Source organism: Rhizobium sp. GW821-FHT14E12 (assembly GCF_058803745.1).
On the sequence record NZ_JBXAPH010000001.1, the window covers coordinates 426418 to 484088 of the forward strand.

Here is a 57671-nt window from a genome sequence, read left to right on the forward strand (position 1 = left end):
GGCGACAGCATCGTGCAGCAGTTGGTCGGCCACGGCCTTGCCTCGAAACTCTCGGCCCGACTGGGCGAAGGCGTCGTCAACGGCATGATGACGGCGCGTATCGGCATCGCCGCCATGGATCTCTGCCGCCCCCTGTCGTTCAAGGCATTGAAGCGGCCAGGGATCGGCGATTTCGTCGGAGACCTCGCCCCGAACATCACCGGCCGCTGAATGTCGTAAATGCCCGCAAAAGCGGCTTTCCCCTCCATAAGAAACCAAGCATTAACCATTCTAAGGCAAAAGTGGACACTAGTTTCAGGTTCCTCTTCGTTAGGGAATGTCCATGTTTTCGCGCCAGTTTCTTCTTGTTAGCGGCTTTGCCGCCGCGGCCCTTTCCTTAGGTGCCTGGGTACATTCAGCCGATGCTGGATCCCGTGATAAAGCCTTCTTCCAGTCCGTCGCCGGCTCTTGGCGCGGGCCGGGCGAGATCGTCGCCGGCAAATACAAGGGCACGAAATTCACCTGCAATCTGACGGGTCAGGCGCTTGATGGCGGCTCGACGGGCGTCAAGCTCGACGGCACTTGCCGCGTCGGCGTATTCCAGCAGCCCATGTCGGCGGAAATCACCCAGAACGGCGGCAGCTATGGCGGCAAGTTCCTGGACGGAGCGGCGGGTAAGGGCCTCGACATCACCTCTGGCACCGTCAACGACGGCACGGTTGTCCTCGGCCTCAATCGCCAGAAGCTGAACGGCGCTATGATCGCCCGCGTCACCGACAACAAGTCGATGAACGTCACGATCTCCGTCAAGGTTGGCGAACAGATGGTGCCGGTGATCGGCGTCACGTTGCAGCGCGCCGATGTCGACCAGATGGCAGTGGGCTCGATTCAGTAAAATACTGGCATATCGTTATCTATGAAAAAGCCGGCCTTGATATGCCGGTTTTTTTTGCTTTCCAGCTCAGGCCGAACGCCACCAATCGCGGTTTTCATCCGCGATCTCGATTCCCTGCACGTCCACCGCGCCCAGCCAATCCTTCACCGTTCGTCCCTTGACCTCAAGATCGGCGGCGAAATCCGCAAGTGGCATCAGCACGAAGCCGCGCTCGGTCATGCGCGGATGCGGGATCGTCAGCAAGGGTTCGGCACGTTCGACATCGCCATAGGTCAGAACATCGATGTCGATGGTACGTGGCCCCCAGCGCTCCAGCCGCACCCGCTTCATCTCGCGCTCGATATTCAGGCAGACATCAAGCAGTGCTTCCGGCGGCAGCGTCGTATCGACGGCAGCGCAGGAATTATAGAAGAAGGATTGATCGGTCTTGCCCCATGGCGGCGTACGATAGACCCGCGAAACCGCGACAACACGGCAGTCAACGCGCGCATCCAGGGTCCGCAAGGCAAGCGCCATGGCCCGCACGGGATTGTCGAGGTTACCGCCGAGGCCGAGAGTGGCACGCGAAAGACCAGCTTCAGGCAAAGTGTTCAACGCTCACCTGCACATAATCAAGAACGCCCGGAACCGGCGCATTCGGCTTGCGCACGGTGATCTTCGCCCGGCGGATGTTCGGAAACCGCCGACACAGTTCCTTGGCGACGTCGAGCGCCAGTGCCTCGATCAGATAGCGGCGGCGGCCGGTGACGATTTCCTCGATGACGCTGAAGGCGATGCCGTAATTGACGGTATCGCCGATCGAATCCCGATCCAGCGCATCGCCGCCATCGACATCGAGTTCGGCATCGACGAAGAAGCGTTGGCCGAGGAATTCCTCTTCATCATGCACGCCATGGCGGGCAAAGAAGGCACAGTTCTGAAGGGTGATGGTGTAGATCATATCGCTTATGGCGTCCTGCCGCCTAATTTCGCCCGTGTCCTAAGGATAGCATCCGCGACTGCCAGGGCATCCCTGTTAATTGCGACATTGTGTACCCGAAAAATCGCGGCGCCCTGCAAACGCAGTATAGCACTGGTCGCCGCCGTCCCCACATCGCGCTCCGATGCGTCACGCCCGGTAATCGCACCAACGAAACGCTTGCGCGACGTGCCGGCCAGCAGAGGCAATTCGAAGCGCAGCAGCGCGGTGAAGCGCGCCATCAGCTCCAGATTCTCCTCGGTATCCTTGGCAAAACCGAAGCCGGGATCGAGTACGATATTCTGTCTGTCCACGCCGGCCGCAGCGGCGATATCGAGCGATCGGCTCAGAAACAGTACCTGGTCGTCGATGACATCAGTGAGTTTCTGCCTCTCGCGGCCGGTATGCATGATGCAGAGCCCCGCGCCCGTCTGCGCCGCCAATGCGGCGATCTCCGGCTCGCGCTGCAAACCGAAGACGTCGTTGACGATATGCGCGCCCGCACCAATCGCCAGCCGTGCCGTATCGGCGCGATAGGTGTCGATGGAGATCAGCGCATCCGTCTTGCCACGCAGCGCCTCGATGACCGGCAGCACTCGCCCCTGCTCTTCCGTGGCGCTGACGGCGTCAGCGTTCGGTTTGGTCGATTCTCCACCGATATCGATGATATCAGCCCCCTCCTCGACGCAGGCAAGCGCATGGGCGACGGCCGCATCGACGGCTTCATAGTGGCCGCCGTCGGAAAAGGAATCCGGCGTTACATTGACGATCGCCATGATGACGCTGTGCTCGCCGAGATCGAGCCTGCGCCCATGTGCGACATGCCAGCTATGGCTGCGAAGCTCCGTCACGAACCGTCCATCCCATTGAAAATGAAAAAACCTCGCGCCCGATATTGCGCTCGCAGTGGCTATGCCGCAAGCTTGATCGAAGTTCAACTGGTAGCAGCATGAATGCCGTTTGCATCCCGCCACATCCGCGTTCCGCTCATCCTGTTGCTTCTGTGCGGCATTTCCGGCGTGGCGGAAGCGGAGGTGATCGCTCGCAAATCCGTCTCTTATTTCGACATCAAGGGCAACAGTGCCGATACGCTCGATGCGGCGCTGAACGCGCGCGGGCCGGTTGCCATGGGCTCCAGCAGTCATCACCCCGGGGCCACTAAAATCCGCTTCGGCGGTAATGCCACCTATGAGCAGAGAGACGGACGTTGCCATATCGCCGGCGTCAAGGTCACGGTCGACACCGAAATCATCCTGCCGCGCTGGCGCGACCGCCGACATGCAAGCCGACAGCTGTCCATGATCTGGGATACGCTCTCGGCCGACATTCGGCGCCACGAGGACCGGCATGTGGACATCGCGCGCCAGCATGCGCGCCGGATGGAACAAGGAATTCTCGCTCTGCGGCCAGCCCGGGATTGCGATACGCTGCAGGCCAAGGCGAACGACGTGACCGCGCGGGAGACGGAACTCCATGACAAGGACCAGGCCCGATTCGACCGAATCGAAGCGCTGAATTTCCAGAATCGCATGCAGCGACTGCTGACCTACCGCGGCCAGCGGCGTGGCGAATAAGGATCGCCAAGGCGGTTTTCCACCGAAATCACGCTTTAATCACAGCCACCTGTGTGAAAACTGTCACTATTAGCTGTGAATCGTTCACCAGTTTCACTCTTTGAACTTTACGAGAATCTAAAACAGGTTCTTCCTAGTACTTACAGCGCTGATCCGATGCTGGCGGATCGAAATGCGAAAAAGAAAAAGCTTTTCGCAAAGACCTGTCAGAGTTCTGCTCTTGATGCACATATCCAGGTGTTCTCCTGGCGCGTCCTGAAACCCACAGGTGTTTCCTCCCTTGCCTGTTGGTGATGCGCCCGCCTTGCCTCGCTCGCTGCGACAAGCTGAGCGAGGCATCTTTTTGCCAATAGCATGGAAAGATTGCCTGTTTATCAGGCCTGACGTTCGGGAACGTGCACGACGAGACCGTCGAGCACCTGCGTCATCTTGATCTGACAGGAGAGCCGCGAGCTCGGACGGACATCGAAAGCGAAGTCCAGCATGTCCTCTTCCATCGGCTGCGGACCGCCCACCTTCTCCACCCACTCGTCATCGACATAGACATGACAGGTGGCACAGGCACAGGCGCCGCCGCATTCGGCGTCAACGCCGGGAACGGAGCTGCGAACGGCATTCTCCATCACTGTGGAGCCATCGTCGGCATTGAGGTCAAAACGCGTGCCGTCGAAAGCGACGATGGTCAGTTTGGTCATGTGAATGAATTCCGGTATTCGTGTGTGAAGGATGATCCGGAATTTTTCTTCCACCAATTCCCGGAGGCAGTCAACATTTGCGCCGCCGAAACGGCGGAAACCGTTTGGCGGCGCAATGACGAGAATCCTTGGTTTCCGGCCGTCTTAGCTCAACGCGACAGCTTGAGAATGAAATTCTCGGCCTCGATGACGCTGGCGGTCACCGTCGCCATGCAGGAGGCGTCACCGGCCTTGCTCTCCAGCGCACTGGCGGCATCGGCCACTTTAAAAGCGCCAACCGCGCTGGCGGCTCCCTTCAGCTTATGCGACGCGGCCCTTACTCGCTTGCTGTCGCCGCTGCTGATTTCCTGCAGACAGGACCGCGCCTGCCGGGCAAACATCTGGAGCACTTCCACTTCCAGCGCCTTGTCGCCCATCGTCTGCTTCGCCAGATGAACCAGGTCGATCGCCCGCTCCCGCGACGGCGCCGCGCCTCGCGAATTATCAGGGGCTTCAAACGCGATATTCAATGCTGCCATGTGCCAACTCTCCCGTCTTATATATCTATGACTTCTTAGGGATCTGCCGCATGCTTGCGGCCTGCTGATGGCCATCGAGTTAAATTTTGGCACATTCAGGGCGCAAATCTCGCGACATGGTTAATGCGCGTTAAACATGGCTGAATTATTAGATTTTCTACCGGTTCCACAGGCGAAAAATGTTAACAATGACTTAATGCCATCGTGAGCCGGCGGTGGAATTAATTGTCACGCCTAGGGGAATGTGTCACTACGATACTGTTAAATTGGGTTTCTGGCACACGCCTTTGCCCAAGGAGTGGATAGTGGTAATGTTTTCATACCATCCGTTTGATAAAGCGGTTATCCACCCTGAAATGTATTGGGAAATCCATCTCGACAGCAGTCGAAGACGGGTGACCCCGCGGGAGGCAGGGTTCGTCTTTTCCGGACGTGGCGGATTTTCCGGAAAAGACACGGCAGGCCCGATTGAGTTGTAACGAGGCGTAACCGTATGGCGAACAAAAAGTACATCGAGTCGATCGAGGACAAAGCCTTTCAGGCATTGGACGAAGCTTTACAGATCGATTTCAGTGAGGATAGCTTGGAGTCTCGCGGCGGATCAACGCCAGATGCCCCGGAGGCAATAGTGTCTGAGCCATCAAATCCGCCTGCAACACAGCCCCAGGACGATACGGCACGCAAGGCGTCCGCAGCGCGCAGCACGACCGCTGCCGCAGCATCGGCTCGCCCGGTCGAAGCGCCGAAGGGTCCGGTCTTTGCTCCGGCCAACGACGCCAACCGCGCCAGCCCGGCGAGCATCCTCAAAGCTCTCGACGGCGGCTCCCAAAGCAATGCCGTTCGCAACGCCACGATCGTATCGCTGTTCTGGATTATCGGCGGTGCCGGCCTCGCCTTCCTGCTTTACGGCGATCAGATCCGTAACATCCGCACGTTTGCCGATGTCGCCGCCCTTCCCGGCCTCATCGCCTGCCTCGTCGGCATCGTCGTTCCTGTCCTTCTCTTCTACGCCTTCGGCATGATGATTTCGCGCGCCCAGGACATGCGCAACGCCGCCCGCTCCATGGCTGAAGTCGCATTGCGCCTCGTCGAGCCCGAAACCGTCGCCTCCGAGCGCATCATGACCGTTGGTCAGGCCGTGCGCCGCGAAGTCTCGGCCATGAATGAAGGCATCGAGCGCACTATCGCCCGCGCCACCGAGCTTGAGACGCTGGTTCACACCGAAGTCAACGCGCTGGAGCGCAGCTACGCCGATAACGAGCTGCGCGTGCGCGGCCTCGTGCATGAACTCGGCTCGGAACGCGATGCGATCGTCAACCACGCCGAACGCATTCGTTCGTCGATCGTCGGCGTGCATGAGCAGATCCGCGAAGACCTGTCGCTGGCGACAGAGGAAATCGCCGTGCGCCTGTCGACCTCCGGCGAGGCTTTCGCCTCGATGATCGACACGCGCGCCGCCACGTTGATGGAGACATCCGATGCGGCCGTGGAAGCGCTCGGCACTCTGCTGTCCGCCAAGACCGACAGCCTGTTGCAGAACCTCAATGCGTCCGGCTTCGCGCTGAGCCAGGAATTCGACTCCCGCCTTGAATCTCTGTCCTCGACCCTTGCCGAACGCGGCAAGGAGCTGGTGGGGCAGTTCGAGACCCGTGCATCGACCCTCGATGCCAATACCGAAAAGCTCAACACCGCGCTCAACGAGCGTGCGCGTCAGCTCAACGAAACGCTGGTGGCCCGCACCCGTGAAATCAGCGAGAGCCTGACCGGCAGCGAGCGCTCGATCACCGGAACGCTGGATGCCGTTCTCTCCAAGCTGAACAGCAGCCTCGACGAAAAGGGGGCGAGCTTCCGCCAGAGCCTGCAGTCGACCGCCGACGATACCATCATGGATATCGATCTTCGCTCCGGCTTCTTTGAAGAGCGCTTCCAGTCGACGGTTGCACATCTCTCGACCACCTTCGATGAACGCGTCTCCGAATTCACCTCCGCCTTCGACAAGCGCGCCGGCTCGCTGGACAGCAAGCTGTCGGAGAGCCTGGCACGGATCAACGAGACGCTGAGCGGCGGCTCGGATGCCATTGACGGCATTCTGACCTCTAGCATCGAACGTCTCGGCTCGTCGCTGACCGACCAGTCCTTCGCGCTGGCAACGACGTTTGCGACAGGACAGGAAGTGCTGGAAAGCGCGATCGGCGACAGAGCTGGCGCCTTCACCTCCGCCGTGCAGGGCGTGGCACACGATGTCTCGACGGTCCTCAAGAGCGGCACGGACGAACTCACGGCAGCCTTTACCGGCCGTTCCAGCGAGCTCACCAGCACACTCGCGGCCCATTCCGGCGAATTCACCAAGGCTGTGGAAAGCGCCACCTCGGACATCTCGTCTGCTCTCAACAAAGGCACGAGCGAGCTGACCAATACCTTCCTCGGCCGCGCCAACGAGATCAACAACACGCTCTCTGCCCGCACCGGCGAAATCACCCAGGCGCTCGGTTCCGCGCATGAGCATATCGATGCCGTCATGGCGGAGCGCAGCAGTGCGCTGTTCGGCGCTCTCTCCGACCATCAGACGCGCTTCGAGCAATCTCTGGCAGACCGCTCGGCAGGCATCATCAATGCCGTCAGCGGCACGCATGAAAACCTGACCTCGGCCCTCGACGAGCGCACGTCGAAGCTGACGAGTTCGCTTACTGAGAGCCAGGTTCGTCTCGAAAACACGCTCGCCAGCCGCGCCGATACCTTTGCCAATACCGTCGCCGACACCCACAGCAAGCTCGCCGACACGCTGGACGACAAGGCCATGGCTCTTGCCATCGCCCTCTCTGACGGCCAGTCACGGATCGAAGACACGCTGAACAACCGTGCCGAGCTCCTGACCAGCACATTGGCCGATACGCACGCCAAGATCGCCGATACGCTTGACGACAAAGCCATGGCCCTTGCCATTGCACTCTCGGAAAGCCAGGCACGGCTGGACGAGACTGTCGCGGGCCATGCCGAAACGGTTGCCAATACGATGGACGGCAAAACCAAGGCCCTCGCCGCCGCGCTGACCCATGGCCAGTCGCGCCTCGAGGAAACGCTGGCTCATCGCGCCGAAGCGATCACCAACGCCTTCTCGGGCAACCACAACGCCGTTGCCGATACCCTGGATCAGAAGGCAGTCGCCTTGGCCGCCTCGCTGGCCGATACGCAGGCACGCCTGGAAAATTCGCTGTCCAGCCGCATGGATGCACTCGCCGACACCGTCGCCGGCACCCATGACAAGATCGTCAACAGCCTCGACGACAAGACGCTGGCGCTTGCCATCGCCCTGTCCGACAACCAGGCCCGCATCGAGGAAACGCTGGCAAACAGTGCAGAGGCGATCGCTCAATCGATCAACCATGGCCATGCCGCGCTGACCGATACGCTCGACGACAAGAGCATGGCCTTCGCCATCTCGCTCGCCGAGAACCAGAGCCGCTTCGAAAGCACGCTCGAAGCCCGGGCCAACGCCCTGCTCGACAGCGTTTCCGGCGCGGAATCCCGCGTCGCCGGTGCCTTCGGTGACAAGGCCGATGCCATTCGCACCGCCTATACCGAAAATCAGGAGCGCCTCGACCGCTCGCTCAGCGCCCACACCGACGCGCTCTCAGGCTTGCTTGGCAGCAGCAGCGACCGCATCGAAAGCGTCGTCGGCGGTTCGGCCGAACGGGTTGAAAAGGCGCTCGGCGCCGGCCTGTCGCAGATGGATGAGAACCTTGCTTCCGCCTATGAGCGCATGCGTTCCACCCTGGACGATCGCAGCAACGCCATCAGCGTGACGCTCCGCGATGCCCATGCCCAGATCGACAATACGCTGATGGAACAAGCGACTGCGATCGGAACTTCGATCGCCACCAGCGCCAGCATGCTGGAAATGTCGCTTGAAGATCGTGAAGCTTCGCTGCGCCAGACCATCGACGCCAGCGCCAAGACACTTGAAGAGCGCCTGCACAGCGGCGCCGGCGATATTGCCGGTCGCATCCAGCAGGCAGCCGGCGATATCGAGCGTTCGGCCGAGAGCTTCTCGACCAACCTCAACCAGTCGGTCGACGGCATGACCAGCCGCTTCGCCGAGACCGGCTCGCGGGTCGAAGCCAGCCTGTCCGCTCTCGAAAATCGCATCCATGAAGGCGTCGGCGGCGTTGCCGCCCAGGTCGATGCAGCCGGCAACCGGCTGTCCGACACGCTGGCCAGCGGCGCTGCCCGGATCGACAGCAGCGGCGGCGATGCAACGACCCGTCTCACCTCCGCGCTCGATGAGCGTCTGGCAACCTTGGCCGAGGCACTCGACAGCCGTACGACCCATCTGAACCAGGCACTCGAAAGCGGCAGTGCCCGCATCGAAGAGCGCCTCTCGACCATGGACCGCGCGCTGAACGTCGGCCTCGAAGCCGTCAACCGCACCATCGAAGGCAAGGCCACCAACCTCGCCACGACGCTGCGCACCGCCGTTGCCGATGCCGCTCAGGGCATGGACAGCGAAGCCACGCGCACGGCCGATCTGCTTGCCCGTACCGGCCAGCAATTCGCCGACGACCTCGGAAACCACAGCGACGCCTTTACCCGCGTCATGAGCGAGCGTTCGGAAGAGATCGTCGGCCGCGTCTCCGAAACGCATAATCGCCTGGCAAGCCAGGCCGCCGCCGTCGCCCAAACCTTCTCGGAAGCCGGCAACGCGATCGTCAACAAGGTCGCAGAAGCCGAGACACTCGTCGGTAATCAGGTCAACGCGATCTCACAGGCCCTGTCTTCGGCCGAACAATCACTGGACGCCCGTGGCTCTGCCATCCGCAACACACTTGCCGGCGGCAGCGAACAGATCGCCTCCACCATGGCGCAAGTCGAGCGCGCGCTCGACGAACGCAGCAATGCGATCCGCTCCAACCTGGAAGAGCGCGCCAACGAGATCAATGCGACGCTCGCCGATGTCGACAAGGCTCTGGAAGCCCGCGGCACCTCGATCCGCACGTCGCTCGACGAGCGCACCCGCGAGCTCAATTCCATGCTCGCCGGCCGCTCCACCGAACTGTCGCGCCTGATCGATGAAAAGGCCCGCCCGATCGTCGACCGCTACGCCGCAACCGGCCAGGAAGCAGCAGCGCTGATCTCGCAGGCCGCCCAGGAAAGCACCGACCGCCTGCGTGCGGAAAATGCAGCTCTGATCGACGCCATCGCGTCCCGCACCAACGACACGCTGGCAGCGATTTCGGCCCGCACCGAACATGCCGCCAATACCGTCAGCTCGCTGGAGAACAACCTGCTTGCCAGCGTCAACGGCATCATCGAACGGCTGGCGGACAACAACTCGACCATCGTCGGCATGCTGAACAACGCGACCCAGGAGTTCGCCGCTGTCGACGATCGCCTCAGCGCGACCTCCGCACAGTTTGCCGACTCCGCATCGAAGGCCGGCGAAATGGTCTCCGCTTCGACCCGTCTCCTCGAAGGCAAGGTCGACAAGCTCGCGGACGTCTCCGGCAAGACGCTGGCGCAGGTCGGCGGCATCATCGGCCGCTTCGACGAGCATTCCAAGGTGCTGACGCAGGCATCCCAGCTTCTGGGTGCCGCGCAGTCGAACCTCGTCTCGACGCTGGAAGAGCGCGAAACCGCGCTGCAGAACCTGTCCATTGGCCTGGTGCAGCGTTCGGAAGAGATCGAGAACACCATGCGCGCCCTCGGCAGCATGGTGGAGACCGCCTTCGACCGCGCCGAGCAGCGTTCCAACCAGGTCACCGGCAATCTGCGCCAGGGCGTGCAGTCGTCCTTCGCCGATATCGGCCGCGTTCTTTCCGAAGCGGAAAAGCGCGCCGAAGAAGCGGCAGAGACCATGCGCGGCACGCTGCAGAAGGCTGGCGAGGAAGCCAACCAGTCCATCGAGAGCACCTTCGCCAACGCCGAGCGTCGCTCGGGCGATCTGACGAACCGTCTTCGTGGTGGCCTCTCGGCTTCGATCGCCGATGTCGAGCAGATGCTCTCCGAAGCCGGCAAGTCTTCGGACGGTGCCGCTCAGCAGCTCCGCGAAACGCTGCGTGTCGCCGTTGACGACGCTGTCGGCCGCTTCTCCGGCGCAACCGATGAAATCCGCCGTTCGGCGGGCGACATTCGCCGGGAACTCGACCTCACGCGCAGCGAACTGAAGCGCGGTGCCTTCGACCTGCCGGAAGAAGCCAAGGAAAGTGCGGCCGCCATGCGCCGTGCAGTGGCCGAGCAGATCAAGGCCCTGCAGGACATCTCGCAGATCGTTGGTCGCTCGACGCAGCACCTCGAAATCTCCGAGCCGGCGGCTCGTACTCTCGCCGACGTACAGCCGGCACAACGTCCGCGTCCGGCAGTCCCTGCGCCCGCCGCCGCTGCTCCCGCTCCCCGGCCCCAGCAACCTGCACCACAGGCACCGGTTGCTCAGCAGGCAGTACAGCAGCCTGCCCCGCAACAGCCGGCTCCGCAGCCACAGCAGCCGCCAATCGAAGCTCTGGGCCTGCGCGGCACTATCGCCGAACGCCCGGCGGCTCCGCAGCCGCGTCAGGCCGAGGCGCCGGTTCCCGCTCGCCAGGAAACGGCTGGCGGCGGCTGGATCAGCGATCTCCTGCGCGGTGCCTCGCGCGATGAAGCTGCCGATCTGCAGCCGGCGCGTCAGGCGACACCCCGTACGCCAACGGAATCGACCCCCGCAGCGCGCAATCCACGCCATGTGGTGGAATCGCTCAACTCGCTCTCGGTCGACATCGCCCGCGCCATCGACCATGACGCCTCGGTCGATCTGTGGCGCCGTTATCAGCGCGGCGAACGAGACGTCTTCACCCGCCGCCTCTACACGCTGAAGGGCCAACAGACCTTTGACGAGATCAAGCGCAAGTACGACCGCGAACCGGAATTCCGCACCGCCGTCGACCGCTACATCGCCGATTTCGAAAAGCTCTTGGCAGACGTTGCCCGCACCGACCGCGACCGCACCGTCACCCAGTCCTACCTGACCTCCGACACCGGCAAGGTCTACACCATGCTGGCCCACGCGGCAGGCCGACTGAACTGATTGGTCAACACGATAAGCGAAACAGAAAATCCCCGGTCATTGCGCCGGGGATTTTTGATTCAGGCAGAAATGCTTGTTAGCGATGCCGAAAATTAATTCAAAATATCAGGGCTTTAGCGGCTCGAATTCATGCGCAAGCACTCCCATCATAATGTCATCGTACCAATACCCGTCAACGAACGCAGATTCTCGTTCGCGGCCCTCAGTAACGAAACCACATTTCTCGTAAGCTCTGATAGCTCTATGGTTGTAGGCTAGAACGCTAACACTGATTCGATGCAGCTGCATCGCACCGAAGGCATAACCCAACACAAGCTTGATAGCCTTGCTACCGTACCCACGACCGAGAAATACCGTATCGTAGATACCGATAGCCATGGAGGCCCTTCGATCCTGAAGATCAACACGATCAAGGCGGATCTCGCCTATCAGCGATCCCTCTGCTTCGATTATCCAGGCATGTGGATGCAGATCGAAGTTCCGAACCCATTTCTCGGCGGCATCCCTCGTAAACGGACGGACGTTATCTCGACTGACGCCAAACATTCTCGCAATATCGGCACTCGTTCCCAGAGCAAACCGCACATCGATGTCGGCTTCACAAGGCCGGCGAAGTTTGACGCCCGTTTCCTGAAGGTCCGGCATTGTGCTGATCATCCGCGAATACCTCTAAGATCTATAGGAGAGAAAGTACCGCCTCCGCAAAAGCGCCCGGTGCCTCCTGCGGCAGATTGTGGCCCACGCCTGCTATGATCCGACGCTCATAATGTGCGGAGAAGTGCGCCACATCGCGGTCGGCCGTTCGCGGCGGATCGACGCCGTCGTCGGCTCCCTGCAACACGATTGTCGGCACGGTGATATTGGGCTGTTTCGCCAGGCGCGCCTCGATCTCTGCGAAAGCCGGATCGCCGGCAATGCCGCCAAATCTATGACGGTAGGAATGGATGACGACATCGACGAAATCGGGATTGTCGAAGGCGGCGGCGCTGCGCTCATAGGTCTCGTCGTCAAACGCCCAGGTCGGAGACCATAGCCTCCAGATGAAGTGACAGAACTCGCGGCGGTTTGAGGCAAGCCCGGCTCTGCCGCGCTCCGAATGGAAGTAATATTGATACCAGTAGCGAGCCTCTTCCTCAGGGGAAACGGGCAGTCCTGCCTTGGCGATATTCTGGATATTGTAGCCGGTTCCGCAGCTTACCAGACCACGAACACGCTCCGGCCAGAGCGCGGCGACGATGCAAGCCGCCCTGCCGCCCCAATCATAACCGCCGAGAATGGCGCTCTCAATCGAGAGTGCATCCATCAATGCCAGCAAATCGGCCCCCAGCGCCGCCTGCTCGCCGGAACGCGGCGTCTCCGCCGAGAGGAAGCGTGTTAGACCGTAGCCACGAAGAGACGGAACGATGCAACGCAGCCCTTTGCCTGCCAGTTCCCGTACAACATCATGATAGGCATGGGCGTCGTAGGGAAAACCATGGAGCAGCAGGACGGGCAAGCCATCTTCCGGGCCGGTCTCCTCATAGGCGACGTCGAGCACACCGGCAGCGATCTTCTTCATTGCCGCTCCTTTCCTCCGGAATGGCCCGTTCAAGACGATATGCTCGACCATCCGACCATCGAAAACAAAGAAACCACCTGGAGCGATCTGCTGCAAGTGGCTTTGCGGCACGGCCAGACACCGATGCTGTTCAACGAAAGGCGACCCCAATCGAACCGCCTCTTGTACTTCCGATATCAGTCGCCCTCAGCGCGCGTTGACCACCTTGGAGATCAATCCGCTGGTCATGCCGACGAGCAGGAAGTTATTCTTGATGCGAACCCAATGATAGCCGCGCGGCGGAGCAGACAGACGGTGGCGGCGATAATCGACATTGGCGGCGCGGTGGCGGTCGGATGCCGACAAGCGACGACCGGTTACCCAGCCACCCTTGCGAACAACGACCTTCTTCTTGACCACGTCTTTCTTGACGACAACGACCTGCTTGTTCTCCGGCGCCGCGTTGGCCTCGGTGGTCATTGCCAACGGCATTGTCAGAACCGAGGCGGCGAGAAGGATGGAAAGGATTTTTCTCATTGGGACGTTTCCTCGATTCACGATCTGCAAAGGAAGCTTCTATCCCGCAAGAGATGAAGCGAACCTGACGATTCCATTACAGTTTTGTAATAAAATTAGATGCTTGTCGGGATTTACTTATAAAATGAGTGCGACAACTCATCAACAGTTTGCATCCGAAAGAAAGGCCGCCTTCCCTTACAGATAAGGGCGTACCGATAATCGATCAATGATCGCGAAAATCAAAGCTCGTCGTAATTGAACCAATCAAAATCGGCGGTCTTTGCCCGTCCCGACGTATCGAAGGCAAACATGCCGACGAAGGCGCCGGTGAAGGAACCATGCTCGCCGCGCCCACCCTCATCGGAGATGACGCCGGCATCGAGCACCGGACCAACCGCCTGCCACGCTCCCATGCCTTCCGCTTGCCAGAAGAACTGCAGATCGTTGTCGTAGACTTCCATGGCAAGCTGAATGCGCCCATCGGGAATGGCAACACCGCCACCGATCGGAAAGGTCAATCGGCCGTTCGGATAGTCGCCCGGGCAGGTCATGATGGTAACGCAGCGGCCGAGTTTCTCATGCAGCGTCACGGCGATCGCATGCAGCTTGTAGCGATTGTAGTAATGCGTCAGCCCCGCGACCTGTTGATAGGTATCGGGCTGAAACTCGACGACGGTTTCCGCACGGAAGCTGTGATGCTCCTGCCGGCGAGCGACCAGCGCCTGCTCGAACCAGGAGCCGATACTTTCGCGGGCAAACAGGCGCAGATGACCTGGCCGCTCCGTCAGACTGAAAATGCGCTCCGGCTGCGGCGTACGCAGCCATTGAAAATCCGCCGGCAGCTTGCCGCCATCAAAATTATAGCCGCTTCGGCGCGGTTTCTCGATAGGTACAGCACCATTCAAGCCAGCCACCTCGACATCGGGGACGGTGGTGCCATTTTCCAGATAGAGCCAGCCGTCTTCCTTCCAGACGCATTTCTGCAAGCTGGTCTCGCGCCCGAGCGTGCAGCGGCGATGCGGCGGCAATGGGCGGCTGGAGAGATGCGTATGGTAGAACTGCCCATCCGGGGTCTCGACATACTGGCCATGCCCCGCCCGCTGCAACACCGCGTCTGGACGATCCTTCGAGGTGATCAGATGCTTGTTCGGATGCAGCTCGTAGGGGCCATCGATATTGCGCGAACGCGCCATGGTGACGGCGTGGTCATAGCCCGTACCACCCTCGGCGGTCGTCAGATAATACCAGCCGCTGCGCTTGAAGAGATGCGGACCTTCGACCAAGCCGAGCTCGGTACCGGCAAAGATATTCTTGATCGGACCTTTCAGCGATTTCGTCACCGCATCCCACTCCTGCAACAGAATACCATCGAAAGCCGGCGTCTTCGGCGAGCCGCCATAGCTTTCCGTGCGCTGGTTCCATTGCATGTTGACGAACCATTTGCGCCCGTCCTCGTCATGGAAGAGCGACGGATCAAAGCCCGAGGAATTGACATAGGATGGTTCGGACCATTCGCCTTCGATCGTCGGCGACGTCACGATGTAATTATGCGCATCCTTGAAATTGCCGTCGTAGCGCTTGACGTCGGTATAGACCAGCCAGAACAGGCCATCGGCATAGGAAAGGCATGGCGCCCAGATGCCGCAGCTATCGGGCTCGCCGCGCATGTCGAGCTGCGAGGCCCGCTCCAGTGGCCGGCGCACCAGCGTCCAGTTCACCAGATCGCGCGAATGGTGGATCTGCACGCCCGGATACCATTCGAAGGTCGACGTGGCGATATAATAATCCTCGCCGACGCGGCAGATGGACGGATCGGGGTTGAAGCCCGGCAAGATCGGGTTGTGGATCATGGGACATCTCCTCCAGAGAACACACCACTATGCGCCGTTCGGACGGCAATAGGAAATCAAGACAAAAAAAACGCCCGGAACCAGGTTCCGGGCGTTTTCGATTGATCAGTCGCGCTCGGCCGACTTAGCCCAGAGATTGATATCGGCCTCGCGGGCGTAGACATCGATCTCCTTCAGTTCTTCCGCGGTGAATTCGAGATTGTCGAGCGCCTTGACGCAATCGACGATCTGCGACGAACGGCTGGCGCCGATCAGAGCGGAGGTGATACGGCCGCCGCGCAGAACCCAGGCGATCGCCATCTGCGCCAGCGTCTGGCCGCGCTTTTCGGCGATCTGGTTGAGCTTCTGAATATTCTCGAGGATCGACGGACGAATGAAGTCGCGCTTCAGGAAGTGGTTCTGAGCGGCGCGGCTGTCGCTGGGGATGCCACCGAGATATTTCGTCGTCAGCATGCCCTGGGCAAGCGGCGAGAAGACGATCGAACCGATGCCCAGATCTTCCAGCGTGTCGACCAGACCGTCATCCTCGACCCAGCGGTTGAGCATGGAATAGCTCGGCTGATGGATGAGGCAAGGCGTGCCAAGATCCTTCAGGATAGCCGCGGCCTCGCGCGTGCGCTGCGAGTTGTAGGAGGAGATACCGACATAGAGCGCCCTGCCCGAACGGACGATATGGTCGAGCGCCGCGCAGGTTTCTTCGAGAGGCGTATCCGGGTCGAAGCGATGAGAATAGAAGATATCGACATAGTCGAGCCCCATGCGCTTCAGGCTCTGGTCGCACGACGCGATCAGATATTTGCGGCTACCCCATTCGCCATAAGGACCCGGCCACATATCGTATCCGGCCTTGGACGAGATGATCAGTTCGTCGCGCAGACCGGCGAAGTCGGTGCGCAGGATTTCGCCGAAAGCGGTTTCGGCACTGCCGGGAGGCGGGCCGTAATTGTTGGCGAGGTCGAAATGGGTGATGCCGAGATCAAAAGCGGTACGGCACATGTCCACCTTGCGGTCATGCGGCGTGTCGCCACCGAAATTGTGCCAAAGCCCCAGCGAAACCGCCGGCAGCTTCAGGCCGGAGCGGCCTGTTCTGTTGTATTTCATTTTCGCATAGCGGTCAGATGCCGGTTGCCAAGCCATGATGCCAATTCCTTTGAGATAAAAAACGCGCGGGCTAACCCACCCGCGCGCAAACTAGCTTTTCCTGCGTCTACTTCAAGAGCGCCTGAGCTTCTTCGATGCCAAGTGCTGCCGGCTGCGTGCAGGTCGTGGTCAGGTCGATGAAGCGGTTTTCCGCACCCGATTTCAGGATCGAGGTCATGACATCGACGCCGTGCAGCGTGCGGTCGAGCGAGCAACGCGCATCGCGCCCGTCGATCAGCGATGCCGCCATGTCGGCGAGACCGGCCGTGCGATAGTTGGCGCGCGCGCCGCTCGGGCTTTCCTGGTTGGCGATGCCGAAGGGATGCGCCCAGTCGGCAAGCGGCTTGATATCCTTGTCGCGACCGCTGGCTTCGACCACACCGCCGAAGAAGTTCGGATCCGGCACATAGAGCGAGCCCTCGGTGCCGTAGAGCTCCATATTGGCATGACGGTTCGACCAGACATCCCAGCTCGCCGTCAGCGTCACCGTGGCGCCGCTGACGAATTCCAGCAGTGCCTGGATCGTCGTCGGTGTCTTCACCGGGATGGTCTCGCCGTTGCGCGGCTGGCTGGTGATGGTGCGGGTTTCCGACGCCATCGAGGTCATCGCGCCGACGCGCTTTACCGGACCAATAAGGTTGATGAGGTTGGCGACGTAGTAAGGGCCGAGGTCGAGGATCGGACCGCCGCCCGGAAGGAAGAAGAAGTCCGGGTTCGGATGCCACATTTCCATGCCCGGGCTCATGACGTGGCAAGTGCCCGACGTCACACGACCGATGCCGCCGTCATCGATGAACTTGCGGGCGAGCTGGTGTGCGCCGCCGAGGAAGGTATCGGGAGCGCAGCCGACGGCAAGCCCCTTCTCCTTGGCGATGCGACGCAGTTCCTCACCCTGTTCCAGGGTCAACACCAGAGGCTTTTCGGAATAGACGTGCTTTCCGGCCTCCAGGATGCGCTTGGAGATCGGGAAATGCGCGTCCGGGATCGTCAGGTTGACGATGACGTCGAGCTCGTCATTGGCGAGCAGTTCGTCCACCGTCTGTGCCTTGACCTGATATTCCTCGGCTCGCAGGCGCGCCGCATCCATGTTGATATCAGCGCAGGCGAGCACCTTCAGGCCCCTGAAGAGCGGAGAAAGCTTGAAGTAGGTCGTTGAAATATTGCCGCATCCGAGGATGCCGACGCCAAGTTCCTTAGCCATGGGATAGTGCCTCAGTAGGTCTTGAAGGATGCGATGGAGCGGGTGATCAGGCGATCGACATCGCTCGGATTGTCATGCTCGATGACGTAGTGCTTGGCCTTGGTGCCGGCGAGCACCTTCAGCAGCTTCTGCCACGGAACGGTGCCGTAGCCGAGGTCGGCCCAGCCATCTTCGTCCTTGTTTTCGCCGGCGGCCGCAATGTCCTTGACGTGAACCGACGTGATGCGCGAGCCAAGCTTTTCGATCCAGGCGAAGGGATCGCCGCCGCCACGGATGACCCAGGCGATATCGGCTTCCCAGGAGATATCCGGAGCGCCTTCGAAGATCTGCTCGATCGGCAGCGAGCCGTCGGCCTGCTTGACGAATTCGAAGTCGTGGTTATGCCAACCGAATTCGAAACCGGCGTCCTTGTAGGGCTTGCTCATCTCCTGCAGGCGCTTGCCGAAAGCGAGCCAGCCGGCCGCGTCTGTCGGGCGTTGATCGGCGGCCAGATGCGGGGCATAGATCGAATCCATGCCGAGGGTCTTGGCAATCGTCAGCGACTTCTGGACCTGACCGTCGAGGAAATCGGGGCTGAAATGGCCGCTCGCCATCACCAGGCCGTTCTTGTCGAGCTCAGCGCGCAGGCTCTTGAGGCCGGCCTCGTCGAGATCGGCATAGATACCGCCGAAACCTTCGACTTCCGCGTAGCCGGCCTTGCCGAGCTTTACGAAAATCTCGGAATAAGGCTGGAAGTTGCGGGCGCTATAAATCTGAAATCCAAGTTTCGTCATCGTCATGCTCTCCAATGGCCTCTCGGCCTTCTGTCATGGGCCAGCGGCCCTGAAATACCGCCGGATGGCGGCTGGATATCCTCAGTCCACCGATTGGCTGGACTGGAGGTCGTAAATGCGGAAGTCAGGAACCACACCGGCAAGCGGCTGTGTCGGCGTAAAGACGATACGGCGGCTTTCGCCAGCGGCAAGGTCGAAGGCGTTGTCGGAATAGCGCCCCTCAATCTCGCTTTCGATCATCACGAACAGCGCCAATCCCTTCGCGGTCACGGTGAGTTCGACCGTGCCGTTCTCTTCAGTCTCCTCCCTCAGGATCGCCAGGCCCGCCGGTTGAAGCTCCAGCGCCTTGTAGGTGCCGTGGACATAATGCCCCTCGCCGCCCATGCCATTCGACGCGGTGAAGTGCCATGCCAGCAGGCAATCGGCCGGCACCTGCGAGGCATCGATGGACAGTGCGGTAACAGCCGCATCCGGCGTGCAGACCGCATGTGCAGTCGTCAGCGGCACGCGCTCCCCATCGAGCTTGAGCAACGACACAGCGATATCGACGGTGACATCGACATTGGTGTCATTGACCAGTGACAAGCGGATAGTCTTGTTGTCCTCGGACGGGATGGCAGCGACAGAGACCGGTTGGAAGAAGCGGCGCACCAGATAGTGCATCACCTTCCAGCGCCCGCCGTAATCGAGGCTCGACCAGGAAGCGACCGGCCAGGTGTCGTTGAGCTGCCAGTAGATCGTGCCCATGCAATGCGGCTTCAGCGAGCGCCAATATTCCACCGCCGTCTTGATGGCCAGGCCCTGCTGCACCTGGCTCAGATAGACGAAGTTCGGGAAATCCTTCGGGAAGCGGAAATAGCGGAACATCGTGCCGGCGATGCGTTCATTGCCGCCGGCGTTCTTCTGGTGCAGCTCCATCACCGGAGAGGCGATATTCATGTCCTTGGCGTCCGCATAAGTCTTGATGACCGGCAGCGACGTGTAGGACTGGAAGCCGAATTCCGAGCAAAAGCGCGGGCGTACGGAGCGGTAATTGTCGAAGGACTTGTTCTCATGCCAGACCGACCAATAATGCATGTCGCCGGATCCGTCGGCATGCCAGGCATCGCCGAAGTTGAGATAGCCTGACGCCGGGCTCGACGGCCACCAGATCGCATCCGGTGCTGCCTTCTTCATCGCCTGCTCGATTGTTCGGTTCAGGCGGTCGTAGGAGACAAGATAGCGGTCGCGGTCGTTGCGGGATTCCTCGAACCAGGTGAGTGCGCCAACCAGCTCGTTGTCGCCACACCAGAGCGCGATCGACGGATGCGTCGCCAGCCGCCGGACCTGATAGCTAACTTCGTCAGCGACATTCTCGAGAAAATCGCCGGTCGAGGGGTAAAGGTTGCAGGCAAACATGAAGTCCTGCCAGACCATCAGGCCAAGCCGGTCGCAGATGTCGTAGAACCAGTCATGCTCGTAAAAGCCGCCGCCCCAGACGCGGATGATGTTCATGTTGGCGGCTGCCGCAGACTGCAACAGGTCTTCGGTCAAAGCCGGGCTGGAACGGGAAAACAGAGCGTCCGCCGGGATCCAGTTGGCACCGCGCGCGAAGATCTCGCGACCATTGACCTTGAGCGCGAAACGGCTCCCCGCCTCATCCTCGTCGGTGATGAGCTCGACGGTACGCAGACCGATCTGCCGCGTCACGGTTTCGGAATTGGTCTCGACGGAGAGCGCATAAAGTACCTGCTCGCCGCTGCCGGCCGGCCACCAGAGCTTCGGTTTGTCGATATGGAAGACATGGGTGATCAAGGTCTCGCCGGCATTGACGCCGATGTCGAGCCGCAGCCGCTCGTCATCGAGCGAGAAATAGACCTGGGCAACGCCGGTGCCTTTGGCAAACAGCGATGCGGTCACCTTGAGATCGACCGAGCCATCCGCATTGTGAAACTGCTGCGTGACGACATTCTCGATGCGGGCAATCTCAAGCTTCTTAAGCGCGATGGTGCCGTAGAGGCCCAACGGCGCGACGGCGATATTCCAGTCCCAGCCGAAATGGCATTGCGGCTTGCGCAGCATGTTGCCATTCGGAATCGGCGAATTGGCCGTGCTGTAAGGGATATAGAACGGCTGCTTCGCCTGCAGTTCCGCGCCCGCCTTAACGCTGGAATGCAGCACGATGCGGATCGTGTTCTCGCCGGCTTTCAGCGCCTTGGAAACGTCGGGTCGGTAGCGCTGGAAGCTGTTGTTGCCCTCAAGCACGAGCGCGTCATTGACATAAACGCTCGCCACCGTGTCGAGATAGTCGATATCCAGATACCAGTCACCGCTGGCATCATCGACATTGAAGCTGCGCGTGATCTGCCAGTCCTGATTGGCGACCCACTGCACCACCTCTTCATTCCGGCCGAAATAGGGATCGGGAATGAGGTTGGCAACATGAAGCGCGGTATGGACGTCGCCGGGAACCGGCATCGAGAGGGAATGATCGCTGTCGGGCGACGTCAACCGCCACGAACCAGCCAAATCGACATTGAAATCATCATTGAATGCGGACGACATCGGGTCTCCTCGGACCGCTGTGGGCGGAGGCGGCCAAGCCGCCCCCGTTTATGACTAGATTCTGAGTTCTGTTTCCGCGTCGAAGAGCGAGGCGACGGTCATGTCGAAGACGAGCTTGACTGGCGATCCCGGGCTGAAGCGCCGCGAGCCATTGATGCGCACCGACATGGTATGACCGGCATGGTTGAGCCAGAGCAGGTTATCCGCGCCCATCGGCTCCTCGATATCAACGGTGGCGTTGTGGGTTTCCGTGCCGGGACCCAGATCCTCGTTGACCTTGACGTGCTCCGGCCGGACCCCGAGGACGACCTTGCGGCCCGCAACCAGCGGCTCTGCGGCCCTATAGCCGTCAAGCGAGAAGATCACGTCATTGGTGGCGAAAGCGACCTTGCCTTCACGATTGACCAGTTCGCCCTTCAGGAAATTCATCGACGGCGAACCAATGAAGCCAGCGACGAACAGGTTGCGCGGCTCATTGTAGATGGTTGTGGGATCGTCGAGCTGCATGATGATGCCGTTCTTCATGATGGCGATGCGGTCGGCGAGCGTCAGGGCCTCGATCTGGTCGTGGGTAACGTAGATCATGGTGTTCTTCAGTGACTGGTGCAGCCGCTTGATCTCGACGCGCAGCTCCGAGCGCAGCTTGGCGTCAAGGTTGGACAGCGGCTCGTCGAAGAGGAACACATCGACATCGCGCACCAGGGCACGGCCGATTGCGACACGCTGGCGCTGGCCACCGGAAAGCTCCGCCGGCTTGCGCTTGAGCAGCGGCTGGATCTGCAGGATTTCGGCGGCGCGGGCGATGCGCTTGTCGATCTCCGCCTGCGGCACCTTGGCAACATGCAATCCGAACGACAGGTTCTTCTCGACCGTCATCTGCGGATAGAGCGCGTAGGACTGGAACACCATGCCGATGCCACGGTCCTTCGGCTCTTCCCAGGTGACATTCTTGCCCTTGATGAAGATCTGCCCTTCGGTGATATCGAGCAAGCCGGCAATGCAATTGAGCAAGGTCGACTTGCCGCAGCCGGACGAGCCGAGCAATACGAGGAATTCGCCGTCCTGGATCTCAAGATTGAGGTTTTTCAGGACGTTGACCGCGCCGAAATCGAGCGACAGTTCCTTGATTGAAACGCTACTGTTCATAAATCAACCCTTCACTGCGCCGGCGGCGATGCCACGGACGAAAAGCCGTCCGGAGACGAAATAAACGACCAGCGGAACAAGACCCGTCAGGATCGTTGCCGCCATGTTGACGTTGTATTCCTTCACGCCCTGGACAGAATTGACGATGTTGTTGAGCTGCACGGTCATCGGATAATATTCCGGCCGGGTGAAGACGACGCCGAATAGGAAGTCGTTCCAGATACCCGTAATCTGCAGGATCATGGCGACGACGAAGATCGGCAGCGACATGGGCAGCATGATGCGCAGGAAAATTTGCCAGAAACCGGCACCGTCGATACGCGCAGCCTTGAAAAGCTCCACCGGCAGCGATGCGAAATAATTGCGGAACAGGAGCGTCAGGATCGGCATACCGAAGATGCTGTGCACCAGGATAAGTCCGCTGAGCGTGCCGTAGATACCGATTTCGCGCAGCACGATGACGATCGGATAGATCATCACCTGATAGGGAATGAACGCGCCGACGACGAGGATCGAGAAAAACAGATCCGCCCCCTTGAAGCGCCAGTTGGCAAGCGCATAACCGTTGACCGAAGCGATCGCGATCGAGAGGATCGTGGACGGCACGGTGATGCGAACCGAATTCCAGAAGCCACGGGAAAGACCGTCGCAATTGAGACCGGTGCAGGCCGTCGCCCAGGCTTTCACCCACGGCTCGAACGTGATCTCGAGCGGCGGCGAGAAGATGTTGCCCATGCGGATTTCGGGCATTCCCTTCAACGAGGTGACAATCATCACATAGAGCGGCAACAGGTAATAGACCGCGGCAACAAAGAGCGTGCCGTAGAGCATGATGTTGCGTCCGGAAAGCGCCGGCCGTGGCTTGCGGCCGTTCGGTCCGGAGAAGGTCTTGCCGCTCGCGGCCTCACTGCCATTTGCATTCTTGAGAGTAACAGGATCAGCCACGCTTGCGCCCTCCGCCGAATTCCAGATAGGCCCAGGGGATAATGATGATGGCGACGGTCACCAGCATCATGGTGGAGGCGGCAAATCCCTGACCGAGGTTCTGCGCCTGGAACATGTAGTCGTAGACGTATTTCGCCGGGACTTCCGACGAGATGCCGGGTCCGCCGCTCGTTTGCGCGACGACGAGGTCGTAGACCTTGACGATGCCGCTGGCGATAATGACGAGCGTGGTGATGAAAACAGGGCGCATCATCGGAATGACGATGAACAGATAGGTCCTCCACATGGGGATCCCATCCACGCGCGCCGCTTTCCAGATGTCCTCATCGATGCCGCGCAGGCCGGCAAGCATCAGGCACATCACGAGACCCGTTCCCTGCCAGAGCGCGGCGATCAACACGCCATAAATGACGATGCTCGGCGTATAGAGCGGATCGAAGGTGAAGTTCGTCCACCCGAACGAACGCACCACCGACTGGATGCCGAATTCGGGATTGAGCAGCCACTGCCAGACCAGGCCGGTGACGATGAAAGAGAGGGCGAAAGGATAGAGGAAAATCGTGCGGAAGGTGTTTTCGAAGCGGATCTTCTGGTCCATCAATGCCGCCAGCACGAAGCCGATGACGAGACTGAAGATCATCGAAAGAATGCCGTAAACCGCTAGATTTTCGATGGACATGATCCATCGCGGCGCTGCCCACAGGCGATGGTATTGGTCCAGTCCGACAAAGCTGAGACGAGGCAGCAGCTTCGAATTGGTGAAGGAATAAACCACCGTCCAGATTGAGCCGCCAAGGAAGATGACGACAGCCGTCAGGATCATTGGAATGGATGCAATCTTCGAGTTCAGATTGCGCAGATATTGATTTGGCCGGCCGGCTTTCGCTTGACCCGTCATTGTAGCTCCTTCTGCATCGCGACTGCTTCGACGATCAGAAACCGGATATGAACCGCGGTTCCTGCGCTTCCCCTCACCCACGGTGACCGTCACATACATACGGATCCGCCGGCCATGAGGGGTGCTGTGGCAAACCGGATCACACTATGTGTCCCGGCGGTGGTACCGGCCCGCTACGCGAAGCCGGCACCACTACAGCGAGAAGATAGAGGTCAATCAGCCGCGGCGATAATGTCGACGAAGCGCTTCTGCGCCGCTTCCGGCGTCATCGCGGGATTTGCGAAGAACTCGGAGAACAGGTCTTCCTTCTGCTTTTGAGTATCGGCGGAAAGAAGCTGGTCCGTACCCTCGATCACGTTGCCCTTCTTCAGGATCTCGAGGCCCTTCTTCATGCAATCATTGGCTTCCGCGAGATCCACGTCACCACGAACGGGCAGCGAGCCCTTCTTCAGGTTGAAGGCGACCTGCGTCTTCGGATCGAGCAGCGTCTTGGCCAGCACTTCCTGAGCCTTGGATTTGGCATCGTCCTTCAGCAGCGGGAAGTAGAATGCATCGCCGCCTGTCGAAATGACTTCATTGACGCCGAGACCCGGAAGGCAGGTATAGTCCGTGCCGGCCTTCTGGCCTGCCAGCGCGAACTCGCCCTGCGCCCAGTCGCCCATGATCTGACCGCCGGCCTTGGCGGTGATGACCAGGTTCGTAGCCTGGTTCCAATCCTGAACATTGGAGCCCTTGGACAGCTTGCGGGCATCGTCAGCGGCCTTGAAGACCTTGGCGATTTCCGGTCCGGCAGCGACTGTCTTATCCTTGTCGCCAAACACCTTCTGGAAGGTATCCTTGCCGGCGATGGCGACCATCAACACGTCGAAGGCACCTGCGGCCTGCCACGGCTGACCACCCAAGGCGAGCGGAACGATACCGGCCTTCTGCAGTGCGGGACCAGCGGCAACGAACTCATCCCAGTTCTTCGGAACCTCGACACCGGCCTTCTTGAAGGCTGCGTTCGAGAGCCAGAGCCATTGCCAGGAGTGGATATTGACCGGGGCGCAATAGATCTTGCCGTCGATCGTGCAGGAATCGAGCAGGCTGGACGGGCGAATGACATCCTTCCAGTGCTCCTTAGTGGCGACATCGGTCAGGTCGCGCATAAGGCCGGCCTGCACAAGCTCCTCTGCCTGGCGGCCATGGTTGAACTGGGTGGCGCCCATCGGATCGCCGCCGGTGATACGGCTGACCATGATCGGACGCGCGGTACCGCCGGAGCCGGCAATCGCACCATCCACCCAATGATTGCCGGTGGCGTCGAACGCCTTTGCAAACTCGGCCACGGCGGCCGCTTCGCCACCGGACGTCCACCAATGCGTTACCTCCAGATCAGTCGCATTGGCCGCTCCCAGTGGCAATACGACCGACGCAGCAAGCGCAGTCGCCATCAAACGAATATTCATGAGTTTTCCTCCCTCACTGAAACGTTGCCGGAAAAACGTAGTCTAATCATTTTCAACGCGCAACCGCCTGTCCGCGAAATTTTACCGAAAGCCCGACTATGCGATTTCTGATTACAGTTATGCTTGCAAAAAATGCGATGTGCCTGACGATTCACCAGATGTCCGTATCAACCGAATTTTCCATTAGTTCATTGATTTTTTTCGATTAAAATTGCTGCATCGCCCCATAAATCTCACATATCGCTTCGCAGATGCAAAATTTTTCATCCAAGGCTGTGGATTCAACCCCTGGATATCTTATTTGACATCAAGGCAGAAAAAGCGCTCGACTTTTCTACTGTATCGTTACAGATTTCCGCAATGAGGGAGGAGCGGCCGTATCACGCATGTGCTTGCGGCGCTGCCACAGGCGATATAAGCGCATGGTCGCGGGAGAGGCGGCCGGGAGGCAGGCTTGGACGAGATGGATAATAAGAGAACTTCAGGCGGCGGTATTCAGCCCTCGCCCGAGCGGCCGACGCTGAAGACGATCGCCTTTATGACCGGCCTTGGGATCACGACCGTTTCGCGCGCCCTGAAGGATGCTCCCGATATCGGCGCGGAAACCAAGGAGCGCGTTCGCATGGTCGCCCGTCAACTGGGCTACCAGCCAAATCGCGCCGGCGTGCGCCTGAGAACCGGCAAGACCAACGTTATCGCGCTGGTGCTCAGCATCGATGAGGAAATCATGGGCTTCACCAGCCACATGGTTTTCGGTATCTCCGAGGTTCTGGCGGGAACGCAATATCATCTCGTCATCACCCCGCACTCGCACAGCAAGGACCCGCTGGTGCCGGTGCGCTATATCCTCGATACCGGATCGGCGGACGGCGTCATCATATCGCGCACGGAGCCGGATGATCCTCGCGTGGAACTCATGCATCAGCGCGGCATGCCCTTTGCCACGCATGGGCGCACGAACATGGGAATCTCCCATCCTTTCCACGACTTCGACAACGAAGCTTTCGCGCGTGAAGCGGTGCGTGCGCTGGTCGCCAGGGGACGTCGCCGCATCGCGCTGCTGCAGCCACCGGGCAAGCTCAATTATTATCTGCACACCCAGATCGGCTTTCAGACGGGCTTGCGCGAGTATCAGGCCCAGGAGGTTCCGCTGAGGGCCAGCACCGATACGACGCTTGCCGACATCAAGGATACGGTGGAGGCGCTGATGCGCTCCCCGCACGCCCCCGACGGCATCGTCTGCGCCAGCAGCGCCGGCGCCATCGCCGTCAATGCCGGCATCGAGGCGGCGGGCTTCCGTCTCGGCCACGATATCGACATGGTTGCCAAGCAATCGACCGACGTTCTGAGCTGGATCCGCCCGGAGATCATCGCGATCCACGAAGACTTCCGCCATGCCGGCCGCGAGCTGGGCAAGGCCGTCATCGCCCGCATCGACGGCATAGAGCCGGAACTGTTGCAAAGCATCAGCTCCCCGATCTGGCCGAAGGGCTGACGGGCAAGAAAAAACCCGCCGGATGCTTATCCGACGGGCTCTTCTATCTTCAAAATCAGCTGAAACTATCAGCCGTTCGCACCACTGCCCCATGGGCCGTGATGGATATCCTTGCCGTCGACGCGATCGAAACCATGGGCGCCGAAGAAGTCGCGCTGGGCCTGGATCAGGTTTGCGGTGCCGCGAGCCTGGCGGTAGGCGTCGAAATAGGTCAGAGCGGAGGCCAGTGCCGGAACCGGCATGCCGGAGGCCGTGGCGGCCGAAACGATACGGCGCAGCGACGGGATCGATTCCTTGACCATTTCGGCAAAGGCCGGGGTGACGATCAGGTTGGCGGCATCCGGCGTCTTGGTGAAGGCGCTGGTGATCTCGTCAAGGAACTGCGAGCGGATGATGCAGCCCGCGCGCCAGATCTTGGCGATGACCGGCATCGGCAGCGACCAGTTGAACTCCTTCGACGCTTCGGCCATGACGGCAAAGCCCTGCGCATAGGCGCCGATCTTGGCGGCAAACAGTGCCAGTTCCAGGTCCTTCAGCAGGTCCGGGCCGAAGGCGATCGGGAACTTGTAGTCCGGTGTACCGAAGATTTTCTCGGCAGCTTCGCGCTGGCTCTTGATGGCCGAAAGGCTACGAGCAGCAACGGCGGCTTCGATGGCGGTGGCCGGAATACCCATGTTCTGCGCTTCGATGGCAGACCACTTGCCGGTACCCTTCTGGCCAGCCTTGTCGAGGATGACATCAGGCATGGCGCTGCCGGTTGCCGGATCCTTGGCTGCCAGCACCTTTTCGGTGATCTCGATCAGGTAGGAGTTGAGGCGTCCCTTGTTCCAGTCGCCGAAGATGCCGCTGATTTCTGCGGCGCTCTTGCCGAGACCATCGCGCAGGATGCCGTAAATTTCGGCGATCATCTGCATGTCGGCATATTCGATGCCGTTGTGGATGGTCTTGACGAAATGGCCGGCGCCATCATTGCCGAGCCAGGCAACGCACGGATCGTTGTTATATGTGGCAGCAATCGAGGTCAGCACCTTCTCGACGCGTTTATAGGAATCCTCGGTGCCGCCGACCATGATCGACGGACCGTGGCGCGCACCTTCCTCGCCACCGGAGACACCCATGCCGATAAAGGTCAGGCCGGTATCCTTCAGGCGGTCGAAGCGGGCGATGGTGTCGCGGAAATTGGCGTTGCCGGCATCGATCATGATGTCGCCCTTGTCGAGATAGGGCTGCAAAGCCGCCATCTGCTGGTCGACCGGCTCGCCAGCCTTGATCATAATGATGATCGGCCGTGGCGGACGAATCGATTCGACGAACTCTTCGATCGTCTTGCAGGGAATGATCTTGTCCTTCAACGCGCCCGCATTCGCATAGAATTCATCCGTCACCTGCGGCGTACGGTTGAACACCGCGATCTTATTGCCCTTTTCGGCAATGTTGAGCGCCAGATTCGATCCCATCACAGCGAGACCGATCAGTCCGATTTCTGCCTTTTCCACGACAATCCTCCAATAATTCTCTTGCTGCGCCTCACATCCCATCGCATGCGCAGAGGACGCAGTGATATTTTGAAATGACGCCTAAGCCTTCCCCGAAACCGATACCGCCTTTCGGGAGTTATGCGTTGGGCGTGTTGTTGCACTCCGGGCGCAAAACGGCAAGCCTTCGCCAGCCTCGAATCGGCCCCATTGCAGAACCGGGCAAGAATGCTGCAGGATTTTTCAAAAGGCCGGCTTCCGGCAAGCTGACCCGGTGGTCCATCGATGACGGATATAGAGGAGAAAACATCCATGTCGACCATGTCTGCCGAGATCGTTCATGTCTCCATCGACCGTCCTTGGCGGGAGGTCTATGGCTTTGCGGGCCGCCCGGAAAACATGCCGCTCTGGGCCTCGGGCCTCGCATCCGGACTGGAATTGGATGGCGACGATTGGGTTGCCAAAGGCATTCTCGGCACCGTCCGTGTCCGCTTCGCACCCCGCAACGACTTCGGCGTCATCGACCATACGGTAACCCTCGACACCGGCTTGCAGGTCCATAATGCACTCAGGGTCGTACCGAACGGCGATGGCTGCGAAGTCATGTTCACACTGCTGAGATTACCCGGAATGACGGACGAGCAGTTCGCGGACGACGCGGCGCATGTGCTGAAGGATCTCAACACATTGAAGGCGCTGATGGAGCGATAGCCGACGAGCATGCAAGGATGTTGACCTTACTGAGTCAACTTCTTTGTCATATGGACGCAAGGCATGTGTTGCCCGGAGCCAAGAACATGCTCTCCTCGGGATTCCGTTTGATAGCCCATCGCTTCGTAAAACGGGTGCGCGGTCAGGGATGAATCCAGCCGAAGGATGGTAAGCCCCTCCTGCTTTGCGGTGCGTTCAAGTTCGGCAATCAGTGCCCTGCCAACACCTTTTCCCGCCACCCTGGGTGACACATAGCAAGCCCTCAGCTCCTCATTCGCTAGTGCGATCGCGGCAAATCCAACGATCTCGCCGCTGATCTCTGCAACAAAGCGAATTTCGTTTTCCGCGTTCTCATGGAAGCGGGATATGGCCCCGGTGCCGACAGGCATCGGCGCCCATTGCTCGATGATCTCGGGAGCATAGTCCTTCGCAGCCGTCACGCGCACGGCCGCGTGGTGCACCTCCAAGGCAGCGACAGCATCGTCAGGCGTGATCGGTCTGACTAAAATGGGCATTTTTGTCGTCCGTTAAACGGATAGGCAAACCTCAAAGCGAGCGCAGCGTCCAATCGACAATCTCGGCAGTCACGCCGGCAAAGGCCGTATCGAGCCCTTTCACGAAATCCGGGTTGCTCCCACCGGTGACCGGGACGGCCTTGCGGAAGACGCTCTGTGACTTGATCGTGCCCGTGCGGTCATTGAGGATCTTCACCGAGATCTCGACAGCGGCGGACTTTTGGCCGCCCGCGGCATCGATCTCGAAGGAGCGGATGTCGGTCACGATCTGATAGTCGATCGCCAGCCCCTGCCCCGGCACGCCGACGCCGCCAAGCTTGCCGGTATTCTCGAAGGCTTCGACCAGCTTCGACTGCACCATTCGGCTCAGCTTGTCGCTCCACTGCGCCTTGCCGAGATACTGGATTTCGGAGGGCGAGACGCGGATGACGATCAGGTTGCTGTCGAGCGCCTGCAATGCCGTCGGCGGCGGAATGAGGATCTGCTTGCCCTTCATCAACGGACCGCTCGCCTTGACCGAGGCCGAGAGATCATAGGTATCGTTGGATGGCTTGGAACCGCAGCCGCTGAGCAGGGCCGCGAGCAGCGGCAGGACGATCGCTGCCTTCCGGTACACCTGATAACGCTCACTCGAAACGCAACCGACCATATTCCGCATATCCCTCACAACCCCAAAACCGCTATCCATCAACGCCGCGCCCGGCCATCATATTGCTTGACCGTATCGCCACCGAACAGCAGGCGCTGCGGATTGCGATCGAAGTTAGTGATCGTGCTGTTGAGATTGTCAACCGTGCCCCGCATATCGTTGATGAGGGTCTGGACGTTGCTCAGACCGCTGCTCGAGAACTTCTGCAGATTGTCGGCGATCGGCCCGATCCGGGCATTGAGATTGTCCGCCATCTTCTTGAAAGATTGGAGCGTGTCCTTGGCTTCGGCAAACAGCGACTGCGTGTCGCCGGAACCGAGCAGCGAGTCGACCTTGCTGAGAACGCCGTCGACCTTGCCGGACGCCGAGTTCAGCTTCTCGGAAATCGATCGGGCATTGGCAATCGTCTGGTCGATATCCTGCTGGCGGGCGGCAACCGAATTGGCGACGTCGCGGATGGATGTCACGGCCGCGCGGGCGTCCTTGGTCACCTGCGTAATATCGTCAACCGAACCTTTCAGCTTGGCGGGGTCGATCTGTGCCACGATGGCATCCACACGATCCAGCGTCTGCTGCGCCTTCTGACCGAACGCATTGTAGGTGTCGGCGGTCTGCTTGAACGCGGCCACGGTCGCCTTCAGATCGGTCGTTGCGTCCGCCACGTTGGCGGTGATCTTGTTGGCGTTGTTGACGACTTCGTTGATCTTGTTGGCGTCGACCGCACGCACCAGTTTCTCGACGGCTTCCAGCGTCGAGTCGATACGAGTCGAGACATTCTTGAAGGTGTCGGAAAGCTGCCCCATGCTGGCGAGGAATTTGTCGATGTTGTCGGAATTGTCCGACAAGGCCTTGGAGAAGGTCTGTGCATTGCGCACGGTATCGGTCAGCGGCGCACGGGAATCCGAGACGAATCCCTGGATATCGCCGATCGTGTCGTTGGCACGGTTCAGAATCTTGTCGGCGGTGTTAAGCAGGTTCGTGACGCTCGACTGATCGGCGAGCAGCACGGCGCGCTTGCCGGTATCGACCGAGCGCTTGAGGATGTTTTCGTCGCCATTGCGGCCGCCGGACAGCTCGATATAGGCAGCGCCCGTCAGGCCCTGGATCTCCAGAATGGCCTTGGTGGACGTATAGACCGGCGCGTCAGCACGCACCTCGGTAAAGGCCAGCGAATAGTTCGGATCGTCGGCATCGATCGAAAGCCCCTGCACGGAGCCGACCTGAATGCCGTTGAAGCGGACGGGAGAACCGACGCTCAGGCCGTTTGCCGAGCCCGGAATGCGAACGACCAGTTCGACCATCGGTCCACCCCGGCCATATTCGGCCATCCAATAGACGAAGCCGAAGGCCGCCGCGATGACCAGCAATGTAAAGAACCCGACGATCGTATAGTTGGCTTTTGTTTCCATTGTTCCAATTACTTCTCGCGGCTGTGGGCGCCAGCGCCGTTGTCTTCGTTGCGGTCTCCAACCCTTCCCGTCGGCACGATCGAACGCGCGCGTTTACCACGGAAATAGGACTGCACCCAGGGGTCGTCGCAGGCGAGCATGTCCTCAACCGTTCCTTCCACCAATACCCGTTTCTGTCCGAGAACGGCAATACGATCGCAGACGGAAAACAGGCTGTCGAGGTCGTGAGTCACCATATAGACGGTCAGACCGAGCGTGTCTCGCAGCTTGGCGATCAGCTCGTCGAATTCCGCGGCACCGATCGGGTCGAGGCCGGAGGTCGGCTCGTCCAGGAAAACGAGGGCGGGGTCGAGCGCCAAGGCTCGCGCCAGTGCCGCGCGCTTGATCATGCCGCCGGAAAGCTCCGACGGATATTTATCGGCCGCATCGGCGGCAAGACCGACCATGCGGATCTTCAGATGCGCCAGCTCGTCCATCAATGCTTTCGGCAGGTCGAGATATTCCCGCATCGGGACCTGGATGTTCTCCTTCACCGTCAGCGAAGAGAACAGCGCACCCTGCTGGAACAGCACGCCGAGACGCATGTCGAGCCTGTTGCGCTCTGGCTCGGAAAGCTTGTCATAGTCTTCGCCAAGTATCTCGATCGTGCCCGAGCGGCGCGGCAACAGCCGCAGCACCGTGCGCAGCAGCACCGACTTGCCGGCACCGGAGGCACCAACGAAGCCCAGAATTTCACCGCGATAGATATTGAGGTTCAGTTTATCGAGCACGACTTTCGATCCGAAAGCGACGGTGACATCCCGCGCCGACAGCACGATGTCCCTGCCATGCTCATCTTTTTCCAGGGAGATTTCCGAGTGAAGCGCGCTCATCGTTGATATCCCTCAGAAATCGATCGCGGCATAGAACATGGCGAACAGCCCGTCCATCAGGATCACCACGAAAATCGACTTCACCACCGATGCGGTCACATGCTGGCCAAGCGATTCGGCACTGCCGCCGACCTTCAATCCCTCGACGGCCGCGACGATGCCGATCACCAGCGCCATGAACGGCGCCTTGATCATGCCCGAGATGACGGTGGAAAGGCTGATCGCCTCATGCAGGCGCGCAATGAAAGTAGCGAAGGTGATGCCGGAATAAGCCCAGGTTACCGTTGCCGCACCGAAGAGCGAGGCGAAATTGGCAAGGATCGTCAGCAGCGGTAGCGCCACCGTCAGCGCCACCAGCCGCGGGAAGATCAGGACGCCGATTGGGTTCAGGCCCATGACCTTCAGCGCATCGACCTCTTCGCGCATCTTCATCGAGCCGATTTCGGCGGTGATCGCGCTGCCCGAGCGGCCGGCGATCATGATGGCGGTCAGAAGCACGCCGATTTCGCGCAATTGCAGGATGCCGACGAGATCGACGACGAACACTTCGGCGCCGAAATAGCGCAGCTGGAATGCCCCCTGCTGCGCGATGATCGCGCCGATCAGATAGGACATCAAAAGGATGATCGGGACGGCACGCACGCCCATATGGTCGATCTGGTTGACGATCGAGGCCGGAGAAACGCCGCTGCCGCGCCCGAACTTCAGCTGCGCGCCGCGCACCGCCGAACCGAGGATATACATGGCCGCAACGAGATTGCCCCAGACCTCGTAGACGGTTTCACCGATCGGCGCGAAAATGCGCTCCGTCCAGGATTTTTTCGGCCGGAGTTCCGGCTTTTCGGCATCCGGGTCTTCGGTAAAGGCCGTCAACAGCTCGTCGATATGCGGATTGGAGCCTTCGATGCTGACGCTGGCGCCATGCGCTTCCTGGCTTTCCTTCAAACGGCGGATCAGCAGCGCGCCGGCGGTGTCGACATCGGAGAGATCGGAAAGATCGATCACCACCCGGCCGCCAGTACTCCGCGTCGTCAGCTCATCGATGCGCCGCAACACGCCATGGACATTGGCGCTGCGCCAATTGCCTTCCAGCCGATAGCGATGCCCGCTGCCATCAGGCTCGTCGTCGATCCTCGGTGCATCGGGTTTCTGTACGGCTGCTTTCAAACTCATACATCTTTCAAGTCTTGCGGCACATTCGCCGACTCGGGAATCCCCGCGCGACGCTAATCGTTAATACACCGAGTTCATAGGCGATTTCTATGCCGCGCAAGCGCCAAAGATATGGCACGGCATTTTGATAACTAAATGAAACCACTTTGCGCGACTTACGAAACCTCGCTTGCTCTTCCACCGATCGAGGAACTCCGAGGCTGAAGACTGCGGGCGAAAACCACCATGGCAAGACCGAAGGCAGCGACACCGGACATGATGTAGTAGCTCGAAAGCCCCAGCCAGGCATAGAGATAGCCGGACGCCAGGGTCATCAGCCCGAGAAACATACCGTTGTAAAAGAAGTAAGTGCCCTGAGCAGACGCCTCCTGCGTTTCCTGCACCGAAGCGACGATGCGGCGCTGGATGCCGGTATGCACGCAGGCAAAGGTACAGGCATGGAAACATTGCAGCACGAAATAGCCGGCGAAACCGAGATTAATCGGGAACAGGATCCAGCGGACGACGCACACGGCCGAGCCGAAAAAGATCAGTGTCCAGGCGCTGAACCGGCGGCCCAGCATCCTCGACATGAAAAACACCATCACCTCCGCCGCCACCCCGATGCACCAGAGAACGGCGATCTGCGTGCCTGAAAAGCCAAGCTCGCGCCAATAGATCGATGCGAAAGTATACATCATGGCATGGCTCGACTGCTGCACCGACACACCAATCATGGTGACCAGCAATTGCGGCGAGCGCAGCGAGCTGCCGGTTGGCGCCTGCAAATCGATCGGTTGATGATGACGGCGACGCGTCGGCCCGATGCGCGGACAGAAAAAGGCCATCAGCGTTGTCAGGACGAAACCCGCAACCATGGCAGGGAGAACCGTCGTACCACCCCATTTGCCGATCATCTGACCGCCGATAAGCGTCGAGACGATGAAGGCGATCGATCCCCAGACGCGCATCGAGCCGTAATCGAAACCCCAGCGCCGTACGCCGGAAACCGCGATCGATTCAACGATGGGAACGTAAGGCGCATATGTCGCCCCCTGGATGCCATAGACCAGAAGCACCGGCCAAAAATCGCTCGTCCAGTAAAGCGCGATCGCCGTCAACAGCGACAGCGCACCCGACCAGAACAGCACAGTGGCGCGTTCCTGCACACGGTCGGCAAGCATGCCGACAATAGGCACGACAAGAACCCGCACCACCATCGGCACGGCAAGGATGAGGCCGATCTCGCGATCGCTGAAGCTCAACCCGGCCAACCAGACCGGAAAAAACGGCAAGGCAATCCCGTTGACGATCAACGGAGCACAATAGGACAAGGCGGTGCGTAACCGAAAATAAGGCGGCGCGCCCTCGCCCTGCAAAGATTTTGTCGCGGGAATCATGACAGACCTGAAGGGAACTGATGTGTTCCTATCACTCTATCGTTATCACGACTATGGCGGGAAATGGCCCAGCTGCAACGTTTCAGCCCAAAATGGCAAAAGCAGCGGGATCCAGGCGATCAATAATTATGACGGATCGTTATTAGGCCCGTGAGGCAGCGAAGTATTACGCCGCCTGCGCTCCAAGCGCCTCCGGCAGTTCCTCGCCAGCGACGCCAACGGGCTGGGTCTCGGCAATCGTCTGCCAGGTGATCAGCTCGAATGTGCCGTCCTCATGCTCGGCAATCGCCGTGCAGCTTTCGACCCAATCGCCGGTGTTGATATAGCGGATACCATCGAAATCCTCGATGACGGCATGGTGGATGTGGCCGCAGATGACGCCGTCGGCGTCGCTGCGCTTGGCCTCTTCGACGACGACGCGCTGGAACTCGCCGATGAAATTGACGGCGTGCTTGACCTGAAGCTTTGCCCAGGCCGAAAACGACCAGTAGGGCATGTTCAGGCGGCGGCGCACCGCGGCAAGGCCGATATTGATCAGGATTGCCATGTCATAGGCCCAATCGCCGAGATAGGCGAGCAGACGGGCGTTGCGGACGACGACGTCGAACTCGTCGCCATGCAGGACGAGATATCTCTTGCCGTCGGCCGTCTCGTGGATCGCGCGCTGGGCCACTTCGATGCCGCCGAAATGCATGCCGGGGAAATCGCGCAGGAATTCGTCGTGATTGCCGGGGATATAGACGATGCGAGAGCCCTTGCGCGCCTTGCGCAACAGCTTCTGCACGACGTCATTGCAATCCTGCGGCCAGTACCAATTGCGCTTCAACCGCCAGCCATCAACGATATCGCCGACAAGATAAATGGTGTCGGCGTCATGAAGGCGCAGAAAATCGAGAAGGAAGTCCGCCTTGGCCGCTTTCGAGCCGAGGTGCACGTCAGAAATGAACAGCGTTCGAAACCGCCGAGTGTCCATGTTTTCATTCACGAACATTTGTTCGCGTCCTATCCTACGTTACCTATTCCAAAATCAGACTCGTGTTTCAGGAAGATGACAAATGCTGTGCGGAGCGCTTACTGCAAGAAATCAGCCGCGTTTTACAGCTGTGGCGAGATCTGGCCGGTCGGTTGCGAAACTGACGACCTCGAAACGGAACATCGCCCGAGCACTTTCATCGCGTCGGGTCGGCAATGCCGCAGTTTTCGCAAAGGAAAAATTATGCCTTTGCCGCGACAAAAAACCCTTCAGCAGCGTCAAATCCATACTGTGCACTCCGAACGATTGATGTATGGAGGGGATTTGAGGCGCAGGCGCGCAAGCAGGAATGGAGAAGCGGGATGGATACGAACGACACATCGAAGGCAGCCAAGAACATGGCGAGTGGCAATCTCGACGAACAGGCTCTCTTCTTTCATCGCTATCCCCGCCCCGGCAAGCTGGAAATCCAGGCGACCAAGCCGCTCGGCAACCAGCGCGACCTGGCGCTTGCCTATTCTCCCGGCGTCGCCGCACCTTGCCTCGCCATCCGCGACAATCCGGAAACGGCCTTCGACTACACCTCGCGCGGCAATCTTGTCGCCGTTATTTCCAACGGCACGGCCGTGCTCGGCCTCGGCAATATCGGCCCGCTAGCCTCCAAGCCGGTCATGGAAGGCAAGGCCGTCCTCTTCAAGAAATTCGCCGGCATCGATGTCTTCGATATCGAAATCGAAGCGCCGACCGTCGATGAGATGGTCAGCACGATTTCGGCGCTCGAGCCCACCTTCGGCGGCATAAACCTTGAAGACATCAAGGCACCGGAATGCTTCGAGGTCGAGCGTCGCCTGCGCGAGAAGATGGAAATCCCGGTCTTCCACGACGACCAGCACGGCACCGCGATCATCGTCGCCGCCGCCATCCTCAACGGCTTGGAACTGGCCGGCAAGAAGATCGAGGACGTCAAGATCGTTGCCTCAGGCGCCGGTGCCGCGGCGCTCGCCTGCCTCAATCTTCTGGTCATTCTCGGCGCCAAGCGCGAAAACATCTGGGTCCATGATATCGAGGGCCTGGTCTATGAAGACCGCAACGTCTTGATGGACGAATGGAAAGCCGTCTACGCCCAGAAGAGCGACAAGCGCGAGCTTGCCGAGTCGATCGGCGGCGCCGATGTCTTCCTTGGCCTTTCTGCCGCCGGCGTATTGAAGCCAGAGCTGCTGGAACAAATGGCCGAAAAGCCGCTGATCATGGCGCTGGCCAATCCGACACCGGAAATCATGCCGGACCTCGCCCGCGCCGCCCGGCCGGATGCGATGATCTGTACTGGCCGTTCGGACTTCCCGAACCAGGTCAACAACGTCCTCTGCTTCCCCTATATCTTCCGCGGCGCGCTCGATTGCGGCGCCAAGACGATCAATGAGGAAATGAAGATGGCGGCTGTGCGCGCCATCGCATCGCTTGCCCGCGAAGAGCCTTCGGACGTGGCCGCCCGCGCCTATACGGGCGAGACGCCGGTCTTCGGGCCGGAGTATCTGATCCCCTCGCCGTTTGATCCGCGCCTGATCCTGCGCATCGCGCCGGCTGTCGCAAGAGCCGCCGCCGAAAGCGGCGTGGCCCTGCGTCCGATCGCCGATTTCGACGCCTATATGGACGAGCTCAACCGCTTCGTTTTCCGGTCCGGCTTCGTCATGAAGCCGATTTTCGCCGCCGCGAAGATCGCCGAGCGCAAGCGCGTGGTCTTCTCCGAAGGCGAAGACGAGCGCGTTCTGCGCGCCGCCCAGGTTCTGCTTGAGGAAGGTACCGCCGTGCCGATCCTGATCGGCCGTCCCAACGTCATCGAAACTCGCCTGAAGCGCTATGGCCTAAAGATCCGGCCGCATACCGATTTCGCCGTCATCAACCCGAATGACGATCCGCGCTTCCGCGAATATGTCGAGCTGTATTTTTCGCTCGTCGGCCGCAGCGGCGTCATTCCGGAAGCAGCGCGGACGATAGTTCGTACCAACACCACCGTCATCGGCGCCCTCGCACTGAAGCGCGGCGATGCCGACGCACTCATCTGCGGCCTCGAAGGCCGCTACGAACGCCATCTGCGCATCGTCCGCCAGATCATCGGCAAGCGCCCGGATGTCGGCGATTTCTCCGCTCTCAGCCTGCTGATCTCGCAGCGCGGCGCAACCTTCTACACCGACACATATGTCACCTTTAATCCGAATGCGGCGGAGATCGCCCAGTCGGCGGTGCTGGCGGCCGAGGAAATCAAGCGCTTCGGCATCTCGCCGCGTGTTGCCCTCGTCTCGCATTCGAACTTCGGCTCGCGGGAATCGGAAAGCGCCACCAAGATGCGCGACGCGCTGGCGCTGGTGCGCGAAGCAGCGCCCGAACTGGAAGTCGATGGCGAAATGCATGGCGATAGCGCCATCTCCGAGAGCCTGCGTCGCCACGTCATGCCGGACAGCACGCTTTCCGGCGAGGCGAACCTGCTGGTCTTCCCCAATCTCGATGCCGCCAACATCACGCTCGGCGTCGTCAAGACCATGACCGATGGCCTGCATGTCGGCCCGATCCTTCTCGGCACGGCGCTTCCGGCCCACATCCTGTCCCCTTCCGTCACTTCGCGCGGCGTCGTCAACATGGCGGCTCTGGCCGTGGTCGAAGCATCACAGCCGAATTGATCTGACATTCACTGCGGGCGGCCGTCTCCAAAGGCGGCCGTCGCGACGCAGGCGGTGGGTTATTAGCCGGGTAAATTATCGCATTTAAAGCTCCTATTTTCGCCAGCTACTCTCCGTTTTGCGGCTTCACGCCACCGAGAAGGTGCAAGCCAAGTTCGATTTCCGAGCTAACCGCAAAAAATCTTTCACAATCAGCATGTTTTGGTGGGTACGTTGTTAAGCAACACGGTATATTCTCCGTGGAAATCGAACCGCTTTTCGAAGAGCACAACGTGAACCGCGGCAAAAAATTCTACTCCTCTCTCTTGCTATCCTTGCTGGTAGGGACGCCGGCCCTCGCCCAGACGAATGCCATCTGCGACGAATTACACGTCCGATATGCCGACACGACGGAGATTGTTGGCGCCAACGCCGAGACGCGACAGCTTTCGCGATCCATCGTCCAGCAGAACATGGCGATACGACGCCTGAAGAGCGACATGCGCAATCAGGGCTGCACGTCCGACAGCAGCTTGACGATCCTCGGCTCCGACAACGAGGCCGCCTGCGATGACATGCACGATGCGATGGAGCGGATGCGGGATGACCTTGCATCGCTGATGGACGAGCGTGAGGTAAGCGTGTCCCGCATCGACGATGCGGGCCTGGAGAGGCGGCGATTGCTGGATGACATGCAGCGGAACGGCTGTAGCACTCCGATGTCGGCCACGCCGGACACCGTCATCGATACCCGCGTAAGACCTGAGCGCCCAGCGCCCGAGCAACAGTCGCTGGCGCAGCCGGAAAGCTCGATCACTGAGATCGAGACAGAAAAGCCCAAGACGGACGCCGCCGCACCGCCGCAGCAAAAAACAGCGGTGATAGCCACTCCGGAAATTACTCCAGTTCAGCCGAAACAACTGCAACCTGACCGGCCCTACGATCCCGCGACCAGCAAGGTGCGCCAGGTCGGCCCGCAATTTCTTGCGACCGACCAGGGCACGCTTGACCTCAAGCATCCGAAAGAGGTTGGGCCGCAGCCGTCGCAATAGGCTGCCGCAACAGCGCTATGACGGCCTCGTCGCCCGCCTCCCTCGCAAGATCGCGATAGGACCGGCCGGAGGCATCTCTCACGGAACGATCGGCCCCGCGCTCCAGCAGGAAGCGCACCGCATCCGCCCGACGATTGAGAATGGCGAGGCCAAGTGGCGTCATCCAGTCACGATCCGGGCTTGCCTCCCCATGCGGACGAAAATCAGCGAAACGGGTGTTGATCAGTTCAGGATGGGCGTCCAGACGCGAGGCCAGTTGCTCGATCTGACCATAGGCAGCGGCCGCGAAGATATCGAGCGGCTGCGTCTTCAGAAATTCGACCATCTCCTCCCTGCCATTATACTCCGCCCAGCCGATCGGCGGCGCATAGTAATAGGGATCACGGACGGTGGTATCCGCCCCATGTTCGATCAGCAATTTCGCCATCTCGATGTGACCGTGCAAAGCAGCTTCGTGCAGCGACGTACGGCTGGTCACAGCGTTAACGTCGAGACCGAGTGACAGCATGCAGCGAACGCGCTCGAGAGCATTTTCACCGGCGGCTTCATGCATCATGGCGGGATGAGCCAGCCGCATCATCTCGGGAATGTCGAGATCACTCGCAATTCTTCTTATGTGTTCGACAATTATCGCTTGATCGGTAGATAGATCGCCGGTTGCTAGCTGGATATAGACCCAATCCTCTCTCTTCAGAGGGATTGCCACAGCTCCCTGCCGCACGAGATACAGCACCAAATCCTTGTCATCACCCAGCCGCGCCCACTCATAAGGCGTCCGCCCATTCACGGGCTTGTTGACATTAGCCCCATGCTCAACCAGCAACCTGACGCGCTCGCCCATGCATTTCTCGCAGGCCCAGGCCATTTGATAGTCGAACACGGTCTGCGAATTCGCCACCATCCTTCCATCCTCGCGCACCAGCCAATTGTTCTTGTCTTCGGCCAAAAGGCCATATTCCAGCAGCAGCTTCAGGCAAGTGTCATCCGGCTCGAACATACGGTTATAAAGCGCCTGGCTATCGTTGGCTTCGGCACCCGCATCAAGCAGCAGGCGTGCAAATGCCTCGCATTCAGCATGAGCCGGCTGGCGTAGTTTTCCCGCCTCGCCTTCGCCGAAGACGCCGGTCAATGCCGTAAAGCGATACTGGCCGCCATCAAGAAAGAAGGCATTGGGATCGGCGCCGCGCCTGACGAGCTCCCTGGCCGCCGGCAAGCTCGAGTGGCCGGGCAAACGGGCATAAGCGGCAGACATCAGCGGAGACCAATTGAAAGGCCCGCCCTTACGCTCAAGAAGCTGCGGTTGTCGATCGAGCCAGCGGCTTACACCGGCGGCATCTCCAAGCACGACAGAGACATGGATATTTTCCCCGGCAATCTCCGGATGCGCCTCCAGCAGCCTCAGCGCCTCGGCGAACCGTGCCGGATCGGCCGCAATGTGTGAGAAATAGGACACCGTCGCCAGCGACAGGAATTGATAGGCAAGCTGATCTGTCGGAGTTTTCTGGCGATCCGAGCTTTCCAGATGCGCCTTCAACTTCGTCCAGCTGGAGAAGCCATGTTCACGGGCAAGAACAAGCTGGATATCCTGAAGCCCGATATCCGCAACATCGGCAAAATAGGGTGCAGCACGGCTGCGTGCCGACGCGTCGCCGGACTGAACGGCTTTCAGAAAAGCCTTGGCCTGCTTTTTGAGGGAATCGAGAGTGGCGTTGCTCGCCAGAGAGCGCGTGGTCATGAAAGACCTCCTTTCATTCACGTCCGGTATCCGCGCCCACAGACTGAAAAGAGGTGTAGCAGTCTCTACGTTCTAAGCATCAGGTGGGCCTTGCCCTTCCCGCGGATCGGATGCGCCCTGAGAACGTTCAAGGATTATAACGGAGCGCGCGGCCTGTCCAGAGCGGTCACACCGGCTCGTAGCGGACATAGGCGAATTCATCGCCATCGGGCGACCAGTTCGGCACATTGATGCTTCCCTGCCCGCCGAAGAGTTCGAACAGCGTCACGAGGTTGCCGCCATCCATGTCCATCAGCCGCATGCGAACGTTTAAATCGCGCGGATGATCGAAGACATCGGGGTCGTAGGAGATCAGTACGACCTTATCGTTCCTGGGCGACGGATGGGCAAACCAGTTGCCGTAATTGTCACTTGTCACCTGCTGGAGACCAGTGCCATCGGGATGGATGCGCCAAATCTGCATGAGGCCTGTGCGGCTCGAATTGAAGTAGATCCATTGCCCGTCGGCGGAATAGTCCGGCCCGTCGTTGCGGCCCTCGCCATGTGTCAGCCGTGTCTCCTCACCGCCATCGGCCGAGATCGTATAGATATCGAAGACGTCGTTACGGATACCGCAATAGGAGAAGCGTTTTCCATCAGGCGACCAGCCATGCCAGTAGGACGGCAGATTGGTCGTCACCTGCCGCGGCGTGCCGCCTTCGGCCGGCAGGACATAGATGCAGGACTTGCCATGCTGGGTCTTGTCGGAGATGGCGATCAGCGATCCATCGGGCGAAATGCCGTGATCGTTGTTGCAGAGCGTCGCAAAGCCGGTATCGACCTGAACGGGCTCGGCTTTGCCATCAAGGGCAATCCGATAGAGCAGCCCATCGGCGTTCAGCAGCAGATAGCGCCCATCCGGCGCGAAATTCGGCGCCTCGATCAACGTCTCCGTCTGCCAGACGATCCGGTTCTCACCGGTGCGGATATTGTAGATCTCGACCGAACTGCGCATTGCTTCTCCACTCGCCGGATGGCGTTACGATCAGCGATCGCGGAACCGATTGGTGATCGGATAGCGCCGGTCGCGGCCGAAATTCTTGGTGGTGATCCTCACGCCCGGCGCCGACTGCCGGCGCTTGTATTCGGCGAGATAGAGCAGATGTTCGATCCGATGGACGGTCGCGATATCGTGCCCGCGCGCAACGATCTCCTCGACCGCCATTTCCTTTTCAACCAGGCATTCGAGGATATCGTCGAGCGCCGGATAGGGCGGCAGCGAATCCTGGTCCGTCTGGTTCGGCCTCAGCTCCGCCGATGGCGCCTTGTCGATGATGTTTGACGGGATCACCTCGCCCGATGGGCCGAGCGCGCCTGGCGGCACATGCAGGTTGCGCCAGCGCGACAGCGCATAGACCTGCATCTTGTAGAGGTCCTTGATCGGGTTGAAGCCGCCATTCATGTCGCCATAGAGCGTGGCGTAGCCGACCGACATTTCCGACTTGTTGCCGGTGGTGACCACCATCGAGCCGAACTTGTTGGAGATCGCCATCAGGATGGTGCCACGGGCACGGCTCTGCAGGTTTTCCTCGGTGATGCCGCTCTCAGTGCCTTCGAACAGATCGGTCAGCGCGGCGTTGAAGCCCGTTACCGGCTCCTCGATCGGCACGATGTCGTAGCGGCAGCCGAGCGCCTTGGCGCAATCGGCTGCATCCTTCAGCGAATCTTCCGACGTATAGCGGTAAGGCAGCATCACGGTGCGAACACGTTCCTCGCCGAGCGCATCCACGGCAATCGCTGCGCAGATCGCCGAATCGATACCGCCGGACAGGCCGAGCACGACCGATTTGAAGCCATTCTTATTGACATAATCGCGGAAGCCCAGCAGGCAGGCGCGATAATCGGCCTCCTCGCCCTCCGGAATATGCGCCATTGGACCTTCGCTGCAATGCCAGCCGTCACCGTTCTTCTTCCAGGTCGTCACCGCCAAAGCGGTCTCGAACTGGCTCATCTGGAAAGCCAGGGTCTTGTCGGCGTTGAAAGCAAAGCTCGCGCCGTCGAAAACATACTCGTCCTGACCACCGACCTGAGCTGCAAAGACGAGCGGCAAGCCAGACTCGATCACCTGGCGGAGCACCACCTGATAACGGATGTCGACTTTGCCGCGATAGTAAGGTGAGCCGTTTGGAACCAAAAGAAGTTCCGCGCCGCTTTCGGCTAGGGTTTCGCAGATACCGAGGTCGTTCCAGATCTCCTCGCAGATCGGGATGCCGATCCGGACGCCTCGAAAATTCACCGGTCCCGCAATGGTCCCCTCGTCGAAGACGCGCTTCTCGTCGAACTCGCCATAGTTTGGCAGATCGACCTTGTCCCTGACGAAGATGACTTTGCCGCCGTCAATCACCGCAACAGAATTGTAACGCCCCGTCTCGTCCTGTCGCGGAAAGCCGATTATGACACCCGGCCCGCCATCGGCGGTATCGGCGGCAAGACTGTCCACGGCTTTCTGGCAGGCGCGGATGAAGGCCGGTTTCAGCACCAGATCCTCCGGCGGATAACCGGAAATGAACAGCTCCGTAAACAACACAAGCTGCGCACCTTCGCGCGCCGCCTCGGCCCGGGCTTCACGCGCCTTTGCAAGGTTGCCGGAGACATCGCCGACCGTCGGATTGAGTTGCGCGACAGCGATGCGGATGGTCTGGGTGATGGGGCTTTGCTCTGTCATGCCATATATTTAACGACGGTGGCCACGTTCCGCAACAGCCTTCGCCCCACTGCTCGCGGCAAAATCGCGTCTAACGCGTAAGTGATATTTTTACCCGAAAAAATACTAAGCCCGCCTTGCGGTTCATCCGGTATTCATGACAAAAGCACGACAATTATATGAATATATTATAGCATTCGGAGAGATCATTGGTCGCTTTGGTCATCGGCTCTGCTTTGGCAGGCAGGCTCGCTCTTTTCCAGAAAATCGGCGCGGCGAGACGGCAGTCGGCCATCCTTCGCCAGGTTTTGAGCCTCACCCTCACCTTCCTGCTCGCGCTATCGACCGTTGTCGCTGTTGAGTGGGTTGCCCGGGGCGAGTTTGCGACCGTTCCATCCTACCTGTTTTCTCCGCTCCGACCCGGTTTCACGACCATCGGCGTCGTCATGCTGTTGATGCTGTTGTTGGACGCGATTTTCGGCCGAGCGCATCAATCGATCCTGATGGTCGCGCCCCTGCTGCTCGTTCCGGCGTTCATCTCCAACCAGAAGCAGAACTTCCTGTCAGATCCGCTTTATCCCTCGGATTTCCTGTTTGCCCGCCAAATCATGGAACTGATGCCGGTCATGGTCCGGGACAAGCCCTGGACCGCCGTGGCGCTCACAATCGGCATCATAGCGTCCTTGGCCATCCTCGCCATTCTGTGGCGTTACGGCTGGCAACGCGCCGTCATGCTGTCAAAAAAGGCGCGCGTGACCCGGCTCTCCGTCTGCCTGCCGCTTGCGGCTCTCTTCGTCTCGCAGATGGACGCGACGCAATATTCGTTCATCCGCGAGAAATTGCGCATCATCCCCATCGTCTGGGATCAGAAGGAAAATTACAGCTACAACGGCTTCATCATCGCCTTCTCGCTGAACCTGCCAATGGCCGATGTCAAAGTGCCGGCGGGTTACGGACCCGATGCGATGGACGCGATACCTGCCCGCAATTACGGCTATCTCTCCGGTCCACGCCGAAAGCCCGATGTCATCATGCTGATGAGCGAATCCTTCTGGGATCCGACCCGGCTTTCTAACCTGACCTTCACGCCGGACCCGATGCCGACGATCCGCGCGGCGCAATCCGGCCATGTCTTCTCGCCGGAATTCGGCGGCATGACCGCCAATGTCGAGTTCGAGGCCCTGACCGGCTTCTCCAACGCCTTCCTGCCCTATGGCAGCATTCCCTATCAGCAATATGTCCGCAAACCGATGCCGTCGCTCGCCACGTTCTTCCGCGGCCAAGGCTATGCGGCACGCGCGCTTCATCCGTTCAGCGGCTGGTTCTGGAACCGCAACGAAGTCTACAAGGCCTTCGGCTTTGAGGAGTTCCACACGGAAGACACCATGCCGCCGATGGAAAAGCGCGGCATTTTCGCCTCCGACGACTCGCTGATGAAGGAGATCATGCACGAGGGCGACGAGATGGACCGGCCATTCTTCTTCTTCGCCGTCACCCTGCAGGGGCATGGCCCCTATGAACCGAACCGCTACGCGGAGAACACCGTCGACATCAAGGGAGACCTGACGGATGCCGACCGCGACACGCTCGCGACCTATGCGCAAGGCGTGCGCGAATCCGATCAAAGCCTGAAGATGCTGATGGACTGGGCCGCCAAGCGCGACCGCGAAACGATCATCGTTCTCTGGGGCGATCATCTGCCGCCTCTCGGCAGCGTCTATCCGAATACCGGTTACATGCCCGAACAAGTCGCATCTAGAAAAGCGCCACTCGACGTCATGAAGCGGGAGCACGAGACGCCGCTGGTCATCTGGTCGAGCACGAAGGGCGTGCGCAAGGACGTCGGCACGATCAGCCCGTCGCAGTTGCCCTATCATATCCTCAAGACCGCCGGCTACGAGCACCCCTTCTACACCGGCTTTCTCGGCCGGGTGCAGAAGAAGTACAACATCGTCGATCGCTATCAACTCGCGACGCGCGACGACCAGACCTTTCCGGACTGGTCTCGCAAGGAGCAGGATCTCGATCCCATGATGCGCGACTACCGTTATTTGCAGCATGACATGATGTTCGGACGGGAATACGGCCTCGACCGCTTCTTCCCCTCGCATGCCTGGCTGGTCAGTGAGGGCAGCTAGGCTGCGACCCTTTTCACGTTGCGTTTCCATCGGGCATTCGAATACTTGGCACTCAAAGATGATCGAGTCCTTGGAGTGTTCCCATGTATAATCTGCCCAATTTCGTTCATCAGCACTTCGACAAGACGGCCGAGGAGCTGGGCGAGGTCGAAAAGCGCGTGCTGAAGAAGGCGCATGAGCGCAAGATCGTTTCCACCGACATCAATGCGGCCTTCTCCGCCAAAGCCTCTTATGGCGAACGTCTCGCGGACGGCATCGCCCGTGTCGGCGGCTCCTGGTCCTTCATCATCTGCTTCCTGCTGTTCCTGGTCTTCTGGTGCGTCGTCAACACCATCGTCCTCCTCACCCGCGCCTTCGACCCCTACCCCTTCATCTTCCTCAATCTCGTCCTCTCCATGATCGCCGCCATCCAGGCTCCGATCATCATGATGTCACAGAACCGCCAGACCGAACGCGATCGCTTCGAGGCCGCCAAGGATTACGAGGTCAATCTCAAGGCCGAACTCGAAGTCCTGTCGTTGCACCAGAAGATCGACCTGCAAGTGCTGACAGAACTCGTGGCGGTGCGAGAAGAAGTGGCGAAACTAAGCAAGCTTGTGGCGGAGAAGAATGGGAGCTGATCAATCCGACGGCCCCGCCGTCAGCAGCCCCGGTCGTCCTTGCCGATATTGCGGCAGCCCATCGCCGATCTCGTAGAAATCACCCTTGTCGGCGCAATAGATGTGGTAGGCGAGTTTCAGCTCGCTCGGCTGATCGAACAGCCCGGCCATGATCGAGATATTATCGGAACTGTCCGCCGACCAGAACAGCGCCGAGCCGCATGTATTGCAGAAGCCCCGGCGGGCGAAGGAGCTGGTGCGATACCAGGTGATCGCCTCTTCGCCTTCGATAGTGATGTTGCCGCGCGGCACGTCGGTTGCGGCATAATAGAGCCCGGTCTGCTTGCGGCATTGCGAGCAATGGCAGGCGACCACCTCCCGTAATGCGCCGTGTGTCTTGAAACGTACGGCTCCACAAAGGCAGGCGCCAGTGTGTTCTTCATTCATGCTGATCCCCTTCGTTTCCCCGCAATCTTGACGAGGAGGCGACCAGCGTCAAACGCAAAGAAATGAAACGATCATCAGCCGGATTGATCGCAGATGCACCAAAGCAAACGGGCCGGTTTTGAGCCGGCCCGTGCATAAGGAATGATGTGGTAGCGCTCGATCAGCCGTGTGCGGCCAGACGCTTCTCGTCGCGGCCGCCCTTCATGCGTTCGGCGAGCAGGAAGGCCAATTCCAGGGCCTGATCGGCATTGAGACGCGGGTCGCAATGCGTGTGGTAGCGATCCTGCAGATCCTCAGCACCGACGGCGCGGGCGCCGCCCGTGCATTCAGTCACGTCCTTGCCGGTCATCTCGATATGGATGCCGCCCGGATGCGTGCCTTCGGCGCGGTGGATCTGGAAGAAGCTTTCGACCTCCGACAGGATGCGCTCGAACGGTCGGGTCTTGTAGTTGTTGAGCGTGATCGTATTGCCGTGCATCGGATCGCAGGACCAGACGACCTTGCGGCCTTCCTTCTCAACAGCGCGAATGAGACGCGGCAGGTTGTCGGCGACCTTGTCGTGGCCGAAACGGCAGATCAGCGTCAGGCGGCCGGCCTCGTTGCTCGGGTTCAGGATATCGATCAGATTGAGCAAATCGTCCGCCTGCAGCGACGGACCGCACTTCAGGCCGATCGGGTTCTTGATGCCGCGGAAATACTCGATATGTGCATGGTCGGCCTGGCGCGTACGGTCGCCGATCCAGAGCATATGGCCCGAGGTCGCATACCAGTCGCCCGAGGTGGAGTCGACGCGCGTGAAGGCCTCTTCGTAGCCGAGCAGCAGCGCTTCATGGCTGGTGAAGAAATCGGTCTCGCGCAGGCTCGGATTGTTCTCCGAGGAGATGCCGATCGCCTTCATGAAATCCATGGTCTCGCTGATACGGTCGGCGAGCTTGCGATAACGTTCGCCCTGCGGGCTATCCTTGACGAAGCCGAGCATCCACTGGTGCACGTTTTCGAGGTTGGCATAGCCGCCCATCGCAAAGGCACGCAGAAGATTGAGCGTCGCCGCCGACTGGCGGTAAGCCATCATCTGGCGTTCCGGATTGGGAATGCGCGCTTCTTCATTGAATTCAATGCCGTTGACGATATCGCCACGGTAGCTCGGCAGCGATACGCCTCCCTGGGTTTCAATGCCCGAAGAACGCGGCTTGGCGAACTGGCCGGCGATACGGCCAACCTTAACCACCGGCAGCTGCGCGCCGAACGTCAGGACGACGGCCATCTGCAGGAAGGCGCGGAAGAAGTCGCGGATCGTGTCGGCGCCATGCTCGGCAAAGCTTTCAGCACAGTCGCCGCCCTGCAGCAGGAAGCCGTTGCCTTCGGCAACATTGGCAAGATGCGCTTTCAAACGGCGAGCCTCACCGGCAAAAACGAGCGGTGGATAGCTAGCAAGCTGCGCTTCCGTTGCCGCCAGCGCCGCCTGGTCCGGATAGTCCGGCACCTGCTGGATCGGTTTTTGCCGCCAAGTGCTCGGTGTCCAATTCTGTGCCATCTCACTCACCTGTTTTCGCGCCTGGTCTTTTCGCCAAGTGCCCGTCGCCGTAAATTGTGCGCGCTTATAAACCTTTGCCGGCCACTTGCAAAGGCGAACCAACTATTTGGCAGGTCTTTTGTGCGCCGGGGAATTACTATCCCTATTGCTTACACGCGCTCGCCGTTGCGGATGCGGTAGCTTGGGGAATACATCGTCACCAATTCTTCGGCAGCCGTGGGATGAACGGCCATGGTGCGATCGAAATCTTCCTTGGTGCTGCCGGCCTTCAAGGGAATGCCGAGCAGCTGCGCCATCTCGCCGGCATCGTGGCCGAGAATATGCGCGCCGATGACCTTGCGGTCGGCGGCGTTGACGATCAGCTTCATGATCATCTTCTCGCTGCGGCCGGACAATGTTGCCTTCATCGGCCGGAACTGGGCGCGATAGACTTCGATCTCGGGATAACGCCTGGCGGCATCCTCCTCGGTCAGGCCGACCGTGCCGATTTCCGGCTGTGAAAAGACGGCGGTCGCGATCAGCTCGTGATCCGGGCGGGTGGGATTGTTCTTGTAGACGGTCTCGATGAAGCACATGGCCTCATGGATCGCCACTGGCGTCAATTGTACCCGGTCGGTGACATCTCCAAGCGCATAGATGTTCGGCACTGATGTGCGCGAATATTCGTCAACGACGATGGCACCATGTTCGTTGATCGCCACGCCGGCCGCTTCGAGCCCGAGGCTCTTCGTATTCGGCGTGCGGCCAAGTGCCAGCATCACCGTGTCCACGGACAATACCTTGTCGTTCTTTGTTTGGACGCTGAGACCCTTTTCGGTCTTCGTCACGCTCTCGATGATATCGTGACAGAGGATACGGACGCCCTTGGCCTCCATGGCCTCGTGCAACCCTTTGCGCAGGTCCTGGTCGAAGCGTGACAGGATCTCGGCGCCACGATAGATCAGCGTCGTCTCGACACCGAGACCGTGGAAGATATTGGCAAACTCCACGGCGATATAGCCGCCGCCGGCGATCAGGATCGATTTCGGCAATTCCTCGAGATGGAAAGCCTCATTGGAGGAAATGCAGAATTCGTGGCCGGGCAGCGCCGCATGCAGGTTCGTCGTCCCGCCGGTGGCAACGACAATCGTTTCCGCGGTGACGGTCTTGCCGGTCTTCAGGAGGCGGATCGTATGGGCATCCACAAGCTCGGCGCGCGTATCGAAGATCTCAGCCTTGGCGTTGTCGAGCCCCTTGCGATAAAGCCCCTCCAGGCGCTCGACTTCCTTGTCCTTCGCCTCGATCAGCTTCTTCCAGTCGAAGCTGCTCTTACCGACCGTCCAGCCGAAGCCGGCGGCATCCTCGAAATGCTCGCTATATTGCGAGGCATAGACGAAAAGCTTCTTCGGCACGCAGCCGCGGATAACGCAGGTGCCGCCATAGCGATACTCCTCAGCGATGCCGACCTTCTTGCCGAGCGAGGCGGCGACGCGCGCACTGCGTACACCACCAGAGCCGCCGCCAATAACGAAAAGATCGAAATCAAAGGAAGACATCGGATACTCCTGCGGAAACAAGGACGGCGCGCGAAGCGCTCATAGGGGGTGGCACTGATATAGGATCTCGACCTACAAAAAGAAAAGCCCGGAACGTTATCCGGGCTTTTAAATTCTAAGAGCTTGAATTGCGCGACCCAAAAAATTCGGATGGGATCACGACAAAGGTCGAGCTTACTTCTTGGTTGCCGGGGCCGGGGCCGGCTGGGCGCCGGTGGCAGAGTCGGTCGGCACGGGAGCGACCGGTGCCTTCACCACTTTCTGCAGGGCGTCGCTGCTCTGGTTGGCGAGATCGCGCGAGATGCCCTGCCCCCAGATATCGGCCGCCTTGTAGAGCTCGCGCAAGGCAACCGGATTGTCCTGCAGGAATTTCTTGCCGGTTGGCGAGGTGAAGAATGCGGCGATGGAGTTGAGCTCTTCAGTCGTAAATGCCTTCGAGTATGTTACGGCAGCTTCACGCTCCAGATCAGCGCGGCGCGGCGCAAGAGCAAGTGCGGTCGCATCGACGGACGAATTGATGGCATCGCCGAAGTTCGGATTCGCCTGGATCATCGTGCTCTTCAGCTGCTCGGCAAGGTTCGGCAGGATATTGTCGAACTGGTTCGTTACGCCGAGCGCGTTGATCGCGGCACGAGCGGCCTTGATCTGCTCTTCCGAGACTTCCTGCGCACTGACGGAGCCGAGCGCGATACCAGAAAGAACGATGGTTGCAGCGGCAAAACGGCCAAGACCCGCAATTTTTATCATGAGTTCAGTGCTCCTATGTATTGTTCGCCTGCAACGTACGCGCGCCGGAGGGACCGGCAATAATCGCAAGTGTCGCCATGTTGATAAAGAGCCCGTGTTCGACAACACCGGGAATGGAATTCAGCGCAATAGACAGCGCCTCTGCATCAGGAATACGGCCAAAAGATGCGTCGATGATGAAATGCCCGCCATCGGTCGTAAAGTTGCCGTCTTCCGATTGGCGCAGGTTGAGCGCGCCGGAAAGACCCAGGCGGGCAGCCGTCTTTTCGATCTGAATCCGCGTGGAAACGAGACCGAACGGATTGACCTCAATCGGCAGTGCAAAGGCGCCAAGCGTCTGAACAACCTTGCTTTCGTCGGCAATGACAATCATCCGCTGCGACGAGGCCGCGACGATCTTCTCGCGCAACAGCGCACCGCCGCCGCCCTTGATCAGCCGCAGCGCAGCGTCCAATTCGTCGGCGCCGTCGATGGTGAGGTCGAGTTCGGGTCGCTCATCGAGCGATTTCAGCGGTACGCCAAGCTCGACACAGAGCCGGGCCGTCCGCTCGGAGGTAGGAACCCCCTCGATCACAAGGCCAGCCGCGACCTTCTCGGCGAGCAACCGAACAAATTCCTCGGCCGTGGTGCCCGTACCGATCCCGAGCCGCATACCGCTCTCGACATAGGCCAGAGCCGCCCTTGCGGCTTCGATCTTCATTTGGCGGGCGTCCATGCGCCACCTGCTCCCGATTGTTACGTTGGGTGCTGTTTACACGGCTCTCCAGGCAAACGAAAGCCAAAATAACGGCCTCACATAGAAATCCCGGACCATATTCGAAGCGGCTCTCGGCGCCATTAGTTGCAATTGCCGGCCCGATCTTCTAACTCCGAACGACTTGCTTTTCTCTTCTGTTCCAAAGGCTGATTCCTGGTGAAATCTCCCCTTGTCGTATTCGATCTCGACGGCACCTTGCTCGACACCCATGCCGATCTCGTCGCCAGTCTCAACCACACGATCGACGCGCTCCATCTCGCGCCCGTCAGCTATGACGACCTGACACATCTTGTCGGCAATGGCGCACAGGTTATGATCGAACGCGCCTGTAAGCTGCGGGATTATACGCTTGCTCCCGAGGAGCTGCCGGCACTTCTTCAACGCTTCATCACGCATTATAGCGAGACGATGCCGGGCCTGACTGAACCCTATCCCGGCCTGCTGGCTGCCATGGATGCATTGAAGGGCCAAGGCTACAAGCTGGCGGTCTGCACCAACAAAATGGAATCCCTCGCCCGCACGCTGCTCGAGAGGCTCAATCTCACCCACTATTTCGAAGCCATCACCGGCGGGGACACCTTCCCCGTTCGCAAGCCGAATGCCGATCATCTAATCGGCACTGTGGAGCGCGCCGGCGGCGACCTCAGCCGCACCGTCATGATCGGCGACAGCGTCAACGATATCCTCGTCGCCCGCAATGCCGGCGTCCCCTCGATCGCCGTGCCCTTCGGCTATTCCGATGTCAGCGTGGAGAGCCTCGGCCCAAGCCGCATCATTAGCCACTATGACGAGCTGACGCCGGCGCTGGTGCAGGGGTTGCTTGCCGCCTGATCCGAAAAGGATTTCTTGAGCGGATATGAAAAAGGCGGCCCAATGGGCCGCCTTTTCTGTGTTCCAATATCAAACTGCAATCAGATCTGCGCCGTGCGGGACTTGGTGGTCGCGTCGAGTGCCTTTTGCGTTGCCGCGTCGCGATCGTAGACATCGTTGAAATACTGCACGACGCCGTCTTTGTTCGGCCAGGCGGTGAAGTAGGCGATGTAGATCGGCACCTTCTGCGGCACGGCCACGGCCTTGTTCTGGCCGCCGGCAATCTGCTTTGCAACATCCGCGACCGTGGTGTTCAGCACGGCAGCGGCCATGGCGCGCGGATCGGCAAGGCGGACGCAGCCGTGGCTAAGCGCGCGCATGTCCTTCTTGAAGAAGGCCTTCTGCGGCGTGTCGTGCATGTAGATCGCATGCGAATTCGGGAACAGGATCTTCAGCTCACCCAATGCATTGTCGCTGCTCGGCGGCTGGCGCACGGCGACGCTCTTTGTCGAACCGTACCAGTCGACGCTGGACGAAGCGACGGCACGGCCGCCGACTTCAACCTGATAGCCCATGCGGTCGAGATAGTTCGGGTCGGCGCGCAGCTTCGGCAGCATCTCGTTGATGATGATCGACTGCGGAACGCCCCAGAACGGATTGAACTCGACCGTCTGGATCTGATCCTCAAAGAAGAAGGTCTGATGCTGCTTGCCGCCGACGACGACGCGCATCGACAGCTGTTCCTGATTGTTGTTGTGGTAGTAGACCATGAAGGCCGGCTGATTGATCAGGACGTAGCGCGATCCAAGCTCGTTCGGCAGCCAGCGCAGCTGCTCCATGGCAATGACCAGCTTCTGGATCTTCGCGTCACTGTTTTCACCGACCATGGCGCGGACAGAAGACTGGCCGATAACGCCATCGGACGTCAGGCCTTTTTCCTTCTGGAAGTCTTCGACCAGTGCCACGAGATCCGGTGTGTAATCCGGCGTTCCCTGATAGGAGGCAAGCGTCGCGGCGTGAGCCGTCTTCAGCACATCAGAGCCGCGATGCTGGATCGCCTTGACGATATTGGCCATTTCCGGCGAACTACCGCCCGGCTTCAGAATACCGGTCAGCGAAATGGAGATGTTGCTGCCATTGGAGCTGCTTGCACCCTTGAGCTTGGCAAGCTCGGCCCTCAGCTCCGTAAACTGCTGGTTCGAAGGGCTGCGGCTGTTGAGATAGGCGGCGGCATCCGGGCTTGCGCGCAAGATTCCAAGCACCGGCATCAGGTTGACGTCCTTGCGCTTGAAGTCGTGATAACCGGAGATCTTGTTCGGGTCGAGACGGCCGCGAACGGTGTCCTGAACGAACATCAGCACCTTGCTAGAAAGCGTCAGCTCGAACTGCATCAGGGCGCGGTCGCGCATGACCTGATCGACGCTTGACTGATCGAAATTCGGTGGCGTCACCGCATAATCGGCGGGATCGAGGCCAACGGAGCCGGCATCGGCGAGAACCGCCAGGGCAGCCTTCGCCTTGTCGTTGATGGCATTGTCGGCAACCCAGACCAGCGGCTTGCTCTGGTCGGCATAATAAGACTCGACCGCCTTGGCGACGTCATTCGTCGCCATGACGCGAACTTCGGTCAGATGATGGCGCTGCGACGCGCTTGAATCGACAGCCACCGGCGTGGCCGAAGCATCGGCAACGGCACCGGTCACCACCGGATCCGCGAAACGATTGGACGCAATCTGCCGCAAGGCTTCGGGCCTGTAGGTATAGTATTGCGGGGCATCAACCTTCGGCAGCGGCCCTTTCGGCTGCGTCGACTTGGGAGCGGCAATGCTCTCCTGTGCCGGATTGGGGGTAACCGGAGCGGAGACCTGCGTGCTTTGCTGACGTCCCTGGCCTCCACGAATGAAGTCCATGAGGGTCATCGCGTTCGCGGATGTCGCGCCGACGGCGGAGATGCAGCAGGAAAGCGCCAGGACGGATGCTGCGGCTTTGGTGACAAGTTTCATTCTCTAATCAGTCCCCGTGTCATGCTGTAGCCTCAAGACAGACGGTGCTGTTTTCAAATCGGCCACGATGTTCCTAACATCGTTTAACCATCAAAATGAAAACGACCAGCCCCGCCTTTTGTTCAACGCCTCAACTTCGTGTGAGAAAGCAAAGGCGCGCTTCGCAGTTTAGTTCACACAAATTATGAAATTATTGGTTAATTTTTTATTGAATTTTCCTGCGGTTTTCACGCGTCTATAAGTACCTTGCAAAGAATATCCGCCGAGCGTGTTAAAAAGAACACGCCCCATCCCCGCAGATTCAAAACATGACGAACTCAGTCATGAAATACACGCGCCAGCTGTTTTCTTGGGCGCCATTCGGACCTATATGGCAGCTATCTTTTTCAACGGAAAAGCAGGATCAGAGATCATGACCTCCACCCGCACCGAAACCGACACGTTTGGCCCGATCGAAGTGGCAAGCGACCGCTATTGGGGGGCGCAGGCACAGCGCTCGCTCGGCAACTTCAAGATCGGCTGGGAGAAGCAGCCATTGTCGATCGTCCGCGCGTTGGGCGTCGTCAAGCAAGCCGCCGCCCGCGCCAACGTGGAGCTTGGCCAGCTGGATCCCACTCTCGGTAAAGTAATCGCCGAAGCGGCACAGGAAGTCATCGACGGCAAGCTCAATGATCATTTTCCGTTGGTCGTCTGGCAGACGGGCTCCGGCACGCAATCGAACATGAATGCCAATGAAGTGATCTCCAACCGCGCGATCGAAATGCTCGGCGGCGTCATGGGCTCCAAGAAGCCGGTGCATCCGAACGATCACGTCAATATGAGCCAGTCGTCGAACGACACCTATCCGACGGCAATGCACATCGCCTGCGCCGAGCAGATCGTCCATCACCTGCTGCCAAGCCTTCGGCATCTGCATGCGGCGCTCGAAAAGAAGGTCGCCGACTTCGCCCATATCATCAAGATCGGCCGCACCCATACGCAGGACGCGACCCCACTGACGCTGGGCCAGGAGTTTTCCGGCTATGCGGCCCAGGTCGCCTCAGCCATCAAGCGCATCGAACTGACGTTGCCGGGCCTCAGCGAACTTGCCCAGGGCGGCACGGCTGTGGGAACCGGCCTCAATGCCCCGATCGGTTTTGCCGAAAAAGTGGCCGACGAGATCGCCAAGATCACCGGCCTGCCCTTCGTCACCGCGCCGAACAAGTTCGAGGCACTCGCCGCCCACGACTCAATGGTCTTCAGCCATGGAGCCATCAATGCCGCCGCGGCTGCTCTCTTCAAGATCGCCAACGACATCCGCTTTCTCGGCTCAGGGCCGCGCGCCGGGCTCGGCGAGTTGTCGCTGCCGGAAAACGAGCCGGGCTCGTCGATTATGCCGGGCAAGGTCAATCCTACCCAGTGCGAAGCGCTGACACAGGTCTGCATCCACATCTTCGGCAACAATGCTGCTCTGACTTTCGCCGACAGCCAGGGTCATTTCGAGCTCAATGTCTACAACCCGATGATGGCCTATAATTTCCTGCAGTCGGTGCAACTCCTCGGGGACGCTGCCGTCTCCTTCACCGACAATTGCGTCGTCGGCATCGAGGCACGCGAGGACAATATCAAGGCGGGTCTCGAACGCTCGCTGATGCTGGTAACGGCGCTGGCCCCGACGATCGGCTACGACAACGCCGCCAAGATCGCCAAGACGGCGCACAAGAACGGCACGACGCTGAAGAAAGAAGCCCTGGCGAGCGGGCTGGTTTCGGCCGAGGACTATGATGCGATCGTCCGGCCGGAGACGATGATCGGGCCGAAGTGATATCACGGGACTGAGACAATTCGCCTCAGCCAAGGCTGGGGCGCCCTCCGTCGAGATATTCAGCCACTTATTGACCGGGTTGAGCAATTAATAGAACATAAAGCGAACAAATGGAGGTATCAATGTCGATCACGACATCCGACTTTGTAGCGCACGTGTTGGAAAACCAGATCAATAGAGAATTGCTCGATCGCCTCCCTGCCCTCCAACTACCACAATGCGTCCTCACTGCCGGATGCCTGTTCCAAACAGTATGGAATTTCAAAAGTGGATATTCCCCGACATGGGGCGTGAAAGACTACGATATCTTTTATTTTGACGATCGAGATTTATCGTGGGAGGCCGAAGACGAAGTCATTCAAAAGGCGAAGCGGGCTCTCGGAAGTTTGTCGGATCAGATCGAAATTCGAAATCAGGCTCGGGTTCATCTTTGGTATCCGAAAAAATTCGGAAAGCCTTACCTGCCCCTTAAGCGCGCAGAAGACGGCATTGATCGCTATCTGATTTCCTGCACTCGCGTTGGCATTAGGGTGGAAGATGGAAGCGTCTACGCGCCAGACGGATTCGATGACATGTGGAACGGCGTATTGCGCATGAACCCCGACAATGCGCAGCCAGACCTCTTCCAGCTAAAATGCATTGACTTCCTGATGAGATGGCCGTGGCTATCCATAAGAGATTGAAAAGCACTGCAACCTAGGAATCAAGCGTGAGCCTCTTCCGTGTCTGAGCAGATCGGATGATGCCTCGAACAACCAAGCCGCCATCAGCAATTGCATTTGGACCCCGCCGGATTTAGACCGTTTCCAAACGTCTCTTCCGCCACTTCAAGGCATTGAAAGGTCCAC

General features: G+C 59.7%; 47 protein-coding genes (1 of these 47 running past the window's edge). 13 read left to right on the top strand and 34 right to left on the bottom strand.

The genetic code is table 11. From position 1 onward, the window contains the following. Together AC1RO0_RS02160 and AC1RO0_RS02165 are read left to right on the top strand one after the other, a co-directional pair. Positions 1–210, top strand: partial view of a YcjF family protein gene (locus AC1RO0_RS02160; RefSeq protein ID WP_498591332.1) — the 3' portion only. The gene continues 879 nt to the left of window position 1, outside the view; the window shows 210 of its 1089 coding nt (coding positions 880–1089); its start codon lies beyond the left edge, outside the window; its stop codon occupies positions 208–210. A gap of 112 nt (positions 211–322) precedes the next feature. Next, the gene (locus AC1RO0_RS02165) at positions 323–874 is read left to right on the top strand and encodes a hypothetical protein (protein WP_498591333.1); all 552 of its coding nucleotides are present in this window, start codon (positions 323–325) and stop codon (positions 872–874) included. A 66-nt stretch (positions 875–940) separates the two neighbouring features. Here the strand turns inward: AC1RO0_RS02165 and folK are convergent, their stop codons facing one another. The 3 genes from folK to folP are packed head-to-tail and all read right to left on the bottom strand — an operon-like array spanning position 941 to position 2683. Then, a complete protein-coding gene (gene folK, locus AC1RO0_RS02170) occupies positions 941–1459 on the bottom strand; it encodes a 2-amino-4-hydroxy-6-hydroxymethyldihydropteridine diphosphokinase (protein ID WP_498592359.1) in 519 nt (172 codons plus the stop codon). Continuing rightward, on the bottom strand, positions 1452–1814 hold the full coding sequence (gene folB / locus AC1RO0_RS02175) for a dihydroneopterin aldolase (protein ID WP_007696397.1): 363 nt from the start codon (positions 1812–1814) through the stop codon (positions 1452–1454). Before folB ends, folK begins: the two co-directional genes overlap by 8 nt. A gap of 5 nt (positions 1815–1819) precedes the next feature. Beyond that, positions 1820–2683, bottom strand: coding sequence for a dihydropteroate synthase (gene folP / locus AC1RO0_RS02180; RefSeq protein ID WP_498591334.1), 864 nt, complete (start codon positions 2681–2683; stop codon positions 1820–1822). A gap of 102 nt (positions 2684–2785) precedes the next feature. Here folP and AC1RO0_RS02185 point away from each other — a divergent pair, with 102 nt between their 5' ends. Next, positions 2786–3406, top strand: a complete 621-nt coding sequence (locus AC1RO0_RS02185) for a DUF922 domain-containing Zn-dependent protease (RefSeq protein WP_498591335.1) — start codon at positions 2786–2788, stop codon at positions 3404–3406. Positions 3407–3780: 374 nt separating this feature from the next. Here the strand turns inward: AC1RO0_RS02185 and AC1RO0_RS02190 are convergent, their stop codons facing one another. Continuing rightward, positions 3781–4101, bottom strand: coding sequence for a 2Fe-2S iron-sulfur cluster-binding protein (locus AC1RO0_RS02190; protein ID WP_498591336.1), 321 nt, complete (start codon positions 4099–4101; stop codon positions 3781–3783). Positions 4102–4250: 149 nt separating this feature from the next. After that, on the bottom strand, positions 4251–4619 hold the full coding sequence (locus AC1RO0_RS02195) for an Hpt domain-containing protein (protein ID WP_498591337.1): 369 nt from the start codon (positions 4617–4619) through the stop codon (positions 4251–4253). A gap of 493 nt (positions 4620–5112) precedes the next feature. Here AC1RO0_RS02195 and AC1RO0_RS02200 point away from each other — a divergent pair, with 493 nt between their 5' ends. Continuing rightward, positions 5113–11673 carry an apolipoprotein A-IV repeat region-like domain-containing protein gene (locus AC1RO0_RS02200; protein ID WP_498591338.1) on the top strand — a complete coding sequence of 2187 codons (6561 nt, stop codon included), beginning with the start codon at positions 5113–5115 and terminating at the stop codon, positions 11671–11673. 105 nt (positions 11674–11778) lie between these two features. Here AC1RO0_RS02200 and AC1RO0_RS02205 read toward each other — a convergent pair whose 3' ends face one another. The 12 genes from AC1RO0_RS02205 to AC1RO0_RS02260 all read right to left on the bottom strand — a co-directional run bounded on the left by AC1RO0_RS02205 (position 11779) and on the right by AC1RO0_RS02260 (position 25674). Then, the gene (locus AC1RO0_RS02205) at positions 11779–12330 is read right to left on the bottom strand and encodes a GNAT family N-acetyltransferase (RefSeq protein ID WP_498591339.1); all 552 of its coding nucleotides are present in this window, start codon (positions 12328–12330) and stop codon (positions 11779–11781) included. A 19-nt stretch (positions 12331–12349) separates the two neighbouring features. Further along, positions 12350–13231, bottom strand: coding sequence for an alpha/beta fold hydrolase (locus AC1RO0_RS02210; protein ID WP_498591340.1), 882 nt, complete (start codon positions 13229–13231; stop codon positions 12350–12352). Positions 13232–13417: 186 nt separating this feature from the next. Further along, positions 13418–13747, bottom strand: a complete 330-nt coding sequence (locus AC1RO0_RS02215) for an RcnB family protein (RefSeq protein WP_498591341.1) — start codon at positions 13745–13747, stop codon at positions 13418–13420. Between the two features lie 221 nt (positions 13748–13968). Continuing rightward, positions 13969–15579, bottom strand: coding sequence for a glycoside hydrolase family 43 protein (locus tag AC1RO0_RS02220; RefSeq protein ID WP_498591342.1), 1611 nt, complete (start codon positions 15577–15579; stop codon positions 13969–13971). 105 nt (positions 15580–15684) lie between these two features. Then, the gene (gene mgrA, locus AC1RO0_RS02225) at positions 15685–16716 is read right to left on the bottom strand and encodes an L-glyceraldehyde 3-phosphate reductase (protein ID WP_498591343.1); all 1032 of its coding nucleotides are present in this window, start codon (positions 16714–16716) and stop codon (positions 15685–15687) included. Between the two features lie 70 nt (positions 16717–16786). After that, a complete protein-coding gene (locus AC1RO0_RS02230; protein WP_498591344.1) occupies positions 16787–17920 on the bottom strand; it encodes a Gfo/Idh/MocA family protein in 1134 nt (377 codons plus the stop codon). Between the two features lie 11 nt (positions 17921–17931). Then, the gene (locus AC1RO0_RS02235) at positions 17932–18693 is read right to left on the bottom strand and encodes a sugar phosphate isomerase/epimerase family protein (protein WP_498591345.1); all 762 of its coding nucleotides are present in this window, start codon (positions 18691–18693) and stop codon (positions 17932–17934) included. Between the two features lie 81 nt (positions 18694–18774). Then, the gene (locus AC1RO0_RS02240) at positions 18775–21237 is read right to left on the bottom strand and encodes a beta-mannosidase (protein ID WP_498591346.1); all 2463 of its coding nucleotides are present in this window, start codon (positions 21235–21237) and stop codon (positions 18775–18777) included. Positions 21238–21291: 54 nt separating this feature from the next. Next, entirely contained in the window at positions 21292–22383 is a 1092-nt protein-coding gene (locus AC1RO0_RS02245) for an ABC transporter ATP-binding protein (protein WP_498591347.1), read from the bottom strand. Positions 22384–22386: 3 nt separating this feature from the next. Next, on the bottom strand, positions 22387–23328 hold the full coding sequence (locus tag AC1RO0_RS02250) for a carbohydrate ABC transporter permease (RefSeq protein ID WP_498591348.1): 942 nt from the start codon (positions 23326–23328) through the stop codon (positions 22387–22389). Next, complete coding sequence (locus AC1RO0_RS02255) at positions 23321–24226, bottom strand: carbohydrate ABC transporter permease (RefSeq protein ID WP_498591349.1); 906 nt, start codon at positions 24224–24226, stop codon at positions 23321–23323. The genes AC1RO0_RS02250 and AC1RO0_RS02255 overlap by 8 nt, the downstream gene beginning before the upstream one ends. A gap of 212 nt (positions 24227–24438) precedes the next feature. Further along, the gene (locus AC1RO0_RS02260) at positions 24439–25674 is read right to left on the bottom strand and encodes an ABC transporter substrate-binding protein (protein ID WP_498591350.1); all 1236 of its coding nucleotides are present in this window, start codon (positions 25672–25674) and stop codon (positions 24439–24441) included. A 463-nt stretch (positions 25675–26137) separates the two neighbouring features. Here AC1RO0_RS02260 and AC1RO0_RS02265 point away from each other — a divergent pair, with 463 nt between their 5' ends. Then, positions 26138–27169: a LacI family transcriptional regulator gene (locus AC1RO0_RS02265; protein WP_498591351.1), complete on the top strand. Its 1032-nt coding sequence runs from the start codon at positions 26138–26140 to the stop codon at positions 27167–27169. A gap of 68 nt (positions 27170–27237) precedes the next feature. Here AC1RO0_RS02265 and gnd read toward each other — a convergent pair whose 3' ends face one another. Beyond that, complete coding sequence (gnd, locus tag AC1RO0_RS02270; RefSeq protein ID WP_498591352.1) at positions 27238–28665, bottom strand: NADP-dependent phosphogluconate dehydrogenase; 1428 nt, start codon at positions 28663–28665, stop codon at positions 27238–27240. A gap of 291 nt (positions 28666–28956) precedes the next feature. On the opposite strand from gnd, the gene AC1RO0_RS02275 reads away from it, so the two are divergent. Then, entirely contained in the window at positions 28957–29355 is a 399-nt protein-coding gene (locus AC1RO0_RS02275; protein WP_498591353.1) for an SRPBCC family protein, read from the top strand. A gap of 26 nt (positions 29356–29381) precedes the next feature. On the opposite strand, the gene AC1RO0_RS02280 is transcribed toward AC1RO0_RS02275, so the two are convergent. The 7 genes from AC1RO0_RS02280 to AC1RO0_RS02310 form a co-directional block, all read right to left on the bottom strand. Further along, complete coding sequence (locus AC1RO0_RS02280) at positions 29382–29870, bottom strand: GNAT family N-acetyltransferase (protein ID WP_498591354.1); 489 nt, start codon at positions 29868–29870, stop codon at positions 29382–29384. Positions 29871–29901: 31 nt separating this feature from the next. Then, positions 29902–30519, bottom strand: a complete 618-nt coding sequence (locus tag AC1RO0_RS02285; RefSeq protein ID WP_498591355.1) for an ABC-type transport auxiliary lipoprotein family protein — start codon at positions 30517–30519, stop codon at positions 29902–29904. A 38-nt stretch (positions 30520–30557) separates the two neighbouring features. Beyond that, the gene (locus AC1RO0_RS02290) at positions 30558–31928 is read right to left on the bottom strand and encodes an MlaD family protein (RefSeq protein WP_498591356.1); all 1371 of its coding nucleotides are present in this window, start codon (positions 31926–31928) and stop codon (positions 30558–30560) included. An 8-nt stretch (positions 31929–31936) separates the two neighbouring features. After that, a complete protein-coding gene (locus tag AC1RO0_RS02295) occupies positions 31937–32800 on the bottom strand; it encodes an ABC transporter ATP-binding protein (protein WP_498591357.1) in 864 nt (287 codons plus the stop codon). A 12-nt stretch (positions 32801–32812) separates the two neighbouring features. Beyond that, a complete protein-coding gene (locus AC1RO0_RS02300) occupies positions 32813–33973 on the bottom strand; it encodes an ABC transporter permease (RefSeq protein ID WP_498591358.1) in 1161 nt (386 codons plus the stop codon). A gap of 155 nt (positions 33974–34128) precedes the next feature. Beyond that, the gene (locus AC1RO0_RS02305; protein WP_498591359.1) at positions 34129–35352 is read right to left on the bottom strand and encodes an MFS transporter; all 1224 of its coding nucleotides are present in this window, start codon (positions 35350–35352) and stop codon (positions 34129–34131) included. Between the two features lie 166 nt (positions 35353–35518). Next, a complete protein-coding gene (locus AC1RO0_RS02310; RefSeq protein ID WP_498592360.1) occupies positions 35519–36358 on the bottom strand; it encodes a UDP-2,3-diacylglucosamine diphosphatase in 840 nt (279 codons plus the stop codon). A gap of 329 nt (positions 36359–36687) precedes the next feature. Between AC1RO0_RS02310 and AC1RO0_RS02315 the strand changes: the two genes are divergently transcribed. Together AC1RO0_RS02315 and AC1RO0_RS02320 are read left to right on the top strand one after the other, a co-directional pair. Next, a complete protein-coding gene (locus AC1RO0_RS02315; protein ID WP_498591360.1) occupies positions 36688–39000 on the top strand; it encodes an NADP-dependent malic enzyme in 2313 nt (770 codons plus the stop codon). A 272-nt stretch (positions 39001–39272) separates the two neighbouring features. After that, positions 39273–40031 (top strand): hypothetical protein, encoded by a 759-nt coding sequence (locus AC1RO0_RS02320; RefSeq protein WP_498591361.1) that lies wholly within the window; start codon positions 39273–39275, stop codon positions 40029–40031. On the opposite strand, the gene AC1RO0_RS02325 is transcribed toward AC1RO0_RS02320, so the two are convergent. From AC1RO0_RS02325 to AC1RO0_RS02335, 3 genes are all read right to left on the bottom strand, one after another. Next, positions 39991–41766, bottom strand: a complete 1776-nt coding sequence (locus AC1RO0_RS02325; protein ID WP_498591362.1) for an ankyrin repeat domain-containing protein — start codon at positions 41764–41766, stop codon at positions 39991–39993. The two genes, AC1RO0_RS02320 and AC1RO0_RS02325, sit on opposite strands and share 41 nt — an antisense overlap. Before the next feature lie 166 nt (positions 41767–41932). Beyond that, positions 41933–42760: a TolB family protein gene (locus AC1RO0_RS02330; protein WP_498591363.1), complete on the bottom strand. Its 828-nt coding sequence runs from the start codon at positions 42758–42760 to the stop codon at positions 41933–41935. 30 nt (positions 42761–42790) lie between these two features. Beyond that, a complete protein-coding gene (locus AC1RO0_RS02335; RefSeq protein WP_498591364.1) occupies positions 42791–44470 on the bottom strand; it encodes an NAD+ synthase in 1680 nt (559 codons plus the stop codon). Between the two features lie 188 nt (positions 44471–44658). Between AC1RO0_RS02335 and AC1RO0_RS02340 the strand changes: the two genes are divergently transcribed. Continuing rightward, a complete protein-coding gene (locus AC1RO0_RS02340) occupies positions 44659–46587 on the top strand; it encodes an LTA synthase family protein (RefSeq protein WP_498591365.1) in 1929 nt (642 codons plus the stop codon). Positions 46588–46670: 83 nt separating this feature from the next. Then, the gene (locus tag AC1RO0_RS02345; RefSeq protein ID WP_498591366.1) at positions 46671–47207 is read left to right on the top strand and encodes a DUF1003 domain-containing protein; all 537 of its coding nucleotides are present in this window, start codon (positions 46671–46673) and stop codon (positions 47205–47207) included. On the opposite strand, the gene AC1RO0_RS02350 is transcribed toward AC1RO0_RS02345, so the two are convergent. The 5 genes from AC1RO0_RS02350 to rpiA form a co-directional block, all read right to left on the bottom strand. Next, on the bottom strand, positions 47208–47633 hold the full coding sequence (locus AC1RO0_RS02350; protein WP_498591367.1) for a GFA family protein: 426 nt from the start codon (positions 47631–47633) through the stop codon (positions 47208–47210). A gap of 160 nt (positions 47634–47793) precedes the next feature. Then, positions 47794–49167 (bottom strand): class II 3-deoxy-7-phosphoheptulonate synthase, encoded by a 1374-nt coding sequence (locus AC1RO0_RS02355; RefSeq protein ID WP_498591368.1) that lies wholly within the window; start codon positions 49165–49167, stop codon positions 47794–47796. Positions 49168–49316: 149 nt separating this feature from the next. Further along, entirely contained in the window at positions 49317–50702 is a 1386-nt protein-coding gene (gene gor / locus AC1RO0_RS02360; protein WP_498591369.1) for a glutathione-disulfide reductase, read from the bottom strand. 174 nt (positions 50703–50876) lie between these two features. Then, positions 50877–51449 carry a DUF2059 domain-containing protein gene (locus tag AC1RO0_RS02365; RefSeq protein ID WP_368513264.1) on the bottom strand — a complete coding sequence of 191 codons (573 nt, stop codon included), beginning with the start codon at positions 51447–51449 and terminating at the stop codon, positions 50877–50879. A gap of 13 nt (positions 51450–51462) precedes the next feature. Further along, positions 51463–52164 carry a ribose-5-phosphate isomerase RpiA gene (gene rpiA / locus AC1RO0_RS02370; RefSeq protein ID WP_498591370.1) on the bottom strand — a complete coding sequence of 234 codons (702 nt, stop codon included), beginning with the start codon at positions 52162–52164 and terminating at the stop codon, positions 51463–51465. Positions 52165–52362: 198 nt separating this feature from the next. Between rpiA and AC1RO0_RS02375 the strand changes: the two genes are divergently transcribed. Next, on the top strand, positions 52363–53037 hold the full coding sequence (locus AC1RO0_RS02375; RefSeq protein WP_012651637.1) for an HAD family hydrolase: 675 nt from the start codon (positions 52363–52365) through the stop codon (positions 53035–53037). A gap of 80 nt (positions 53038–53117) precedes the next feature. Here the strand turns inward: AC1RO0_RS02375 and AC1RO0_RS02380 are convergent, their stop codons facing one another. Next, complete coding sequence (locus tag AC1RO0_RS02380; protein ID WP_498591371.1) at positions 53118–55019, bottom strand: L,D-transpeptidase family protein; 1902 nt, start codon at positions 55017–55019, stop codon at positions 53118–53120. Positions 55020–55431: 412 nt separating this feature from the next. Between AC1RO0_RS02380 and fumC the strand changes: the two genes are divergently transcribed. Then, a complete protein-coding gene (gene fumC / locus AC1RO0_RS02385) occupies positions 55432–56823 on the top strand; it encodes a class II fumarate hydratase (protein ID WP_498591372.1) in 1392 nt (463 codons plus the stop codon). A 122-nt stretch (positions 56824–56945) separates the two neighbouring features. Further along, the gene (locus tag AC1RO0_RS02390) at positions 56946–57506 is read left to right on the top strand and encodes a nucleotidyltransferase family protein (protein ID WP_498591373.1); all 561 of its coding nucleotides are present in this window, start codon (positions 56946–56948) and stop codon (positions 57504–57506) included. Positions 57507–57671: the final 165 nt, after the last annotated feature.

Excerpts from the sequence above, each read along its gene's own strand:
- AC1RO0_RS02190 (WP_498591336.1), bottom strand. The coding sequence starts at position 4,101 with ATGACCAAACTGACCATCGTCGCTTTCGACGGCACGCGTTTTGACCTC.
- AC1RO0_RS02210 (WP_498591340.1), bottom strand. The coding sequence starts at position 13,231 with ATGAAGAAGATCGCTGCCGGTGTGCTCGACGTCGCCTATGAGGAGACC.
- AC1RO0_RS02390 (WP_498591373.1), top strand. The coding sequence starts at position 56,946 with ATGTCGATCACGACATCCGACTTTGTAGCGCACGTGTTGGAAAACCAG.
- AC1RO0_RS02350 (WP_498591367.1), bottom strand. The coding sequence starts at position 47,633 with ATGAATGAAGAACACACTGGCGCCTGCCTTTGTGGAGCCGTACGTTTC.
- AC1RO0_RS02230 (WP_498591344.1), bottom strand. The coding sequence starts at position 17,920 with ATGGCTAAGGAACTTGGCGTCGGCATCCTCGGATGCGGCAATATTTCA.
- AC1RO0_RS02305 (WP_498591359.1), bottom strand. The coding sequence starts at position 35,352 with ATGATTCCCGCGACAAAATCTTTGCAGGGCGAGGGCGCGCCGCCTTAT.
- AC1RO0_RS02215 (WP_498591341.1), bottom strand. The coding sequence starts at position 13,747 with ATGAGAAAAATCCTTTCCATCCTTCTCGCCGCCTCGGTTCTGACAATG.
- rpiA (WP_498591370.1), bottom strand. The coding sequence starts at position 52,164 with ATGGACGCCCGCCAAATGAAGATCGAAGCCGCAAGGGCGGCTCTGGCC.
- AC1RO0_RS02290 (WP_498591356.1), bottom strand. The coding sequence starts at position 31,928 with ATGGAAACAAAAGCCAACTATACGATCGTCGGGTTCTTTACATTGCTG.
- AC1RO0_RS02245 (WP_498591347.1), bottom strand. The coding sequence starts at position 22,383 with ATGAACAGTAGCGTTTCAATCAAGGAACTGTCGCTCGATTTCGGCGCG.
- AC1RO0_RS02240 (WP_498591346.1), bottom strand. The coding sequence starts at position 21,237 with ATGTCGTCCGCATTCAATGATGATTTCAATGTCGATTTGGCTGGTTCG.
- AC1RO0_RS02280 (WP_498591354.1), bottom strand. The coding sequence starts at position 29,870 with ATGCCCATTTTAGTCAGACCGATCACGCCTGACGATGCTGTCGCTGCC.
- AC1RO0_RS02315 (WP_498591360.1), top strand. The coding sequence starts at position 36,688 with ATGGATACGAACGACACATCGAAGGCAGCCAAGAACATGGCGAGTGGC.
- AC1RO0_RS02195 (WP_498591337.1), bottom strand. The coding sequence starts at position 4,619 with ATGGCAGCATTGAATATCGCGTTTGAAGCCCCTGATAATTCGCGAGGC.
- AC1RO0_RS02220 (WP_498591342.1), bottom strand. The coding sequence starts at position 15,579 with ATGATCCACAACCCGATCTTGCCGGGCTTCAACCCCGATCCGTCCATC.
- AC1RO0_RS02380 (WP_498591371.1), bottom strand. The coding sequence starts at position 55,019 with ATGAAACTTGTCACCAAAGCCGCAGCATCCGTCCTGGCGCTTTCCTGC.
- AC1RO0_RS02165 (WP_498591333.1), top strand. The coding sequence starts at position 323 with ATGTTTTCGCGCCAGTTTCTTCTTGTTAGCGGCTTTGCCGCCGCGGCC.
- AC1RO0_RS02255 (WP_498591349.1), bottom strand. The coding sequence starts at position 24,226 with ATGACGGGTCAAGCGAAAGCCGGCCGGCCAAATCAATATCTGCGCAAT.
- fumC (WP_498591372.1), top strand. The coding sequence starts at position 55,432 with ATGACCTCCACCCGCACCGAAACCGACACGTTTGGCCCGATCGAAGTG.
- AC1RO0_RS02185 (WP_498591335.1), top strand. The coding sequence starts at position 2,786 with ATGCCGTTTGCATCCCGCCACATCCGCGTTCCGCTCATCCTGTTGCTT.
- AC1RO0_RS02295 (WP_498591357.1), bottom strand. The coding sequence starts at position 32,800 with ATGAGCGCGCTTCACTCGGAAATCTCCCTGGAAAAAGATGAGCATGGC.
- AC1RO0_RS02335 (WP_498591364.1), bottom strand. The coding sequence starts at position 44,470 with ATGACAGAGCAAAGCCCCATCACCCAGACCATCCGCATCGCTGTCGCG.
- folB (WP_007696397.1), bottom strand. The coding sequence starts at position 1,814 with ATGATCTACACCATCACCCTTCAGAACTGTGCCTTCTTTGCCCGCCAT.
- AC1RO0_RS02205 (WP_498591339.1), bottom strand. The coding sequence starts at position 12,330 with ATGATCAGCACAATGCCGGACCTTCAGGAAACGGGCGTCAAACTTCGC.
- AC1RO0_RS02300 (WP_498591358.1), bottom strand. The coding sequence starts at position 33,973 with ATGAGTTTGAAAGCAGCCGTACAGAAACCCGATGCACCGAGGATCGAC.
- AC1RO0_RS02325 (WP_498591362.1), bottom strand. The coding sequence starts at position 41,766 with ATGACCACGCGCTCTCTGGCGAGCAACGCCACTCTCGATTCCCTCAAA.
- AC1RO0_RS02285 (WP_498591355.1), bottom strand. The coding sequence starts at position 30,519 with ATGGTCGGTTGCGTTTCGAGTGAGCGTTATCAGGTGTACCGGAAGGCA.
- AC1RO0_RS02260 (WP_498591350.1), bottom strand. The coding sequence starts at position 25,674 with ATGAATATTCGTTTGATGGCGACTGCGCTTGCTGCGTCGGTCGTATTG.
- AC1RO0_RS02200 (WP_498591338.1), top strand. The coding sequence starts at position 5,113 with ATGGCGAACAAAAAGTACATCGAGTCGATCGAGGACAAAGCCTTTCAG.
- mgrA (WP_498591343.1), bottom strand. The coding sequence starts at position 16,716 with ATGGCTTGGCAACCGGCATCTGACCGCTATGCGAAAATGAAATACAAC.
- AC1RO0_RS02275 (WP_498591353.1), top strand. The coding sequence starts at position 28,957 with ATGTCGACCATGTCTGCCGAGATCGTTCATGTCTCCATCGACCGTCCT.
- AC1RO0_RS02235 (WP_498591345.1), bottom strand. The coding sequence starts at position 18,693 with ATGACGAAACTTGGATTTCAGATTTATAGCGCCCGCAACTTCCAGCCT.
- AC1RO0_RS02345 (WP_498591366.1), top strand. The coding sequence starts at position 46,671 with ATGTATAATCTGCCCAATTTCGTTCATCAGCACTTCGACAAGACGGCC.
- gor (WP_498591369.1), bottom strand. The coding sequence starts at position 50,702 with ATGTCTTCCTTTGATTTCGATCTTTTCGTTATTGGCGGCGGCTCTGGT.
- AC1RO0_RS02330 (WP_498591363.1), bottom strand. The coding sequence starts at position 42,760 with ATGCGCAGTTCGGTCGAGATCTACAATATCCGCACCGGTGAGAACCGG.
- AC1RO0_RS02355 (WP_498591368.1), bottom strand. The coding sequence starts at position 49,167 with ATGGCACAGAATTGGACACCGAGCACTTGGCGGCAAAAACCGATCCAG.
- AC1RO0_RS02265 (WP_498591351.1), top strand. The coding sequence starts at position 26,138 with ATGGATAATAAGAGAACTTCAGGCGGCGGTATTCAGCCCTCGCCCGAG.
- AC1RO0_RS02365 (WP_368513264.1), bottom strand. The coding sequence starts at position 51,449 with ATGATAAAAATTGCGGGTCTTGGCCGTTTTGCCGCTGCAACCATCGTT.